Below are 57,671 nucleotides of genomic sequence, written 5' to 3' on the forward strand. Positions count from 1 at the left end.
GACGCCAACAATGTCTTCGGGTGAGCAAAAAAGGCTATCTCGCAAATGGGGATAGCCTTTTTTATTGGGAGGGTCCGGTCTTCAATTCTTATACATTAAACCTAAAGTGCATGATATCACCATCTTCCACTATATAAGTTTTTCCTTCTACACTTAGCTTTCCGGCCTCTTTACAGGCATTCTCTGAACCGTACTTAACAAAATCGTCATACTTGATGACCTCGGCTCGGATAAAACCTTTCTCAAAATCGGTATGAATCACACCGGCAGCTTGCGGAGCAGTAAATCCCTTATTGATTGTCCAAGCGCGAACTTCCTGCACGCCTGCCGTAAAATAAGTAGCTAAGTTCAATAGTTTATAAGCAGCCCGTATAAGCTTATGTACGCCCGATTCTGTAAGGCCCAAATCTTCCAAAAACAATTGACGTTCCTCGTAACTTTCCAACTGGCTGATCTCTGATTCGATTTGCGCTGATATAACCAAAACTTCTGCTTTCTCGTCTTTTACTGCCTCTCTTACTCGATCTACATAAGCATTGCCGTTAACTACCGACGCTTCATCTACGTTACATACGTATAAAACAGGTTTTACGGTGAGGAGACTTAAATCACCGATATACTCAAAATCGTCTTCCGTTATGGGAGCGGTCCGAGCTGATTTACCGGATTCGAGATGCACTTTTACGATGGATAAAATATCAAAGGTTTTTTTTGCGTCCTTATCACCACCGGTTTTAGCCATTTTCTCCACTTTCTGAATGCGCTTTAATACCGTTTCTAAATCTTTAAGTTGCAATTCAGTGTCGATAATTTCCTTGTCGCGAATCGGATCGACGGATCCGTCTACGTGAATCACATTACCGTTATCAAAACAGCGTAATACGTGTATAATGGCATTGGTTGTTCGGATGTTACCTAAAAACTGATTTCCTAATCCCTCGCCTTTACTCGCTCCTTTCACCAAGCCTGCTATATCAACTATTTCGATTGTATTGGGAACCACGCGTTGGGGATTAACCAATTCAGCTAGTTTATTCAAACGTTCATCAGGAACAGAAATAACACCGACGTTCGGTTCAATCGTGCAGAACGGAAAGTTAGCGGCTTGTGCTTTTGCATTTGATAAACAATTAAATAAAGTAGATTTTCCGACGTTGGGTAAACCAACAATACCACATTGAAGTGCCATTTGATAAGTGCTTTTTTCTTTTTTGTTACAATTGCGGCAAAGATAGGAAATAAAAAGCGTTTTAAAATATCTTCGTTTTTGTTACAAAAAAAGCCATTTTTATTCTATTACCTATATAAGTATATTAAACTTTGATAAAAAAATTAATAAGTCTATTGCTTTTTGATATATACTTACTTATGTTTGCTACATCAATCTAAATTGTTGTGGAAGAAAAGCCTAAAAAGCAAAATGCATTAAAGCTAGATATTGTGCGGTATCTGTATTATCGGGGACCGATGGCTATCAATGAGCTCAGTAAGCTTGCGGGTAAAAGCTTACCTCTGATTACAAGCAATGTCAACCTCCTGAAGGAGCAAGGATTGATAATAAATAGCCAATATGCACAGTCGACAGGTGGTAGGAGGGCTCATGAATATCAGCTTAATAGAGATTCAGGAAAATACATAATAGCGGTTTCTGTGGATCAGCTCATCACTAAAATAGCCGTATTCAACTTGCATAATGAAAAGATTAAAGAGCCTGACGAGAGGGTAATCAATCTTGAAAATGCCAGTGAATCGCTGAATGATCTCATCAACTTTATCAAAGAATATATAGAAGGACTTCCTTTATCTCTGGTTGATATCCTGGGGATTGGAATTGCAATGCCTGGTTTTGTAAACGCAGAGAGGGGAATTAATAATACGCACTTCGGTTTGGGCGACAAGAGCCTAGCCGACTATATAGCAAGACGGATCGGTTGTGAAGTCTTTATTGACAATGATTCAAGCGCTATTGCACTGGCGGAATTAAATTTCGGCGTGGCCCGAGGAATGCAGGACGTGATGGTGGTAAACGTTGGCTGGGGGATTGGCTTGGGTATGATTGTGAATGGGAAGTTATTTAGAGGACATAGTGGCTTTGCCGGCGAATTTAGCCATATCCCTTTAGCAGATAGTAATAATCTTTGCGTATGCGGGAAAAGAGGCTGCTTAGAAGTTGATGCTTCGCTGTTAGTGCTGACCGGAAAAGCCCGAAAAGAAATACAAAATGGGTATGCATCGAAAATGGAAGGCATGTTTTCCGGTGATGGTGCTTCCGATGTGGATGTTATTTTAAATGCCGCTAACGCAGGGGATCAATTAGCCGTTAATTTACTTTCGAAAGCAGGATTTCTTATTGGAAAAGGGATCGCTACGTTGATACACATCATGAACCCCCAAGGCGTCGTGGTAAGTGGTAGAGGAGCCGTTGCATCCCGGATTCTGATGGCGCCGATACAGCAAGCAGTAAATGAGTTTAGCATACCCATGTTAGCAGAGCAATGTACGATTTTGTCTTCATCGCTAAATAAAGAAGCCGAGTTATTGGGAGCAGCCACCTTGGTAATGGAAAGAACCGATCGATTTTAAAAAGCTAAATAATTGCCTATGATATAAAGTCAAAACCAAATCTAAATTTAAAATTAATCAAGAATCAATCAACTAAGTCGAATTTTAACAAACCAATCAAATCATGAAAGAAATCTATTTAAGAGCACTAGCTGCAGTGTTATTTTGTATGATAACGATCAGCAGCTTTGCACAGAAAGCGGTCACAGGAACCGTTTCGGATGCTCAAGGCCCCTTGCCGGGGGTCACCGTACGTGTAAAAGGAACCAGTAAGGCAGCCTCTACAGACGCAAAAGGTAATTTTTCCATTCAGGCGACTTCAGGCGAAACATTAACCTTTTCGATGATCGGTTATATCACGCAAGAAATAGCGATTACCAATCAAAGTAGTTTAACCGTTTCCATGCAGAATGATGAAAATGCACTGGAAGAAGTGGTCGTAACATCACTCGGTATTAAAAAAGAAGCCAAATCACTTGGTTATGCGACAAGTACAGTGAGTGCTAAGGAATTAACTAAAACGGGTTCGCCAAACTTTGCGGGCGCTTTATATGGAAAGGCACCCGGCGTCCGGATTTCAGCAGCACCGGGAGGGGCGACTTCAGGTATTAATATTAATATTCGGGGTACCAATTCCATTACAGGTAATTCGCAACCTTTGGTAATTATTGATGGGGTTCCCATGCGTCAAACAAGTTTTAATAACTCGGATTATTGGGGTGATCAACGGGCTAGAGGTAACGGCTTGGAGGATTTGAACCCGGAAGATATTGAATCGATCAGTATATTAAAGGGTGCATCTGCTGCCGCATTATACGGCTCAGAAGCAATGAACGGTGTGGTATTGGTTACGACTAAATCAGGTAAGGGTGGTAAGGGGTATTCTATCGATTTCAATGCCACCTATACGCACGACCGAATTGCGTATTTACCTCGATTCCAAAAAGTAAGAGGCCCTGGTTATACTAAAGCCTACTTAGATAGTGACCAAGCGGATGATCTGTTTTATTATTACGACGACAATTTAGCCGTTAATGGTGTAACGCGTGGCTTATTACCCGCTACGGTAAATTTTGGGCCAAAATTTGATGGTCAGGACGTAATTTCATGGGACGGCCAGGTAAGGCCTTATGTAGCGCAAAATGCGTATAGCAAGTTCTTTAACAATCCAAACAATACAATCTTTAATCTCGCATTAGGCCATACCGGAGAAAACTCAAATACACGTTTCTCCTTAACACGTCAGGACAACCAAATGACATCCTTGGATTCCTATAATAAAAAAAATATCGCGAATCTTAATACCTCATTCAAATTGTGGGATAAATTGACTACAGATATTGTAATCAATTATGTCAATCAACACACGCATAATCGACCATTCCTGACAGATCGTATGATCAATAACTTTACGGGAATGATTTCCACTTTTGATAATCCGGAATGGTATCTAGACAAATACAAAACGAGTTTGGGCTATAAATATGTGGTGGAAGGTCCGAATGCTCAAAGTTTAACCCCTGATGAAAATATCCGTTATAATGGGGCAAAAACGGATGTATTGGATTACATTTGGAATACAAAAGCAAAGGAATATGATGAATATTCCAATCGTCTGATCGGGTCTGTCACCAACACCTATCAAATCACCAGTGACTTATCTTTTCGGGCACGTTTTTCGGCAGATGTGACGTCATTAAAAACGGAAGATAAGCAACCTACTGAAAGACCTTTAATTTATGATGCTACTACAGGATACTTTGGTTTAGGCTCGCAAAATGCCAATATTTACTACGTGGACCTTTTGGCGACCTATAGCAAACAGATCAATCCGGATATAAAAGTAGGAGCGATGGGTGGTTATACAGCTACTAAATCCGAAGATACTTATGTGCAAAGAGAAACGGCCGGTGGGTTAAGTGTTCGGGATTGGTTTGATATTAACGCTTCGAATAATACAATAGGCGGCAGTACAAGGTATAATTATCGCAGAAATATGTTACGAGATGCCTTGTTCGGAACATTAAATTTTAATTTAAAAGAATATTGGTTTGTAGAAGGAACCTTGCGTCGAGAGCGTATTTCTACGATGCATCCCGATAATAATGTTCTTTACTATCCTTCTGTGAATTCGAGTTTGATTTTGAATGAGGCATTTGCACTTCCTGAAATATTCAGCTACGCAAAACTAAGAGGATCATGGGGGATTGTGGGCAATTACCCAGATATTTACAAGAGTGCATTAAGTTATACACAACAGACCCTAGGCGTTCAGACGCAGGGTGGAGCAGCGGTCATTTATAATACGGTCCCAACGGTCGGTTTTGGTAATGAAGACATCAAGCCCGAACGGAAGAAAGAGTATGAATTTGGTTTGGAAACACGGTTGTTAGACGGCCGCTTAGGCTTTGATATCACCTATTATAACGGCCTAATTAAAGATCAAATCCTTGAATATACGCTTCCCATTTCAATGGGATCAAGTTCAATCTTTGCGAATGTTGGAACGTTGAGAAATAAGGGCTGGGAATTCGCTATAACAGGTAGCCCTATTCAACGGGAGAATTTTCGGTGGAGTTCGGTTCTGAACTTTTCGATGAATAAAAATATTGTAGAAGAATTACCTGGAGGTGTTTCTGAATTGCGGCACCGAGATTATGATGGCCAGGCTGCGCAATTAGTGTCGAAGGTAGGACAACCAATGGGAGATATTATGGTGCACCCGATTGCTACTGATGCAAATGGGAATAAGATTGTTCAGGATAACGGTTTATATCAATTAGACGCCGATACCTGGATTAAGGCTGGAAATGCGATGCCCAAAGCGGTTGGTGGTTTGATCAATACCTTTACTTATAAAAATTTTACCTTGGACGCATTAATAGATTTTCGATGGGGCGGTCACGCCATGCCTACCGGTATAAATTGGATGACTAGTAGAGGTTTGACTGAAGAAAGTTTAAACTATATGGATGCAGAGCACGGCGGTCTAAGCTATTATATGGATGGGGAAAGAGGCGTCGCGTATGACGGAGCTGTCGGTCCTAACGGCCAAACCGTATACCATGATGGGATGTTGATGGAAGGCGTGCTCGCTGATGGTACACCGAACAATAACATTATACCGCAGTCTGTATATTATAACAGTACCTATAACTGGGGAGGGCCGCAGTATTCAAATTCAAGATATGAACTGTATGTTAAGAAGAACAATTATATCAAAATGCGTGAAATATCATTAGGATATAGAATTCCTTCTTCATTAGCCTCAAAGCTAGGCGCAAAAAATTTGCAAATATCAGCTTTCGGACGAAACCTGTTCTTTATTTACCGGAGCATTAAGGATTTAGACCCTGAACAAATGACAGGCGGATCAAATTGGATTAATCAAGTGAGCAATGCGGGTACAAGTCCGGCTACTCGAACTTTTGGTTTAATGTTACGTGCAAGTTTTTAAAAATAATAGTTATGAAAAGATATTTTTTAACAATGGGGCTATGTATCGCTTCATTAATATATACCACCTCTTGTAAGAAGAGTTCGTTTGATGAATTCTACCGAGATCCGTCAAAAGTAACTGAAGTCACGGTTGAGCGTCAGTTTACTGGAATGATTTATAGTTATCGACAGTTAATTATACCAGATTATGGAAATTTATTTGTAACGCTTCGGCCAACTATTTTTCGATATCTACACATAACAGGTTGGATTAATGAACAGAATAACTTATTACCTGGTGGCGCTGCAATTGAAGATCGATGGTCTCGATATTATGAAGGGCTCGCACAATATAGAGAGTTGGAAACGGCTTATAACAATTCCGTAGATGCTGAAAAAGCGGAAAAAAGAATTTTTTTCCTAGCCGGTAAAGTTTTGTTTTACGATCAAACACAGCAAACGGTTGATCTACATGGTGATATTCCTTGGAGTAAAGCGGGAATGTTAAGTACCAACAAAAGTGATTACCAGTCATCGTATCCCGCCTATGATAAAGCCGAGGACATTTATACTGTAATGTTAGACGAATTGAAGGCGATAAGTGATGAGTTGAATTCAATCACTTTAAGTGAAGCTATTCAAGCTCGCTTCAAAACGCAAGATATTATTAATAACGGTGATATTGCGCTGTGGAAAAAATATTGTAATTCATTGCGTGTACGGATGTTAATGCGTGTATCAGAGAGCTCTGCTTTTTCTTCAAGAGCAGCACAAGAGTTGACTGAGATCATTAATAATCAATCTACTTACCCATTGATTATAACAAATAATGAAAACTCAAAAATCGATATTTATAGCTTAGATGATAATAGTATACATACAAAAGGAATCAAAGATGCATTCGAAGCAGATGGCTGGTATGCTAACTTAGCTAGTAAGACGATGATTGATCATATGGTCGGAAATGGAGACCCGAGATTACCTTTTATTTTTGAACCGGGCGCAGCTGCGAACGGACAATTCAAAGGGTTAGATCAATCATTGACCAGTGCTACTCAATCCGACTTAGCAAGAGGAGGAACTGTTTCTATTATTAATCGTTCCACCATTTCTAGAAATCAATATTTTCCCGGTATTTTGTTTTCGGCTTCAGAAACCAATCTATTGCTGGCTGAATACTATCTGAAAAATGGAAATAGCGGATTAGCGAAAACGTCTTTTGAGAATGCCGTTAGAGAATCTGTCGATCTATATCGAGACATCAGAAGTAGAAGTAACGACAATACTGTTCCAGCGGCAGCTACACCTACTGAAACGCAGATAAATACATATTTGTCAAATCTAAATTGGGATGGAGCTAGCAATAAAATCCAGTTAATTGCTACACAAAAATGGCTGCACTTTAATGTCATTCAAACAGTGCAAGCTTGGTCTGAAAATAGGCGATTGGATTATCCGCAATTTAGCTTTGTAGTCCAAAATTCGGATATTCAAAAAACAGTACCTGTTAAATTTAATTTGCCACCGTCCGAGCCGGTATACAATGCAGCTAACTACGAAGCGGTGAAAGCTCAAGACAATGTTAACACTAAACTGTTTTGGGACGTAAATTAATGCGAACCATTAGCAGAAAATATTAAAATTGGTCTATAAATGTTTGAGGGGTGGACACATCAGTCCACCCTCTCTTTTTATAGGAAGGACTACAAGTTATAATCCTTATTCAATTCAACATCCGTTGTCAATAGGATATTGTCCGAAGAAGAACCGATCATAATCTTAAATCTACCTTTTTCGGTAACCCATTTCATCTGCGCATTTAACAACTTTAAATCTTCCGCATGAAGAACAAATTCCATCTTTTTTTCTTCTCCTGCCTTCAGATGAATCCGTTGGAAGTTTTTCAGTTGTAAAATAGGCGTTACTACGCTTGAGATCTCATCACGCACGTAAAGTTGAACTACTTCATCACCAGCGTATTTGCCTGTATTTTTTAGTTTAAAGGATATGCTTAAATTAAAATCATCAGGTGTTTCTGTTAATTGATGTCTAATATCGGTGTAAGCAAAAGTGGTATAACTTAATCCGTAACCAAACGAATAAAGGGGCTTAGCATCTACTTCTACATAATCGTGTTTTGTAGGGTTTTTATAATTGTAATAAACCGGTAGCTGACCAACAGATTTAGGAACAGAAACGGAGAGGCGGCCCGCGGGATTATAATCGCCAAACAGCACATCTGCAATGGCGTTTCCACCTTCTTGTCCCGGATACCATGCATCTATAATGGCATCTACATGCTCTTGTGGCCAATTTAAATTTAGCGGACGTCCTTTAATGGTAACCAGCACCACCGGTTTGCCCGTCGCTTTAACTGCTTTTAGTAATTCTAATTGCTTTCCTAACAAATCTAGCGTCGCACGATCAAAACCTTCACCGCTTTCCATGTCACTTATTTTTCCTTGTGTGGCAGTTACCTGCGCCGCCCCTGTTTCTTGATAAGAAGTTTTAAAATCACGTGCACTGGAGCCCCCTAAGACAATAACGACTACTTCGGCAGCTTCGGCAGCTTGAACTGCTGTACTGATAGCTATTTCCGATGTATCTCGAATATCACAGCCTTTTACATAATCAATCCTGGTGCCAGCTCCTAATTTAGCTTGTAGGCCTTCTAATACCGTCACAATGTTTTCTTCCGCTTGCGGAGCCGTATAATCTCCTAGTTGATTATATATATTGTCGGCATTAGGACCGATAAGGGCCAATTTTTTTATAGACTTGCTCAGGGGTAAAAGATTTCCATTATTTTTTAATAGAATAATTGATTGTTGCGCCACTTTTCGCGCCAACTCAATATGGTTGGGAATTCGTACTGTTCTACTTACTTGTTTTATGTCTACGTAAGGGTTTTCAAAAAGACCTAAAGCGAATTTCTGATATAAAACCCTGCTCACAGCGGTGTCTAAGGTTGCCTCCGTAACTTTTCCTTCCTTAATTGCTGCCAAAAGGGCCCGGCCATAGCCGTAACCACTCAAATCAGCGTCGAGCCCGGCGTTGATAGCCTGGCTTGCAGCTTCTGCAGCATTGGCTGCTACATGATGACTGCCTACTAAACCGGAGATACTTCCGAGGTCGGATACGACAAAACCTTTGAAATTCCACTGATTTCTTAATAAATCTTTTAATAACCAGGGGTTGGCAGAACAAGGAATACCATCTATCGAGTTGTAGGCGGTCATAACGGATAAAGCACCCGCTTTAACTGCTTCCCCGAAAGGAGGGAGGTAGCTTTGATAAAGTTCTCTTTGACCTACGGTAACACTACCGCCATTGTGGCCGCCTTCGGGTACTCCATAGGCAGTAAAATGTTTTAGCGTTGAGATTATATTTTTTCCACTGCTCAAATCGGTTCCTTGGAAACCGGTAACCATTGCCCTTCCCATTTTTGCATTCAAAACAGGATCTTCCCCGTAAGTTTCTTCCAGGCGTGACCAGCGTGGCTCTCGCGCCAAATCGAGGATAGGCCCATAACCAACATGTCCACCAACAGCGCGAGTTTCTGCCGCAATTGCCTGCGCCATCTCTTGTATTAGCGTCGGATTCCATGTGCTAGCTTGTCCGATAGCAGTTGGGAAAACAGTGGTTCCGATTGCCATATGACCATGAGGACATTCTTCGGATAGTAAAAGTGGTATTCCCAAACGTGTACTATCGACCATATATTTTTGCAAAGCATTGGTAGCCATCGCCGCTTCTTGAGGCGACAATCCTGTTTCTAATGTCTTTTTAGTCCATGGATCAGCACGTAGGGTAGCCCAAAGCATGCCGATGTGCTCTCTTTGCACGGCTTCTTTAAATTTAGTACTGACAGTAACGCCTTTACCGCTCTTTGTATACATTTCCCAACCTAATAAAGTAGCAAGTTGTCCTACTTTCTCTTCCACTGTCATTTTATTAAGCAAATCTTTGACGCGTTCGCTGATCGGCTTTCGAGGATCTTTATAGATGGGTTGCGGTTTAACATACTTAAAAGAGAGGAGTGGGCAAATAATAATGAGTATTAAAACTAAGTTGATCTGTCTTTTTATCATAAGGTATTGTGCTGATAATTTGATTCTAATTTACCAAAAGTACCAAAAAGTGTAGGTATGACCATTAAAGAATTTATAAAAAAAATGCCGCCCTTTTTATGGGGCGGCACATACTTTTATTGAAGGGAAGCTTATTTAGATTTCTTAGAACCTTCTTCGTCTTCCATTTGCTCTTTTAACTGAGCCAATACATCTAAATCACCTAAGGTAGATTTTTCAACAGAATCTTTTACCTTTTTAACGGCATTTGATGCAGCTTTCGCTTCTTTCTTACGATTATTGAATTCTTCAATACGGGCTTCTGCTCTTTCATCTTCCCAAATACGAGAATGTGAAATTACAATACGCTTCGCTTCTTTATTGAATTCGATAATTTTAAATTGAGCGGATTCTTCTGCTTTTAAAGCTTTACCATCTTCTTTGATGCTGTGCTTACTAGGGCAGAAGCCTTCAACTCCATAAGGAAGTGCTACGATGTCACCTTTATCAGTTACTTTTAATACGGTACCTTCGTGAATAGAATCAACCGTAAAGATCGTTTCAAAAGTATCCCAAGGATTTTCTTCTAATTGTTTGTGTCCTAAACTTAATTTACGATTTTCTTCATCAAGTTCCAATACAACTACATCTAGTTCTTCACCTACTTTTGTGAATTCATTTGGATGGTTGATTTTCTTAGACCATGATAAGTCAGAAATGTGAATTAAACCATCAACTCCCTCTTCAATTTCAACAAACACACCAAAATTAGTCATGTTTTTAACCACTGCTTTATGCTTGCTTCCGATAGGATAGCGTTCAGCAATGTTTTTCCAAGGGTCTGGAGTTAATTGTTTAATACCTAAGCTCATTTTACGCTCTTCGCGATCCAAGGTTAATACCTCTGCCTCGATTTCGTCACCTACTTTCAGGAATTCCTGCGGGCTGCGTAAATTTTGAGACCATGACATTTCAGATACGTGAATCAAGCCCTCAACACCGGGAGTGATTTCTAAGAATGCACCATAATCTGCAACAGTAACAATTTTACCCTTTACTTTAGAACCTACCGCTAATGCCGGATCTAAGGATTCCCAAGGATGAGGAGTCAATTGTTTTAAACCTAATGCAATACGTTTTTTCTCGTCATCAAAATCAAGAACAACCACGTTGATCTTTTCGTCTAATGACAATACTTCTTTTGGATGCTCGATACGGCCCCAAGAAATATCTGTGATGTGCAATAAACCATCAACACCGCCAAGATCGATGAATACACCGAAATCTGTGATGTTTTTAACAGTACCTTCCAGTACTTGTCCTTTTTCAAGTTTTGCAACGATTTCTGATTTTTGGTTTTCTAAATCATCCTCGATCAGCACTTTGTGCGAAACCACCACGTTCTTGAACTCATGGTTAATTTTAACAACCTTGAATTCCATTGTCTTACCCACATAGATGTCATAATCACGAATGGGTTTGATGTCAATTTGAGAACCCGGTAAGAAAGCTTCAACACCTTTGATATCCACGATCAAACCACCTTTTGTACGGCTTTTTACGTAACCGTTGATGATGGTGTCGTTTTCTAAAGCTTCATTGATTGCTTCCCAAGATTTTTGTGTTTTAGCACGCTTGCGGGAAAGAACTAATTGTCCGTTCTCGTCTTCGCGTGATTCAACGAACACGTCTACCTTATCACCTACTTTCAGGTCAGGTAGATCGCGGAATTCAGAAAGAGATACCAAGCCATCTGATTTAAAACCGATGTTAAGTACCACGTCTTTGTTGTTAATGGAAACCACGGTTCCTTCAACAATTTCTCCTTTATTGACGGAGTTAAAAGTACCAGCGTATTGCTCTTCTAATTTAGCACGCTCGTCTGCGCTGTAATTTCCGAAACCTTTTTCGTCTTGATCCCAGTCGAAGTCGCCTTCAGGTGTGATCCAAGTATTGGATTTGATTTCGTCGATGAACGTCGAATCAGCTTCTGATTCAATGTTTTCTCTTTCCTTAACTGATTTTAAATCAGCATCTTGGATTTCAGCTTGTTTAGCTTTTAATTCTTTTTCTGCTTCTTGTTTTTTTGCCATTAATTATTTTGTCTCCTTTTCCTGAAATTCATCAGGACTGCAAAGGTGCAAAAATTATTTCTAAATAAAGCAAAAATTATGAGTTTTATTAGCAAAAAGTGGTGATTATCAGGTAACTTAACCAAGAGAGTTTGTCCATTATGCGTTGCAAAGGCGATTCATAAGAAAGTCTGTATTACTGCTCGGTGTTTTTAGGTTTTTCGTCTTAGCACTAATGGTGCTGCCACTGGTTAACCACTTAAGTGCTTCCCTGCGTAACGTCTCCGAAACGAGCAACCAACTCTGCTCTTTCTTCTAAACGTTATCGGGATTTTATCGGGGTGGTATCGTGGCCTGATCGGGAAATTGCCGATAAAAAGCCGATCAGGAGTAAGTAAAAAGCAAATAGAACGCAGCATTTAGTTAGAAGTTGATCAGGCTATCTTGCGTTCGCTAACGATCAGTAATTTAACTACCCACAACGCATAACGTTTAACTTATAACTAACTTTTCGCTTTCCCCACTTTATCTAGTACAAAGTCGAGCTGTTGTTCCTCAGTCATATCGGTATTATCTAAAATAATAGCATCTTCGGCTCGTACCAGCGGGCTTTCTTTTCGCGTAGTATCTTGATAATCACGATGGGCGATATTTTCGAAAACCTCTTCCAGTGTGATGTTTTCACCTTTGTTCTTTAGTTCCAAGTACCGGCGTTCAGCTCGTATTTTAGGGTCAGCGGTCATGAAAATTTTAACCTGCGCATGTGGAAAAACAGCAGTTCCTATATCTCGTCCGTCCATCACCACATTTTTTCGTGCACCCATTTTCTGCTGCTGTTTTACCATTGCCTGTCGGACCGATTTTATAGCGCTTACGGTACTCACATTTTCAGAAACAGGCATTTGTCTGATTTCGTCGGAGACGTCCTCCTCATTTAAAAGGACATGGGTTACCCCTTCTTCTTTATGAAAATCGATGTGGATGTGTTCAAGCGCATTTTGCACCTGCTCTTCATTAGTCACATCAATGTTGTTTCGCAAAAAGTATAAGGTTACAGCTCGGTACATGGCACCACTGTCTACATATACATAATGAAGTTTATTTGCTAAAGCCTTTGCGACCGTGCTTTTCCCGCAGGATGAATAACCATCAATCGCTATAATAATATTCTTCTTTGTCATGGGTGCACAAAACTAGAGAAAATGCTTGGTATTCACGAACAGTAATAAGTAGTTTAATGTCTGTTATTACTTAACTCTATGGTAGTAAAACCACTAGATTATTTATTACATGCTTATCTTTGTGGTTTAATGGGTAATTATGCACAGTATAGATGAATTAAGTCCTTATATTCAATATAAAACTTCAAGAAGCGGAGGAAGCGGTGGCCAGCATGTGAACAAGGTTTCTTCGAAGGTTGAGTTACAATTTGATTTCGAAGCTTGTAAATTATGGAATGAAGAAGAAAAAACGCACCTACGGCAAAAATTGAGTAATCGATTGTCATCCGAAGGTAAGTTGCAAATTATTAGCCAAAAGGATCGATCCCAATTTAAGAACAAAGCCTCAGCACAAGAAAAACTTTTGCATATACTCGCTGCTGCATCAAGTGTGCAAAAATTGCGGAAGCCTACTAAAAGAAGTAAAGCTTCGGTCGAGAAAAGGTTGGCTGATAAACGATATCGGGCACTGATAAAAATGAAAAGAAGCGGAAATGTAGATTAGAATGATTCTTAATAAAGCCTTGCCCTTGCTATGTTGCCTGTATGTATTTAGTATTTAGTATTTTTGCGCAAAATCTGTATCAGAAATCTGCACTGTTTTTAGTGCAAGGAGAAGTGGTATATCGGAATGATAAACCGGCAAAGACGCAAGAGACAACACTAAAAAACTGAAATATTACATGAAGAAGGGAGCTATTTTAGGTATTATAATTATTGCAGTAGCGATAGCGATGATCATTAGTATTTACACGGATTCCAGTACATATGCGACATTTACCGATGCGCAGAAGACAGAATCAGAAATACATGTGGTAGGAGAATTGAATAAAACAAAAGCCTTATACTACAACCCGACGGAGAATGCCAATTATTTCGCTTTTTATATGCTTGATAATAATGGTACGGAATGTAAAGTTGTTTTTAATGGATCCAAGCCGCAGGACTTCGAACGTTCGGAGCAAATTGTTTTGACAGGAAAAATGGTAGGAAAAGAGTTTCATGCATCCAAAATTTTGATGAAGTGTCCTTCCAAGTATAACAAAGATCAGGTAGAAGTTACGGAGTCTGCTTCTACTAATGTTTAAAATATTGTTGTATTTCCAATCCTAATCGTAACTTTTATAAAATTTAATGGATATTCAGTATCAAGGTGAAAACCTCCTTCCCGGCCAGCTCGGCCAGTTTTTTATCATTCTTTCTTTTGGCGCAGCGCTTTTATCGTGCATTAGTTACTGCTTCGCTACCCGATATAAAGAGGATGCATCTTGGCATAAAATAGGTCGTATTGCTTTTTTTATTAATATAATAGCGGTAATTGGCATTGGAAGTAGCCTTTTCTATATTATTTATAATCATTTATTTGAATATCACTATGCTTGGTCTCACTCTTCACGAACCTTGCCGGTATATTACATAATCTCAAGTTTTTGGGAAGGACAGGAAGGTAGTTTTTGGCTTTGGATGTTTTGGCAGGCTGTCTTAGCGCTCGTAGTAGTGGCTCGAGGTAAAAGTTGGGAACGTCCTGTTATGACGACAATTATGTTATGCCAAACTGTTTTGGCCTCCATGCTTATAGGAATCGAAGTTTTAGGTGAGCGAGTGGGGAGCTCGCCCTTTATTTTGTTGAGACAAGCGTTAGAAGCGCCTATTTTCTCTAATCCGAATTATCTTAGCATGATTGCCGACGGTAACGGTTTGAACCCCTTATTGCAGAATTACTGGATGGTAATCCACCCACCAACGTTATTTTTAGGCTTTGCTTCTATGGTGGTTCCTTTTGCTTACGGGATAGCCGGCTTATGGCAACGGAAATATAAGGAATGGCTGCGGCCGGCCTTGCCATGGTCTCTCTTCGCTGTAATGGTATTAGGTGCCGGTATTATTATGGGGTCATTTTGGGCTTATGAAGCACTTAATTTTGGTGGATTTTGGGCTTGGGACCCGGTTGAAAATGCTTCCATTATACCTTGGTTTACATTAATTGCTGCAGTGCATGTTATTGTCGCCTATAAAAACTCGGGGCATTCTTATTTTACGGCTACTTTTTTAGTGTTAGTAAGCTTCGTATTGGTTATTTACGCATCGTTCTTAACCCGTAGCGGCGTATTGGGCGAAACATCTGTTCACTCCTTTACCGATCTGGGCATGTACTGGCAGCTTGTTGTTTTTAACCTGATCTTTTTCGCCCTTATGGTTTATTTCCTTGCTAGTAGATGGAAAGAACTACCGATCACTAAAAAGGATGAGGAAACGTATTCAAGGGAATTCTGGTTGTTTATTGGCGCTTTAATTTTGGTAGTGGCGTGTGTCCAAATTATCGCTACGACATCAATTCCGGTCTTTAATGCAATGTTTGGAACAAAGATAGCGCCGCCCGTTGATGCGATAGCGCATTACAATAAGTGGCAAGCTGCTTTTGCGATCCTGGTACTTATTCTGTCGGCCATCGCACAGTTTCTAAAATATAAAAAAACTACCCCGAAGATCTTTTATGCTAATTTGCTGGCTTCATTCGTCGTTTCGCTTGTTGTTACCGGTATTTTACTCTATTTCACAAAGGTTTATACCAATTTTATTTACGTGTTGTTGTCTTTCGGAGCTGTATTTGCGCTGGTTGCCAATGCAAGAATACTAGGAGATGCATTTAAAGGAAAATGGAAGTTGGCGGGCTCTTCAGTAGCGCACATCGGATTTGCACTATTGATTATCGGTGCATTGGTTGCGGCTGCAACAAATAAGGTCGTTTCTTTAAATGCCGGAGGTTCCATTCCTATAGCAGGTTTTGAGGAGCGCGAAAAACCCGGTGAAAACCTGTTTTTATATATCAACCAGCCGGTTGAGATGGGTGGTTATACAATCACCTATATTGGCGATAGTATTGCGATGCCTAATATTTATTATAAAGTAAATTACGAACGCAAGGATGAGAAGACCGGTAAGGTCATCGAAAAGTTTCAGTTAACACCCAACGCGCAGCAAAATCCGAAAATGGGATTAATAGGAACGCCGAGCACAAGGCATTATATAACAAAAGACATTTATACAATTGTAACTTCTGCTCCTAAGTTAGATGATCCGCAAGAGCAGGAACATAATCATGAAGGGCATGATCCGAATGAGGGATATGAAGAGCCAACAACACAATTGGTCAATATCGGAGATACACTGCGTTATAAGAATGGCTTTATTGTAGTCAAAGGTGTAAATAGAAATGCGACTTTGCAAAATATGCCTTTAGCCAATGGCGATTTGCTCTTTGCATTGCAATTAGAAGTGCATGCAGTTACCGGTGAAGTATATCAAGCAGATCCAAAATATTTGATAAAAAACGGGAATAGCTTTGATTTTGCTAAAGATGTAGAGGAACAGGGTTTACGTTTGCGGTTTACAAAGATTGCTCCCAATAAAGGTATGGAATTGATGATTTACCAAAAGCCATTGCCGGAAAAAAAATGGATCGTAATGAAAGCCATCGAGTTTCCCTATATAAACTTCTTCTGGTGTGGAACAATCATTATGACCATTGGTTTTGTGCTTTCAATCTTTAGGCGAAACAAGGAATTAAAAGGAAAAATAGTGTAAACATTTATTTCCTTTTATTGTTAATTTTATCCCACGGGGACTGCAGTGAAAATCTCAGTCCCCGTTATTCTTTAATTTATGGAGATAGTTATTCTAGGTAGTGGAAACGTGGCGACCCATTTAGCTTTTGCCCTGAAAAAAGCGGAGTACCATATTAAACAAGTATATAGTCGCGATATCGATCATGCAAAACATTTGGCAGACGGTATAGGTGCTGAGCCCATCGACAGCTTACTATACATTACTACCGAAGCAGATGTATATGTTATCGCTGTTAAAGATGAAGCGATTCTTGAAGTAGCTTCCGAGCTGCGTTTAAGGAACAAGATTTTATTGCACACTTCGGGGAGTACTGATATGGATGTGCTAAAGCCCTTTTCGTCATCGTACGGCGTATTGTACCCCTTACAGACCATCTCGAAAGAAGTAGAGTTAGATTTCTCAAAAGTGCCGTTGATTTTGGAATTTTCCGATCAAAGAACAAAGGAGGAGATATTGAACATGGCCTTTAAATTGTCGCCGATTATTCACGAATATAACTCAGAACAAAGACGCTGCTTGCATCTTGCAGCCGTTATTGCATGTAATTTTAGTAATTATTTATATGCCATTGCTCACGATTTTTTAGCAGAAAAGAAAGTGGATTTTGATTTGTTAAAACCGCTAATTAGCGAGACAGCTCATAAAATACAAAGTCATGATCCGAATGCAGTGCAAACAGGGCCGGCAGTAAGGAATGACGGGAATATTATTCGTAAGCATCTGGATTTATTGAAAGCCCATCCCAACTGGCAGCAAGTTTATGAGCTGATTAGTGAAGATATCGTGCGCAAATATTGGAAGGAAGACAAACAGAACGAAACCAAGTAAAAAGAAAGAATGTTATTTGAAAAATTGAAGTCGGTTAAAGCCTTTGCGTTAGATGTAGACGGCGTGCTTACTGATGGGCTTGTATTGGTTAATGAAGAAGGGCATCAACTGAGAAGGTTTAATATTCGCGATGGCTACGCCTTGCAGCTTGCGGTTAAGAAAGGTTTTCCATTGCTAGTGATAACCGGTGGCCAGTCTGAGGGCGTTAGAAAGCGTTTAGCAGGTTTGGGAATAAAGGATATTGAGCTGGGTGTTAGCGATAAAGTCGCTGTATTTAAAAACTGGTTGACCAAGTTGGAGTTACATCCGGAAGATGTTTTATATATAGGTGACGATATTCCTGATCTTGAAGTGATGAAAATAGTAGGTCTTGCTGCATGCCCGAATGATGCTGCAGAAGAAATTAAAGCAATCGCTCACTACATCGGTGCCAAAAACGGTGGGGAAGGGGTTGTCAGAGAAATTATGGAGAAGGTTTTAAAGCTACAGGGAGCTTGGGATGCAGATCAATATATAAAAAGCGTATAAGGCAAAAACGATTGCCTGAAATTTTTTAAGTTATGGAAAATTTGGATCAAAAGAATATTATTCTAGCCTCGCAATCACCCAGACGCAAAGAGTTGTTGACCTCATTGGGACTTGATTTCAAGGTGGAAATAAAGGAAATTGAAGAAACATATCCCGATACCATGAGAGGGGCAGCCGTTGCACTGTATATCGCTACAAAGAAGGCGGAGGCGTTCGGTTTAAAATCGGATAAAGATATTTTAATCACTGCTGATACCATTGTTAGTATTGATGATCGGATTCTCGGGAAACCGGTTGATTATGATGATGCGTTTAAGATGCTCAAGTTGCTGTCGGGGCGAAGACATGAGGTAATCACGGGCGTTGCGCTAAAAACAATAGAGAAAGTTCGATCCTTTTATGAGGTGACGGCGGTTTATTTTAATGAACTGAGCGATGAGCAAATAAACTATTATATTAAGACTTTTGAACCCTATGATAAGGCCGGGGCTTACGGTATCCAGGAGTGGATCGGTGCGGTTGCTGTTGATCATATAGAAGGCTCCTATACGAATGTAATGGGATTGCCTACGGCAAAACTTTATAAAGAACTGGTGAAATTATAACGCTAAAGGGAAAAGGATGACAAAAATAGGCTTGCTTGCCGACACACATAGCTATCTGGACGATGCCATATTTAAACACTTCGCATCATGTGATGAAGTTTGGCATGCGGGTGATTTCGGGGACATTACATTAGTTGATAAATTAGCTGATTTTAAACCCTTAAGGGGCGTATATGGAAATATTGACAATAAAGATGTCAGGATACGTTACCCGGAGGATTTACGCTTCAGATGTGAAGAGGTTGATGTGTGGATGACACATATTGGCGGCTATCCTAATAAATATGCACCTCGCGTAAAAGCAACTATTTACTCAAATCCTCCCCAACTATTTATTTCGGGACATTCTCATATATTGAAAGTGATATATGACAAAAAAATTAATTGCTTACACTTAAATCCGGGTGCCGCAGGCAAACAAGGTTGGCATAAAGTTAGAACACTTATGCGTTTTAGCATCGACAAAAACCTTATTAAAGATCTTGAAGTGATTGAACTTTCAGGTTCTTAGTTACACTAATTTAAATTTATTTGATGATGTTTTTTTATTTGTAAATTGTTTTTTATCAATGCAGTATGTGTACAATTTGTGTAGTTTGTACACATATTTTGATTAGGGTGTTTTACACTAAGTGTTGTTTTTTTAGTATTTTTACAGCGCAATTTTTTGTTGTTGTTAAAAATAAAAATCGTTTCTTATTGTAAATTTTAAAGACTAAATTATGACAGCCGTAAAGACCCTGGGTCAATTTATTATTGAAAAGCAAGCTGACTTTCCGTATGCAAAAGGTGAATTAAGCAGATTATTAAGAGATATTGGTATAGCCGCAAAAATAGTAAACAGAGAGGTCAATAAGGCTGGATTGGTTGATATACTTGGAGACGCAGGGACAACGAATGTGCAAGGAGAGGGGCAGAAGAAATTGGACGTATATGCCAATGAGCAATTCATCGCGGCTTTAAGGAGCGGAGGAGAGTGCTGCGTAGTTGCTTCTGAAGAAAACGATGAGTGCATCTATATTGAATCCGAAATATCAAAAAATGCCAAATATATAGTAGCCATAGATCCCTTGGATGGATCTTCAAATATCGATGTAAATGTAGCGATAGGGACGATCTTTTCTATTTATCGCCGGCAAAGTTTGGACGGCAAGCCGCTAATAAGTGATGTGCTGCAAAAAGGAAGTGAGCAGGTTGCGGCCGGTTATGTGATTTATGGTTCATCAACCATGCTAGTGTATACCACAGGTAAAGGTGTGAATGGCTTTACATTAGATCCGTCAATCGGAGAATTCTGTTTGTCTCATCCTAATATGAGAATTCCAAAGGAGGGTAAAATCTATTCAATAAACGAAGGCAATTACGTTCACTTTCCGCAAGGAGTAAAAGATTACATCAAATATTGTCAGGAGGAAGATATAAATTCGGGACGTCCTTATACATCCCGATATATTGGATCGATGGTAGCTGATATTCACCGAAATCTCATTAAAGGGGGAATCTTTCTCTACCCGGTATCATCAGCTTATCCGAAAGGGAAATTAAGGCTTGTTTATGAATGTAATCCGATGGCCTTTATATTAGAGCAGGCTGGGGGAATTGCCATCGATGGTTCCAACCGCATTTTAGATATCGTTCCCGATCATCTTCATCAACGTTCGGCTATTTTTCTCGGTTCAGAAAACATGGTTAACAAGCTTATGGAGTTTTTAAGCGGCAGTAATTTGATGACCTATAAGGCTGATAGTGCTATAAGCGCTCCTTAACCTCAATTAAAAATTGCTTTAACTTTTCAAGAGAATCAATCACCCGTTGGTTCTCTTTCGCTTGGTTTTTATTCGCCTTTAAATAATCACGCGCTCCTTGTAAGGTATATCCTTTGTTCTTTACCAAATTAAATATGATCTTGAGATTTTCGATATCTTCCGGTGTAAAGAGTCTATTACCTTTTTTGTTTTTCTTTGGCTGGATAATATCAAACTCGCGCTCGTAAAATCTTATTTGCGATGCGTTCACCTCAAACATCTCCGTAACCTCTCCCATGGTATAATAGAGCTTGTTGATTTCTCGTTCTTTATAAGGCATATTTTATGGATATTTGCAGGTGAATTTACAAAAAAGTTTCTTGTTGATCCACTGCTTAATTCGATCTCAAAAAAAAAGAAAATACCCAAATAATCAAAATAGATTTTTTTATTAAAAAGGGTTCACTAAATATTCTTTATGTGTATTTCAAGTCAAGATTCCTGCGGGGGCCTTTATCTTCGGAAGAAAAAAACTATATTTAAGGCATACTGTTTAAAAAGTGCAAATGATTGTCGTTAGTGTTAGTTTATGAACAAGAGTTTTATAGAACATATTTCCCACGCCTTTGAAACACCTTTAACGAATTCCGTACTGATCTTTTCCCTGATTTTGCTGATCATACTTTTGGCTCCTATCTTATTGCGGAAAATTAAAATTCCAGGTATTATAGGATTGATTCTTTCCGGGGTTATTATTGGACCTCACGGATTGAATATATTAGCGCAAACAGATGCGGTCAAGCTATTTTCAACAATAGGTTTGCTTTATATTATGTTTATTGCGGGGCTCGAGTTGGATATGAATGAGTTTCGTAAAACCAGGCATAAAAGTATTGTTTTTGGTGTTTATACTTTTTTTATTCCCATTGCCATCGGATATCCGGTTTGTTACTATATCCTGGGATTTGATGTAGGTGCCAGTATATTGGTTTCCAGTATGTTTGCTACGCACACGCTGGTGGCTTATCCGGTGGTAAATAGCTATGGAATTGCTAAAAATCAAGCAGTTGCTATAACCATCGGCGGAACCATTTTAACGGACACGGCTGTTCTAATCATTTTGGCGGTTATCGTTGGTTCATCACAAGGACAGCTTGATCAGCAATTTTGGATGAGGCTGACTTTTTCTTTTGCCGTGTTTTTGGCCATTATGTTTGGAATCGTACCGAGGATTGCCAAATGGTTTTTCCAGAAAGTAGAGAGTGAAAAAACATCTCATTATATATTTGTTCTGTTCATTGTTTTTTTTGCCGCCTTTATTGCTGAGGTATCCGGACTCGAACCGATTATTGGTGCTTTTGTTGCGGGGTTGGCCTTGAACAAGTTCATTCCGCACTCGTCGGCACTTATGAACAGGATTGAGTTTATTGGCAATGCGATTTTCATACCGTTCTTCCTGATTAGCGTTGGTATGATTGTCGACATCAAAGTTCTTTTCAAAGGTCCGGAAGCACTTATCGTGGCGGGCACGCTGACTGTGGTGGCAGTTTGTGGCAAATGGATAGCTGCTTGGTTCACTCAGCTCACTTTTAAATATAGTGGCGCGCAGCGTCAGGTGATCTTTGGATTGAGTAGCGCACATGCCGCTGCCACACTTGCTATCATTATGGTGGGCTATGCCAATAATATAATTGACGAAAATGTATTAAACGGAACCATCGTACTGATACTCATCACCTGTATAGTTGCTTCTATTGCCACGGAATCGGCCTCAAAGAAAGTGGTCCTGGCGGGGGAGCAAGATGTAGTTGAAGAGGATAAGGATATGCTTCGGGATGAACATATTTTAGTGCCAATAGCCAACCTGAATAATATGGAAATCCTTTTGGATTTCGCTACAATGATTAAAAACAAAAAATCACCTCATCCGGTTACTATATTATCTGTTGTGCCTAATAACGAACTAGCTGAGGCTAATTTAAAGAAAGCAAGGAAAAATCTGGATTCTACAGCTAAATATGCTTCGGGTAGTGAGATAGAAGTGAATATGATGGCTACGATCGACTATAATATTGCCGGCGGGATTAGCAGGGCATCGCGAGAGATTATAGCGGATAGTATTTTACTTGGATGGCCCAGCCAGGTTGGCATTATTGAAAAGATGGTTGGAGAAAAAACGGAAAGTATTCTTAACCGTACAGATATCAATATCTTTATGTGTCATTTCGGTAAGCCTTTTGTAAGTAATGATAAAATCACATTGGTTTGCCCGCCAATGGCGGAAGACGAAAAAGGGTTCTCCTATTGGCTGACAAAAGTTGGTCAATTGGCGATTGAGCTTACGTTACCGGTTGTTTGCATTGCGAATGCCCGATCAGAGTCGGCGGTTACGTCCTTTCTCAAGAAAAGCAAAATCAATTGCAATATCCGGTTTGTTAACCATACTGATTGGGACGACCTGGCATCTCTTAGAGGCTATATAAGCGATACCGACCTACTGGTGTTCGTTTCGGCGAGAGCGGGTGAAGTCTCTTATAATCGAGAATTCGACGGTATACCGAAAAAACTCGCTCGGAAATATGAAAATAATAATAGAATACTAATTTATCCGAGTAGGCGACCAACTAGCGTGTTTGATAATTATGATGAGGTGAGTGCCATGTCGACAAACCGGGGCTATACTCGTCTACAGAGGATGGGCAAAGGTTTAGGAAGCATATTGAATATAAGAAACAGAAACTTACCGGGATCAACTAAATGAAAAAGTTATGGGACAGAAAATAACCATAAATGAAAAAGGACATTTAACCGTTCCTGATAATCCAATCATACCCTTTATCATCGGTGATGGAATAGGGCCTGATATCTGGAATGCAGCCGTTCGTGTTTTTGATGAAGGTGTACGAAAGGCTTATGCAGCGAAGCGGCAGATCGAATGGAAAGAGATTTTGGCAGGGCAAAAAGCCTATGACCAAACTGGCAGCTGGCTTCCTGAGGAAACAATTGAGGCCATGAGGGAGTACGTTGTTTCGATAAAAGGACCACTAACTACACCCGTTGGAGGTGGTATCCGATCGTTAAATGTGGCTATTCGGCAGTTGCTCGATCTATTTGTTTGCCAGCGCCCGTTATCCTGGATTGAGGGAGTCCCCTCACCGGTTAAACACCCGGAAAATGTAGATATGGTCATATTTCGTGAAAATACAGAGGATATTTATGCCGGCATTGAATTCGAAGCTGACAGTAAGGAAGCCCAAGTTTTAAAAGAGTACCTAACAAATCAGTTTGGTGTGGACTATCCCTTCAAAGAAGAGACGGCTCTTGGCATAAAACCGGTATCGAAGGAAGGGTCCGTTCGTTTAATACGGGCAGCTATAGAATATGCAATAAAGGAGAAACTTCCATCCGTGAGTTTAGTTCATAAGGGGAATATTATGAAGTTTACAGAAGGTGCCTTTAAGAACTGGGGTTATGAATTAGCGGAAAATGAATACGCCGAATACGTGTTTACCTGGACTCAATGGGAAAGATTAAAGGCTACCGACGGTGAACAAGCTGCAAACAATGCGTTACAAAAAGCACAACAGCAAGGGAAAGTTATTATAAAAGACGTAATTGCTGATAATTTTCTGCAACAGATTTTGCTAAACCCAAGAGACTATGCAGTGATTGCTACATTAAATCTCAACGGTGATTACATTTCAGATGCATTGGCGGCCATTGTTGGCGGAATCGGCATAGCTCCGGGAGCGAACATTAATTACCTTAAAGGGCATGCGGTGTTTGAAGCAACGCATGGAACAGCCCCTCGTTTTGCAAATACAGATAGTATGAACCCTTCATCAGTTATCTTGAGCGGCGTGATGATGTTTGATTATATGGGATGGCACGAGGTATCATCAATCATTAAAAAAGGACTGGCTAAAACCATTCGTTCAAAACAAGTTACCATAGACTTTTATAATCAGATGGAAGGGGCTACCTTACTTAAAACGAGTCAATTTGCAGATGCGATTATTCGATATATGGGTAACTAATTCATAATAATTAAGTGCTAATCGGCGAAAAAATAGTAGTTTTGTAGATTAACGTAATATACTAAAAAACGAATTGTTTCCGTTGGAGGATAAAGACAAATAAATATGGCCAAAATCCTGCTTGTAGAAGATGATACTACCTTTTCGACTATTCTCGAAGGCTTTTTGAAAAAAAATGGTCATCAAGTTGAAATGAGGTACAATGTCAAAAGTAGTGTCAAATCATTGGACGAATCTATTGACCTTATGTTGCTGGATTATCGTCTGGGGGATGGAACGGGTTTGGATGTATTGGAAGAAGTTCGGAACAGGGGCCTAAATATCCCTGTTATTATCATGACCAGTTTCAATGACGTACGCACTGCAGTAAGGGCCATGCGTTTGGGGGTGTTTGATTATATTACGAAACCGGTAAACCCCGATGAATTATTAATGGTTTTAAAAGATGCATTAAACCATAATAGTGAAGAACAAATCCCTTCGACCACCAAAAAATTACCGGAAGAAGAGTCGTCAGACTTTGTAAAAGGCGTTAGTACCCAATCTAAAAAGCTTCAAGAATACATCAATTTAGTTGCACCGACCGACATGTCTGTGTTGGTAAGGGGGGAAAGCGGTACGGGAAAGGAGTACGTGGCAAGGTCCATTCATTTAAAAAGCAACCGAGCCAATAAACCTTTTGTATCCATTGATTGTGGAACCCTTTCCAAAGAGCTGGCAGCCAGCGAACTGTTTGGACATATTAAGGGGTCGTTTACAGGAGCACTTACGGATAAAAAAGGACAATTTGAGGAGGCTGATGGCGGTACGCTGTTTTTAGATGAAATAGGGAATTTGTCGTATGATGTGCAGGTGAAATTATTAAGAGCTTTACAAGAAAGAGTAATACAGCCTATTGGTGCTAATAAGCAAATTAAAGTTGATGTTCGTGTCATAGCCGCAACGAACGATGATTTATTGGGTAGTTCAGCATCGGGAAATTTTAGAGAAGATCTATATCATCGGATCAATGAATTCGAAATTATTGTACCGGCTCTAAGAGACCGGGGAAGTGACATGGATACGTTTATTGAGTTTTTTGTAGCTAAAGCTAATAAAGAATTGAATCGACAGGTTGTTCACCTTTCTAAAGAGGTAAAAGATATTTTCAAAGCTTATGATTGGCCCGGCAACCTACGGGAACTTAAAAATGTAATAAAGAGGATGGTGCTATTGACACCGGGTGATACAGCGGAATCGAGCGCGTTACCGGATGAGATGGTATTGTCGATCAATCAGCATAAACATCATGAAAGCCATCCGAATTCCGAGCATGTGGCTGCTGATCTTAAATCCCAAAGTGAGGCACATGAGCGACAGCTTATAATGGATGTCTTACAGCAGGTGAAATATAATAAAAGTAAGGCGGCACAGGTCTTAAATATAGATCGAAAAACCCTCTATAATAAATTAGATAAGTACGGTATTTCCTAATTCGCGTAATTTATTTCTCAAGGTTATAGAACCGTTCCATTGATGAAGGATCGGCTATGCAACTCTTCTTTCAGATAATCCAATAGGCGGTATAATTGATCTATAATCCCTTGAATTTCCAGAATGTCGAATTCATTATTTCTGATGTCAATCTCAAGCTTTCGAAGTTTAATAGCTATCTTCTGTCCGCCGATCTGGGATGTTCTTCCCGCTAGTTTATGACAAATCAACGCGAGTTGTTCTCTCTCGTTAGCCTGCAAAGCATTGCGTAGATTAATAAGATCTTTTCCCGTATCTTTAATGAAAATGTTTAGTATTTTGGTAACCTGATTACTGTCATTGTAGGTCAATTTCTTCAGATTAGAAAAATCAAAATCTCTCAAATCGTTCCGGTTTTTTATTTTAAGGGGCTCTTCGTTTGTTTTACGTAAACCAAGCAGATGCAAAAGATCAGTTTCCTTAAATGGCTTCAGCAATAAACCATCAAAACCCTGAGAAATTATTTTTTCACGCTCTTCCGGTAATGCCTGAGCTGTGAAGGCATATATTTTCACATCCTCTTCGATTCTTGGCCGTAACTCATGATTTAATTCTACGCCCGTTTTTCCCGGCATACGCATGTCCATTAAGACAATGCTAACACTTGAGTCCCATGGTGTATTCAATAAATCATTCGGATCGGAGAAGGTACGATGGTTGATTTTATATTTATTGAAAATATTGTGACAGAGCTCGAGGATAAAACTATCATCGTCTATTACCCAAATAGTTCCTGTGAAATCTTTTATAGGGATCAGGTTGTTTTCCTCTCTACTTGTTTCGATTAACGTAGACGTTTTTAAAGGGATAAATACGTCAAATGTGGATCCCTTACCCAGCTGACTTTTTATCCTAATATTTCCTCCCATGGCTTCGCATAGCGTCTTTACAATGCTCAGCCCCAAGCCACTGCCAAAATGGGTGCCGGAATTTGAGTTTTCCGCTTGTTCAAACTCGTTGAAAATTCGATGAATATCACTTTCAGGAATACCTTTTCCGGTGTCTTCAACCGTTATTCTTAATTCGGTTAGCTCATTTTTTATGGCGGTACTAACCATCAAGGTAACCGATCCCTGATCGGTAAATTTAATGGCGTTACTAAGCAAGTTATAAAGGATTTGTTTGATCCGAAAAGGATCGCCAAATAGATAACCCGTCCCTTCAATCTCTTTGCTCAAATTTAAGGACAGTGATTTTTCTTCGGCCTGTAGTTGCATAGCTGCAACTACCTCTTCAATTAATTGTGACAAGTAAAAATCCTGGTTATTAAAATGAAATTTACCGGAATTGATACGATTGTAATCCAATACTTCATTTACTATCTGCAATAGGTGTTCTGAAGACTGATATATTACGTTCACCTTACGGCTATCCTCGGGGTGTTCGTCCCGTAATTGTTCGGCATAACCAATGATCGATTGTAGAGGTGTACGAAGCTCATGACTCATGTTGGAAAGGAACCGCTGCTTGGCTGCACTATGGTATTCGGCTTCTTCTTTGGCAATTTCGAGCTCTCGCCTATAGCGATTACTTTTTCTAATATCCGACAAGATCAGTAAGACGAGAATAATTGTAACGCCTAAAAAGCTTAATACCACCAAATTAATCCGACTCAAACTATGGTTCATCACCGTTCTGGCTCCCATATTCTCGTTTTCCATCTGCAGCATTCCCTCTTTTTCCACTGCATTCAGTATACTAAGCATCTTGCTGATCAATAGATTCCCTGCATAAGTCAGCTCCACTTCTCTGTCTATAAATGAATCGCTTTGTGCGCGTTGGGTTTCTTCAATGGTTCTCAAGACGCTATCAATTAATTTAATGGCACTGTCTTGTTTTGAAGTTGCAATTGTATCTATCAGTTCCTCAATACCTTCTTTAACGATCCGTCTCGATTGCGTAATCGTATTCGGGCGGGGCGGGTTTTTTCGTTTCGATCCGAATATCTTTCCGAAGAAAGAGCGGTCATCTTGCATCGAATCAGCCTTCACTATCTCCCCCGGTTCGATGGTGGTTGTTTCCGTAATTTTCCTTCTCGTTACAACAGTACTATCGCTATTCGGGGTGTTTTGAACAATCTCTCCAATGCTTTGTAATTGTTTAGAAAACTCATGACTGTCAACCATTTTTTCACGAACTTGAACATAAGCCTTAAAAAGCTTGTCACGTTCTTTCAACAGCGTTTTAATGGAATCGATCCTTTTGGTTTGATTGCTGTCTTGCGAATATAGATTCTTTAACGAATCGAGGGAGGCAGAAACTAATTTTGATTCTTTTTGTAGCTGTTCATATGAATTATCTCCATCAGTCAATACTTGAGACCGTTGCAACTGATCGAGCTGCATAATGTCTCGCGATACTTTACTAACCAAGCGCATCTTTTCGTTTGGCTTCGCAATATTATCTACAGCCGATAGCACTTGATTAAAAGCATCCTTGCTGATGGTCCATGCCAGAGCAAGGGCAATACAACAACAGATAAAGACAAAAAGAACCTTTCGTCTGACTCCTTTATTTGATAGCTTTTGATCAACCATTAATGTAAAGTTACGAATTTTGTAATTAGTTAAGTAGGATAATGGTAAGTAGGGTAGTGGTTGGAAAGAGATAGTGACAAGAGTCGTTGCAGCGAAGTCATTTTGGTAGTACTCCGATGCTTTTGGAAGAAACAGGTAAGTCGTATACTATATATAAATAAAAAAGAAGAGTGTCTCGCAATATTTGTCTTTGACAAAGAGGAGACACTCTCTTTTCCTGAAAAATGAATATTAGCTATTCTCCTGTAAGAAAACGAATTTGTGATCAAACATATCTAATTTGATTTTACTGTCTTTGTCAATTTTTCCGGCAAGGATTTCTTTTGACAGCTCATTCAAAATTCGTTTTTGTATGACGCGCTTCAACGGTCGTGCGCCAAATTGAGGGTCATAACCCAATTGAGCTAACCAATCGAGCGCTTCATCCGAGGCTTCCAGCTGTATGCCCATTTCAGCCAATTGTCTTTGTACCCCATTAAATTGAAGACGAACGATCTCACCGATTTCATCACGATTTAGTGGAGTAAACATGATAACTTCATCGATCCGATTCAAAAATTCCGGTCTAATCGATTTCTTCAATAGCTCGAATACTTCATTTTTTGTCTTGGCTATAATCTCATCTCGGTTTATTTCATTCAATTCACTGAAATTTTCCTGGATCAGGTGAGAACCAATATTTGAGGTCATAATGATAATGGTGTTTTTAAAATTCACCACACGTCCTTTGTTGTCGGTTAAATGTCCATCATCTAAAACTTGTAAAAGAATATTGAATACGTCAGGATGCGCCTTTTCGATTTCGTCCAATAACACAACCGAATAAGGGCGGCGGCGGATAGCTTCGGTTAGCTGGCCACCTTCATCATAACCAACATAACCGGGAGGCGCACCGATTAATCGTGAAACGGCGTGCCGCTCTTGGTATTCGCTCATATCAATCCGGACCATTGAATGTTCATCGTTGAACAAAAATTCGGCGAGCGCTTTTGCCAATTCTGTTTTACCAACCCCTGTTGTTCCCAAAAATATAAAAGATCCGATCGGTCTTCTTTTATCGCTTAAACCTGCACGCGACCTTCTAATGGCATCCGAGATGGCTTCTATGGCTTCACTTTGTCCTGCAACTCGTTTATGAAGTTCTTCTTCCAAATGAAGCAACTTTTCCCTTTCGCTCTGCACCATTTTGCTTACAGGAATCCCCGTCCAACGGGAAACCACATCAGCTATATCTTCGGCGGTAACTTCCTCCTTAAGCATACGACCAGTGCCTTGTTTTTCTTCAAGTTCTTTTTTTAACTTTTCAAGCTCATCTTGTGCCTGCTTTATTCTACCGTATCTAATTTCAGCAACTTTTCCGTAGTCGCCCGCCCTTTCAGCCTGCTCGGCTTCCAGCTTAAAATCTTCAATTTGCTGTACGTGATGGTTCAAATTATCGACAAGTGATTTTTCACTTTGCCAAGCGGCGCGCAAGGAGTCTCTATCCGAGGCTAGGTTTGCTATTTCGCGACTTAACTCTTCTACTTTATGGGTGTCGTTTTCCCGCTTGATTGCTTCGCGCTCAATCTCAAGTTGCATGATTTTGCGTTCGATTTCATCAACTGCTTCCGGAACGGAATCCATTTCTAATCGAAGTTTAGATGCAGCCTCATCCATCAAGTCAATGGCCTTGTCCGGTAGGAAACGATCCGCAATATAGCGTTGTGAAAGTTCAACGGCAGCGATAATCGCTTCGTCTTTTATTCGCACCTTATGGTGCGTCTCATACCGCTCCTTAATACCTCTTAGAATAGAGATCGCATCTTGTGTGTCGGGCTCGTCTACCATGACTTTCTGGAATCGGCGTTCCAAAGCCTTGTCTTTTTCAAAATATTTCTGGAATTCACTGAGTGTAGTGGCCCCTATGGCACGTAGCTCTCCTCTCGCCAGAGCCGGTTTTAAAATATTGGCGGCATCCATGGCCCCTTCACCACCTCCTGCACCTACGAGTGTGTGGATCTCGTCGATAAAGAGAATGATCTCTCCATCGCTATCAGTTACTTCCTTTACAACGGCTTTTAACCGTTCTTCAAACTCACCCTTATACTTGGCACCGGCGATTAGGGCCCCCATATCTAGAGAAAAGACCGTCTTACTTTTCAAGTTCTCCGGCACATCACCCTTGATAATACGATGGGCAATACCCTCTGCTATTGCTGTTTTACCGACACCCGGCTCCCCAACTAAGATTGGATTATTCTTGGTCCGGCGGGAGAGTATTTGGATAACCCGTCGAATTTCTTCGTCTCGTCCTATCACCGGGTCGAGCTTTCCCGATTCGGCAAATTCATTCAGATTACGTGCATATTTGTTCAAGGCATTATATGTAGCCTCCGCATTCTGATCGGTTACCCGTGTGTTACCTCTTAATTCAATGATGGCTTTCTTTAAGTCTTTTTCCGTGACACCCTGATCTTTTAATGCAGCAGCGGCTTTATCACCCGCGTTTAGGACGCCCAATAATAAGTGCTCTACCGATACAAAGTCATCTTTGAAATCTTTCAGGTATCCCTGTGCTTTTTGTAAAGCTGTATTAGTAGAAGAAGATAAATATATATTGCTTCCGCTTACTTTAGGGAAACCGCTGATTTGTTGATCCAAGGCTTCGTTCAAGCGATTTATATTGACATTGAGTTTTTTTAATAAATGACTTACAACGTTTTCATCAACTAAAAGAAGAGCCTTCAATAAGTGCGCATTTTCAATAGCTTGGTGTTGGTTTCCACCCGCAATCTCCGAGGCTTTTTGAATAGCTTCCTGCGCCTTGATTGTAAAGTTGTTTAAATTCATTTTCGTTTTATTAATAGTCTTATAAGGATTTGCTAGACTATATCAAAACGAATACCATCAAAAGTAGTTTGACGAAAACAGACATTTTGTCGCTACGTGATTTGGTTTCAATGACTAACTGTCTGTTCTTTAAAGTTTTATATGAAAAAATGGCGGAGTAAATCTCTGTCTCTATATAAAAAAACCTGCCTAAAATAGACAGGTTTTTTTACTAAAGGAGTGTCCCAAGCTAGGATTCCAATTCTTCTTTTAATTTCGTTGTCTGGTAATCCGTCAATTTCTTTAAAGGCCCGCTGGCAAGCATCTTCATCATCATGTTTAGATCTGCCTGAATAGTGAAAACAGCCTCGCTGGTGCTAGGGTCAATTGATTTAACCTTCCAACTTAATGTGAGATCAAAGGGGGCCTTTTCCGAAGGTACAATGGATATTTCTTGATTTTCTTTACGCTCACTAACTCTTAAGGCAAGTTTAGACATATTCTGAACAGTAAAACTTGCCTCGTCTTTAGTAGATGACCAATTGTAAACATTTTCGGGCATCAGTTTTTCATGATTATTGCAATCGGCAAGAAAGTTATATACCTTCTCTACGGGTTGATTGATAATGCTTTTGCTTTCTATAACAGTCATCGATATGCTTCTTTACGAAAATCTATACAGTTTTAGGTTCCCAATTTGCCGGATCTCTTCGCCATTCACGTAGCAAATCTTCTTCTTCATGATGGACGAAGCCATTCTCGGAAGCATATTTTATTAAAGCATTGTAGTTTGACAACGTAGTATACCTACATTTAGCCGCTTTGAAATTTTCATCCGCTACATCAAATCCATAACTGAAAATAGCTACTAATCCCACTACATCGCATCCGGCTTCTCTCAATGCCTCTACCGCTTTCAAACTACTTTTTCCTGTAGATATTAAATCTTCAATAACTACTACCCGTTGCCCTTCTATGATTTCTCCTTCAATCATATTTTGTCGTCCGTGCTCTTTTGCACTTGATCGTACATAGGCAAAAGGCAGGCCGAGATCTTGTGCCACCAGTACACCTTGTGGGATACCCGCCGTCGCTACACCGGCTATCATTCCGATAGAACCAAACTCTTCTTGGATAACTTCAGAAAGCTTTTGTCTGATGTACGTTCTTACGGTAGGATGTGATAATGATATGCGATTGTCGCAATAAATTGGGGACTTCCAACCCGATGCCCAAGTAAAAGGTTTGGAAGGTTGTAATTTAATTGCTTTAATTTGCAATAAAAATTCAGCAACTTTTTGTTCAATCTCACTCTTGTGATTCATGATGCAAATTTATAAAATTTATATGAACGAATCGGTCCTTCTCTTGACCGATTTTACGCCTAGCTACTTGGATGCTTTTCAACAAATTGATTTACAGTCTTTTGATTTTGTAAAACTTTTTAAGAAAAGTTTATCACTTGAAAGTGCCACTAAATTTTTACTTTTAGTAGAAGATCCGAAAGCGATGCTTAAAATGATCAAAAGGTCGGTAAGGTTAATCGGTGCAGCCGGCGGCTTGGTGCGGAACGGAGATGGAGATATCCTTTTTATACATCGATTGGGAAAATGGGATTTACCAAAAGGAAAGATAGATCCGGGAGAAAAAAGTAAGCGCGCTGCTCTTCGTGAGGTTGAAGAAGAATGTGGTATACATGTCGACTATTTGGGGCCAAAAATTATATCATCTTACCATGCTTATGAGATGAAAGGCAGTGTAGTGCTTAAAAAGACAAATTGGTATGAAATGGGGGTGAACAAAAAGCCAAAACTGATTCCTCAGACAAGTGAAGATATTACGGATGCGCAATGGGTCCATCCTGATCGTGTAGGCGATGTTTTGTCAAATACCTACGGCATTATTAAGGATGTGCTTGAGAAAAAAGCCTATATATAATTTAGCACTTCCTTTGGTACAAGATGTTTGATAGAGCCTCGGTGCTTAAGTATATCTCTTACAATGGTGGAGCTGATATGCCCAAAGCCGGGGCTTGCAAATAATAAAACAGTTTCAATAGTCGGTTCAAGTTGTCGATTATTCTGCGCTATTGCATTCTCAAAATCAAAATCTGCTGCATTCCGAAGCCCTCTAAGAATATAGGAAGCGCCCACCTCTTTGCAATAATTTACGGTTAAACCGGTGTAGCTTGAAACATGAACTGAAGGTTTACCCTTGAAAATAGCTTCAAGAATTGTTTTTCTCATATCACTACTTAGAAGAGGCGTTTTTGAACTATTTAATCCAATTGCGATATGGATCTCGTCGAACAAAGGAATGGCTCTTAATATGATATCCATGTGTGCATTAGTAATAGGGTCGAAAGACCCGGGAAATACAGCAACTCGCTTCTTCATGGTGGTGTATGTTTATTGCTATCAATTTAAGCTCAAACTTATCGAAAATAATTCGAATATAAAGCGCGCTAGGAAAGTTCAAAAAAGCTAAATGATGAATAACCGTACACGCGTTGCTCCACAAAGCTAACATGCTGATCCACCTTTCTAGTAGTGGGATGCTCTAAAACGAACAATCCTTTTGGATTCAATAGTTTATGCTCGAAGAGCATGTTAGGTAACAAAGGGAGTTGTGGCAAATCATAAGGGGGGTCAGCAAAAATGAAGTCAAAAGATTGTTTGCATCCGGTTATAAACTTCAGCACATCTGCTTTAAGGATCTTCATCTGCTCCAATTGATATTTGCTCTTTTGAGTATCTATATATGTGCAACATTTACCGTGAATGTCTACGGATAAAAGACTTTTGACGCCTCGTGAGGCCAATTCAATTGAAATATTGCCTGTGCCACTAAATAAATCCAATGCGTCCGTTTCGCTCCATACAAGTCGATTTTCCAATATATTGAATAAGGCCTCTTTTGCTAGATCGGTTGTTGGACGAACCGGTAAATTTGTGGGGGGTGAAAGTTTTACCCCCTTAATACGTCCACCAATTATGCGCATAATAATCCGAATAATGATAACTTTTGATACCCCTTTTTCAGTACATTGAAATTGCTACATTCCATTACACCGGACAAATCCAAAAAAGACAATTGATTACTGTATTTTTTCAGGCGTTGATAGGTTGGATCGTCAACTTCTATTTGACCTGAAATTATTATTGATATACTAGAAAGGTTGATGTTGTATTCTTGGGCAATAGCCAATAGAAAGTAGTTAAATTCGTCTGCATCCTGACTTGGCTGCATATGGTGGTATATCAATTTCCCGTCTGAGATGTAAGAGAAGTCTGCATACCCTTCGCCAAAGTTAAGAGAGAGATAGTTTTTGTGATCTGAAGCAATAGCTGCGAGTGCACTTAATATGGCTGTACTATCGGATTGAATCATGAAATCCGGAAAATTCAAAAGTAATTGTCTTTGCTCTTCTTTTGATATGCCGTAGATGCACTGCGCGGCGAATGGCTTTATATAACTGCTTAATAACGAATGATTTTCCTTGTCTAAAAAAAAAGCATTTAAGTAATATACTTCTTGAGATGGATTGTATAATTCGTTAGGTATTAACATCTTGTAATTCGTATCAATTGATAGAACTTTGGATTGATAAGCCAAGTGCAACAATTGGTCGACACGCTCTTCCCTGACATCTTTTTGCCAAGAGAGCAGTAATAATAGGCGATTTTGCTGACTAAAAATGGCCATTTGTGATCGATGGTTGCCTTGTCTTACTAATAATTGGTAATCCTCACTTTTATCTACGGTGAAGTTGTCGTCAATAAATTCTATTTGCAATAATTCACTCATGGCTAGCAAAAGTACCCTTTACAAACGATATTGCAAAAAGCATTTTTTTGTGTTAGGTTTGAATGTGGAAATAATTAACAAATTCGAGCAATCGTTTCCCGCTACACCCACTCCGCAGCAAAAGGAAGCATTTAAAGAACTGGCCACTTTTTTAAGTTTTAAACAACAGGCGACTTGTTTTATTTTAAAGGGCTATGCCGGTACGGGTAAAACTACGCTTATTAGCACCTTGGTACGTGTATTGCCGGCCCTAAATATGCGGTCGATCCTATTGTCACCTACGGGAAGAGCAGCTAAAGTAATGAGTGCTTATGCAGAAAGACCGGCATTTACTATCCATAAAAAAATCTATCGAAAGAAAGTCGCCGGCACACCGGATATGTCTTTTACTTTGTCCGATAATTTACATAAAAATACGTTATTTATTATAGATGAGTCTTCTATGATTTCAAATGAGCAGAGTGGTTTCGGAAAGACCGGCTTGTTGGAAGACCTGATAACTTATGTTGAAAGCGGTGATAATTGCAAACTTATGTTTGTAGGAGATACCGCCCAGCTCCCCCCGGTGGGATTATTGGAAAGTCCCGCCTTAAACCCGAGGTATATAAGAGACCATTTTGGCTATCACGTAATGAGCTGCGAATTGACCGAGGTGGTGCGACAAACGAGTAACTCCGGTATTTTGCGTAATGCCACCGCTATTCGCGAACAAATTAGGTTAGACGGTAGCAATAAAAAGCTCCACTTTCCGAAACTAAAGGTAAGAAACTTCGCCGATGTCTATCGGATGACGGGTGAGCGTTTTATCGAAGGGCTTCATTATGCTTATGACAAATATGGAATCGAAAATACATTGGTTATTTGTAGATCAAATAAAAGTGCCAATTTATATAATCAGCAAATACGTAACCGGATACTCTATCGAGAAGAGGAATTGACCGGAGGAGATCATGTAATGGTGGTGCGAAACAATTATTATTGGACAAGTGGAGAAAGCGATGCGCAGCAGTTTATTGCTAATGGAGATATGGCAATTGTAAAACGGGTTCGTAATGTACATGAACAACATGGTTTTCGGTTTGCCGATGTAAGTTTGGCTTTCGTCGACCAAGATAATTTGGAGCCTTTATCCTGTAGAGTCCTACTAGATTCTTTATACACAGACTCTCCTAATTTACCTACAGAAAGTCAGCGAAAATTGTTCGACTCGGTAATGGAAGACTATCAAGAATTGGGAAGTAAGAAAGAGCAAATAGCAGCTATTAAAAACGACTCGTATTATAACGCATTGCAAATCAAATTTTCTATGGCAGTTACTTGCCATAAGGCACAAGGTGGGCAATGGGACGCCGTTTTTATTGATCAAGGCTTTTTAACGGATGAAATGCTTAATATGGATTTCCTTCGTTGGCTCTATACCGCTTGCACGAGAGCCACAAAGGAACTGTTTTTTGTGAATTTTCATGATAAATTTTTTGCCGATTAATCGCCAACTTGCTGAACACTGTATTGCTAAGGTATTTTGTGGGTCAGGTCAAATTGTGCTGCCTCAACCGGTAAACCATAAAAAATGCTGGCCTTTTCCTTGAAATTCTCAACATTTTCCGTTGTAAAAAACTGCCGTGCGCCATTTTTTGTACAAAGAGCTTCTATTTCCTTATGTCTATACAGATAATCTGCTAAACTTTTCGCTACGATGCTTCCTTGTGAAATCACTTGTACACCTTTTGGCATAAATTCCTTAATTGTAGGTAACAATAGGGGATAGTGTGTGCAAGCTAAAATGACGGCATCAATTTCGGTAGACTGTTGCAAGAGGCGATCGATATGTTGTTTTACGAAATAACGGGCGCCAGGCGAATCCATTTCATTATTCTCTACTAAAGGAACCCACATGGGGCATGCTTCCTGATACACCTTAATTTGAGGGAAAAACTTATGGATTTCCAGCACGTAGGACGCTGAATTGACCGTTCCCGAAGTAGCCAAAATACCGACGTGATTGCTTATAGTGAAGCGATCGATAATTTCGGTCGTTGGTCTGATAACACCTAAAACATTTCGTAAGTCTGTGCGTTTCGGTAAATCTTTTTGTTGAATAGTCCTTAAGGCTTTTGCAGAAGCCGTATTGCAAGCCAATATAACTAAATGGCAACCCAAATCAAATAAATGGTTTACACATTCCATCGTATAGTGATACACAGTGTCGTACGAGCGTGTACCATAGGGAACTCGAGCATTATCGCCAAAATAAATGTAGTCGTATTGAGGAAGCGTATGGCTGATTTCTTTAAAAACTGTTAATCCTCCATAACCGGAGTCGAAAATACCTATTGGGCCCATATTATCTTTATGTCAATATTATCAGTTTGTCATCGGTTTTCTTGCCCACTCTAATTCGTCCCAGTTAAGATTGCTGAAGTTTGGTGTGAAAGAATGTGGATCACTTATTGTCATCAACAGCTCAAATTGTTTAGCATATGGCTTTTTGAGTAATGAACCTTTGGGTATATAGGGATAGCTGTCTAAATAAGTCAAAATTTTATCCGGAGAAATTCTTCGATGGATATAAGCTCTATGAATGTCATCGGGGTGTCTGATGCCCGCCGCTGCCATAAGCTCAATGGCACTTTTTATTGTTTGCTGATGAAAATTGGCAACTCTTGTTTTTTTATCTTCTACTACGAGGCCACGTACCAGATGAGCGTTTTGTGTAGCTACGCCGGTAGGACACTTGTTGCTATTACACTCTAAAGCCTGTATGCAGCCAAGGGCCATCATCATCCCCCGCGCGCTATTGCAGATATCTGCACCAAGCGCGAAATTCTTAACAAGATCGAAACCCGTGGCGATCTTCCCGGAAGCTATAATCTTAATGTGTTGCTTCAGGTCAAAGCCTGTAAGTGTGTCGTAAACAAAGGCTAAGGCATCTCTTAGAGGCATCCCAACATTGTTGGAAAACTCCAAGGGAGCGGCGCCTGTTCCTCCTTCACCACCATCGACGGTAATAAAATCAGGGCAAATCTTCGTTTCAGTCATCGCCTTGCAGATGGCTACAAATTCACTTCGATGTCCTATACATAGCTTGAAACCAATGGGTTTCCCATTAGATAGCTCACGTAACTGTTGGATGAAATTTAATAGCTCAATCGGTGTTTTAAATGCGCGATGATAGGGGGGAGAGTCAACGTCTTTGCCCATTTCAACTAACCGTATACGCGCAATTTCTTCCGTTAGCTTTGCCGCAGGCAATATGCCTCCATGCCCTGGTTTAGCACCTTGTGATAGTTTGATTTCAACCATCTTAACCTGCGGGAGATTCACCTTTTGTTCAAATGCTTCCGGATTGAAATTTCCATCCGGGTAGCGGCATCCAAAATAGCCTGTTCCTATCTGCCAAATTAAATCACCACCACCTTCCAAATGATAATCACTTATGCCACCTTCTCCGGTATTATGAGCAAAATTGCCGATTTTAGCACCTTTGTTTAGTGCCATGATGGCATTTTTACTTAAGGCACCGTAGCTCATTGCCGATATATTCAATATGCTCGCTGAGTACGGTTGTGAACAGGAGGGACCACCTATAATAACCCTTGGATCTTCACATGACGCATCCATATGTAAAGCATTGATGCTATGATTAAGCCATTCATAATTGTTTTCATACACATTTAGTTGGGTGCCAAAAGGAGTAGTATCCATTTCTTTTTTTGCACGTTGATAGATCACACTACGATGAATTCGGCTAAAAGGTCGTCCGTCCGTGTCACTTTCGATGAAATATTGCTGTACCTTGGGGCGGAGGCCTTCCATCACATAACGGAGTCTACCGAAAACAGGGAAGTTGCGTCTGATGGCTCGTTTTGACTGATAAACATCGAAGAGACCGAGAAAGAACAAGGGTATAACGATGATGAACGACCAATATATTGGCGTCCACCAAATGCCTGTGATAATAATCCCTGCTAGTAGGAAAAAGGAGATGAAGAGAAACGTGTTTTTCATCAGTATTAATTTATTAATTAGCCCGCCTATTTGAGGCAATCATTTACCTTGCTCGAATCAACGATGGCATCAAACAATATTACTCCCATAAGCGGGTCGCGTTTTAATAGGAAAAGACGAATAAACTTTTAATGAAAATATTATCTTTGCCGTAAAGCATACTGTCATAACATTTCATGCAAAGCTATTATTAATTAATGAAACCTGCATGGATTACTGCTTAAAAAGCGTTGCGCAAAACGATTATAAAGATGAAAATTCAAATCATTAACGGCCCAAACCTCAATTTACTTGGCGTGCGGGAACCTTCAATATACGGAAATAAAGGGTTTGAAAGCTATTTCGAAGAACTGAAAGGGTACTTTGATTCAATCGATCTGTCTTATTTTCAAAGTAATCATGAAGGTGAAATTATCGACAAATTGCATGAAGTGGGTTTTTCTTATGATGGTATCGTTTTAAATGCCGGAGCATATACGCATACTTCAGCGGCAATAGGTGACGCAATCGCTGCTATAAAAACACCGGTTATCGAGGTGCATATTTCGAACGTTCATGCGCGGGAAGCGTTCAGACATCATTCGTATTTGGCTAAATATTGTAAAGGGGTTCTATGTGGTTTTGGATTAGATAGTTATCGCTTGGCGGTGCATAGCTTTATCTACTAACACTATTCGCTACTGATACATGCGACTCCATATTTCATAAATGGGTGCTCCTTTTGAGCTCAACCCGCTGTGATGCCATTGACCATTGTCTAATTTCCCATTGAAAGTCAGGCTCGCTCCAACACGGCTGTCATCCCGGGAAAAAAAGTCGATATTCTCAATATACTTACCATCTTTGAAGCTATAGGTCCCACCTCCCGTACCTGAAAATTCGCCGGTTTTCACATTAATTGCTACCCATTGAAACCGAGTGCCACTGAGTATCTTCAATGTTCTCCGATCCCTCAATGGCATTTCATTCATTTGGTTGTCTACTTTTCGGTTGGTAATTCGCCACACGCCTGCCAAAGGCGCATCATTACTATCTATTCGTTGCCAATTTTCTTTGTTGCCGGTTACATTAATAGAAAGGTCTTTAGTTAAATCGAACTGAAAGGTATGTGATTTTTGTACTTCTTCGGGCTTTGTAGCGTTGTACTCAATAGATACCACGATCTGTTTATCTTGTTGCTTATAGGGGCCACCCCAGGTATTAATAAATTTTTTACCATTTAAGTCATATAAGGCATAAGACAGGTAGTTGTCTACAAAAACCAATGTATGGTGAAGGTCGTCTTTTTTAAGCTGCCAAGCTCCTGCGAGTGAACTTGTTTGTCCATAAGCCGTCGACAAGCATGGTAAAAACAATAGAATATAAAAAAGTATCTTCATGGGTTGTTATAAAAGGTTTATTTATAAACTACGATCCGCTCTTTTTGTTTGCCTTTCTAGAATTTTTTATTATTCAATTCAGTAAACTTCTGCTTTTGAAGTATAAAGTAAGCCCAAATAATGCTCGCGCGTAGATGCCAGACGATACTTTTTTTGATTTGGTTCGTTTTCTTTTACGAGCGTTTTTTCGAAAATTCCTGAAAAAATTCACATGTGCTTTGCTGACTGCAAGTGCATCTTTTCGTTTTCCTTCCGATATGAAACGGAGCAGGGCAATGAAATCTAGCCAAAAACGAATAAATATAACGAATATTGCTTGCATTAAGGGCAGATTTTTTTGCAACATAACGAGGTTATTCCTAAAATTGAGGTAGGTCTTGAATGGATTTTCCTTACTCAGCGTACCACCACCAACGTGATAAACCGCTGATTTCGGACAATAATATATGCTATACCCAAAGAGCTTCAGCCGCCAACACAGGTCAATCTCCTCCATGTGAGCAAAGAAATCTTTGTCAAAGCCTTTCGCCTTTCTCCAGGCATCCCTTTTTATAAAAAAAGCTGCACCGCTTGCCCAAAATATCTCTTTTGGATGATTGTACTGCCCTTGATCGACTTCCGTTTTCTCAAGTATTCTTCCTGCACAAAAAGGATAACCTAAATAATCGATAAATCCACCTGCTGCGCCAGCGTGTTCAAACTTCTTTTTGTCGTAAAAAGAAAGTATTTTCGGTTGAGCAGCTCCTATTTTACTGTCTGCTTCCATCAGTTCGATGACAGGCTCTATCCAATAAGGATCGACCTGTACATCAGAATTAAGGAGGACGAAATAATCGGCCTCAACCTGTTCAAGGACACGATTGTATCCTTCGGCGAAACCAAAATTTTCCTTGTTGTTTATGAGCGTTAAAGACGGATATTCGGTCTGTATAAATGAAACGGAATCATCTGTTGAACCATTATCGCCTATTACTATTTCTAGATTTGGGTAGGTGCTTGCGCAAACCGAGGGAAGGAATTTTTCCAAATAACTCCTTCCATTCCAATTCAGTATTACGACGGCTACTTTTTTATTCATGCACTGGGTTTATGTTTCCATCTACGGTGAGACCATAGCCACTGTTCGGGCTTATCATGTATCAGTTTTTCGAGGTACTTGTTATATGCCAACGTGATTTCGTGGTTATCCGTAGCCTTCGGTGTTTCAAATAAAGTAGAAAAGGTGCATTCGTAATATCCACGCCTTATCCGGTTAATATGGCAATAAACAACAGGAAAATCAGTACGCTTGGCTATTTTTTCCATCCCCAGAAACATTAGTGTATCTTGTCCCAGAAAAGGCGTAAAAAAGCTAGATTCCGAACGCGCAGGTGTTTGGTCTGAGAGAAACATACTCATATGTGGTGTGTTTTCATAGGCAAGGATCTGCCGGAGTGTCTGTTTCATCGGTACCATTTGGGCATTGAATCTCGATCGTATATTGTTAAATGTTTGTTCAAATCCCTTGTTTGAGAGAGGTTTATAAATGATCAATAAAGGGTCTTTCAGCATCAAAGACAATCGATGAATACCCAGCTCCCAGTTACTGTAGTGTGCGGTTGTACCGATTACAGGCTTTCCTTGTTCTAAATGGCGGTAAATTTCGTGTGTGGCGTGAACCACCATTCTCTTTTCCACTTCTTTTGCCGTAATCGTCCTCATTTTAATCGTTTCAATGATCATATCCGAGAGGAAAACAAAAAAATTTTTGGCAATTTGCTTTATCTCTTCATCTGATTTTGAGGGAAACGAGTTTGATAGATTTTCGTATACCACCTTTTTTCGGTAACCTACTACATAATATAGGATAAAAAAAAAGAAAATCGCTCAAGCAATATAATACCCAAAAGGGAAGTAAAGAGATTATAAATACAAAAAAAGATACAATGCGATTCCCTAAGTTCATCTTAATTTTAGCCAGACCGAATTACTAAAGAATTTGCAAATATCCGATTTCTTTATTTTGAAAAGGAAATTTTTTACAAACTTATAAGCAGTTCTGATTAAAGCATGTCTTTTCTTTTTCAGAAGATTGCAGTTTATTTATCGGCTAATATGTATTTTCGCGGTTTAATTCCAAAATCATGGAGAAAACAGACAAACTATTTCCCTGCTTTTATTTGGCTCCGATTGCTGCGGTGAGCGAGATGTTAAGCGCCGACGGAGATGAAATTCTAGTCGAAAAATTCGAACACTTCCCCAAGCAAACCTATCGAAATAGGGCGAGTATCTACTCTCCAAATGGTAAATTGGACTTGATCATTCCTGTTAGGAAGGGTGCAAAAGTACACACGGTGATGAAGGATGTACGGATAAGTTATGAGAGTGACTGGCAACGCCTACATTGGATGAGTTTGCAAACTTCCTACAGACGGTCAGCTTATTTTGAATTTTATGAGGATGACTTCGCGCCATTTTACGAAAAAAAATATGAATTTTTATTTGATTTCAATACCGATCTGACAAGTATGTTGCTTCGGTTGTTAAAAATACGAAAGGCGTTAACGTTTACGACCTCATATCTGGATAATGATGCCGGTATTCAAGATTTTAGAAACCGCATTCACCCAAAACAGACCTATCAAGCCAAGGAATTCAAGCCGTATTTTCAGGTGTTTGAACCTAAGCATGGATTCCTTCCAAATTTAAGTATTGTTGACTTACTGTTTAACCAAGGCCCTAATAGTTTAAATTTTTTATAATTGCGAACAATCTAATCTTTCGAAACTATTGCTCAGTCGTTGGTTTGGATGCCGAATCGATAAAACAACAAAATATCGGGCTAGGCTGCTTCTTTTAGCAAATCCATGCGCTCACATATTTTATTCAAATCTTGAGTAATTTTGCTTACAAAGGAAATTTGCTCTGTTATTAACTTTGTTTCTTCGTTTTCTCCCGTATCCTCCGGCAAAGCAGTAACCACTTTGATATCTGTTTCGATAAAAGGTTCATCGTCTTCAGTCATTTTAAACTGCAAAATCGTTTGAGAAAGTTGTTTAAGCGATTTTCGTGTCAATCTAACGTGTTCAGCGGTGAGTGACTGCTGAGCAGCATTTTTGACAACAGCTACCAATGCAACTGAGTAAGAGGATAATATGTGATTATATATTAAGAACTTATTTAGTTCTTTAGCGTTTTTTTGTTTGCTTTTTGGCTCGGTAATCATTCGCTGAAAAATCGAGGTCATATTGGCCATATTAACATAGACATCTTTCCTAACCAATTTGTATTCAGTCTCACTTACCTCTATACCAATAATATACTCCAGCGCTTTGACTAAGTAATTGTAATTAGCAATAAGGAGCTTTCGCATACTGGTTTGTACATTTTTACTTTCCCAACTCGGGAAAATGATGTAACTGGAAGTAAAAGCCAATAAACTACCGGTTATGGTGTCTATCACACGTTCCTGAAGAATTTCAAAGGTGCTTACGCCGAGAAAGCTATATAAAAGTAAAAGGTAAGGTGTTAAAAACATGACACCTAGAATGTAGTTAATGCGAATGAAGCTGTAAGCTAATACCATAAAAATCATTAAAAAAATGAATCTGGCAATCTCTTGCTCAATGCCAAGTAGAATCGCGATACCCGCCAGTCCGCCGATTATAGTGCCTGACATACGTTGATAATTGCGTTGCTTTGTCAAGCTCCAACCCGGTTTAAGAATAACCAGGACGGTCATTAAAATCCAATAACTATGATTGCCAAAAGGGATTAGTTTCGAAATAAAAAAAGCTGCAATCATCACAATCACCATTCTTAAGGCATGTCTGAAAGTAGACGATTTTAAACTTAAATTGTCTTTTAGAACCTTCGGATTGAATGACTGATGTGATAAAAACTTAGTTAAATCTGTTTCCTGATTGTTAAATTGAGCGGTCTGCGTATCAAAGTATTGATAAATGTTGTTGAGCTTGTTAATTAAATCCCGGATATTGACTAATATCTTTTTTAAGATTACCGTGTTTTTGCCTGTGTTTTCTACGCGATCTATTGCCCCTTTTATATGTTCTAAGTCCGATTTGAAATCGTATAATTTCTTTGGTCGATGATTCGCATTGATATGATAAGCCAGATTGTCCATCTCATTGGCTAATCTGTTAACCGTTATTCTAATAGCCCTTAAAGCATCTGTATCTCCGAAGTTATGGCGAATGGCCTCATAATCGTAATGTGTAGCCATCGTTCGTTCAAAAATATCTACCATGTCGGTAAATATAATGACCAATACGCGCCCTAAGCGCGTAGAGTCTTTTACAATCGCCTTGCTTTTAAAAAGTAACTCCCTCACGACATCCTGATGTTGATGAACGATCACTTGCTGGTCAATCAATTTTTGGTAGTTTTTGTCGTTATCAACGGTTATATCATAAAAATTGGCCTTTAATCGTACATAAGCAGCGGTATCTTGAATACATTCAGCTAGGGCCTGCTGGGAAAGTCTGAATGGACGAAATTGAGTTAAGGTAAGGCTCAAAAGCATGTACCAAGCTCCTCCAATCGTTGCATAGACAGCATGCATAAGCGAGCTGTCAGCAGTCATCTTTAAATCATCCATATTAAGGATCATCACTAGAATTGCGGCCGTGCCCAAAGAAGCTGCCCGCGTTCCGTAAACCGCTATCATACACATAGAAAAATTGAGGACAGACAGAAAGATGATAACAGCTACATCGAAAGGGTTAATCAATTTGGTGATAAACGATATCACAAAGATAAAGCCTACTAACACCAGCATCGCATTTCTTCGGTCTTTTGTAGGGCCAGGGGTATCTACAATACTGGTAATTACCGCCCCTAAAGAGACAGCTATCCCCGTTCTTATGTCCCCTAAATAGGAAAAGATTAAAGCAGGAACCAGGGCCCCAAAAGCAATTCGCAAACCATCGGCAAAATACTGACTATATAAAAATGTCTTAATAGCTTGTGTTTGTTTCACTAGAAAAAATCAGTAATAATAGTATGAATGACTTTCCCCTTGTCATTTTGGGATTTACTGACGAATATACAAAAATCCGGCCGACTTATTTTTTGCTTTAGATATTTTGACTGATTAAAGTCATTTTATTTTTTCTAAACGGCGTAAAGCATTTTTATCCATATTATTGAGAACCGTAATAAAAAAGCGTCAAGCAAAACTTATCAGTATCGTACCTGTTATTGCATAGACACTAACCGCATTATGCTGTTTATTGTTTGAGTAATTAAATTGAAAAATGTTATCATAACGAGGGTAATTGCTTGGTGAATTGTAGTTAAGTTTAGATTGTTTTGATATTTATTTGTATTTTGTGCCGTTTTGTTGAAAAAACAATAAATTTTTGTTTTTAACCACGTATTAATCTTTGAGGTATTTATGAAACTAAGTCAGAAAGAAGCTGTTTATGAGAATGAGGTCTTGACACGCTTTGAACTCTATAACAGTCTTTTTTTAACATTACCATTTTATCAAGTCAAGCATACCGGGACCTTATTACCTTTCTTTTCAACGCATATCGAAAAGGGAGTAAATGATAAAATGGATCCCGAAGCAATAATTGAAAGTTTTTTTGGACAATACGAACAATATATTCACAAGGCCGATCGCTTCGATTTACTCTTCCGGATCATCCAATATATCGAAAGACAGGTCGTTTTATTTGATGCGATAGAAGATGCCGCTTTCTCGAAGACCGGTAGGGCCGATGATGCCGGATCTTTGGAATCTTTATTTAAACGTGCTGAAAATAATAACGTATTACGTGATAAGATCGTTAATCGGTTGAAAGATTTTTCGCTGCGATTGGTTCTTACCGCCCATCCTACACAGTTCTATCCGGGCGAAGTGTTGGGTATTATCACCGACTTAACAGGGGCTCTAAAAAAGAATGACATTAACGATATCCATTTATTGTTACAGCAATTAGGCAAGACACCGTTCCTACAGAAAAATAAGCCAACTCCCATTGACGAAGCCAGGAGCTTAGCCTGGTTTTTGGAGCATGTGTTTTACCCGGTTGTTTCGGATATACAATGTATGGTGGATAATGACTTTGATGCCAATGGTTGTATTAGGGAAGCGGAAAAACAAATCGTTGAGTTGGGCTTCTGGCCGGGGGGGGATCGCGATGGAAATCCTAATGTGACTACAGAAAGTACAAAAGAGGTTTCTGCTTTGTTGAGAACCATCTTGTTCAGGTGTTATTATCGGGATTTTAGAGTGATGAAACGCCGTATTACTTTCAGAGGAGTGGAAAAGTATATGGCAGCTTTGCAGGAAATTTTCTACGAGAATAGCTTTAACCCACAGGAAAATCAAAAGAATGTAAAAGACGCTATCATCTTCAATTTAAGTGAAGTAAAACGAGTGCTTACCGACTATCACGACCGTCTTTTTGTGAACCTTGTGGACGATCTTTTGCGGAAGGTTAAAATTTTCGGGACCTACTTCTCGAGCTTGGATATTCGCCAGGATAGCAGCATCCTCCGCAAAACATATCAATACCTCTACAAAGCTCATCCGGAAGAGACAGGAATTGATGCAGATTTTGAAACGTTGGAGGAGGCAGACAAGATTATGTCCGCTCGCTTCCGTGAGGCTGATTTACCAACAGACAATATTAAGGATCCTTTAATTCTGGATATGGTAGAAACGATTCGTTTTGTTCAAAAAATCCAGCAGTCGGGAGGGCCGAAGGCCTGCCATCGATTTATTATCAGTAATTGTCAACAAGCGTCAGATATTCTGTCCCTTATGGAACTTTTCCTATGGAACGGTTGGAAGAAAGAGACGCTTTCAATTGATTTTGTACCATTGTTTGAGACGGTAGATGATCTGAAGCGTGCGGCTAAAGTGATGGAAATCCTCTATAACAATAAGGCTTATCAATCCCATCTTAAACACCGTGGGAATAAGCAAACAATTATGCTCGGGTTTTCAGATAGCACAAAAGATGGTGGATACCTAATGGCCAATTGGTCTATTTACAAAGCAAAAATGGAGCTTACTGCGATGGCGCGTAAATACGATGTCGATTTAACCTTCTTTGATGGACGGGGCGGGCCTCCGGCTAGAGGAGGGGGGAAAACCCAACGGTTTTATGCTTCTATGGGTGATGAAATAGCGAATGATCATATTCAATTAACGATTCAGGGGCAAACGATAAGTAGTCAGTATGGCTCTTTTGATACCGCACATTACAATATTGAGCAATTGTTGAATGCCGGTATAACTTCAGGAATAAAAACCAAACCTGGCGATACCCTCAGTCAGGGGAAGAAAATGTTGATTGATCGTATGGCTGGAGCGAGCTATAATAAATTTATGGAGCTAAGGAAACACCCCTTATTCCTAAAATATCTGGAAGAACTTAGTCCATTGAAGTTCCTGTCATCTCTTAACATCAGCAGTAGACCGGTAAAAAGAAATTCAAATTCTGAATTACGATTGGAGGACCTACGGGCAATCAGTTTTGTAACCGCTTGGAGCCAACTGAAGCAAAGTGTCCCTGGTTGTTACGGCGTGGGAACGGCGCTTAAAAATGCAGACGATTCGGGCGAGTGGGATAAAGTGCAAGAACTTTATAATACTTCCGGTATGTTCAAAACAATCATTGACAATAGTATTATGTCTATGACGAAATCAAATTTTAATATCACTGCCTATTTAAAAGACGACGAAAAGTTTGGGACATTTTGGAATATGCTTCGCGAAGAGTTTGAGTTAACTAAGCAATACTTTTTAAAATTAACGGGTACCACGATGCTTATGGAACGATATCCCGTAGAAAGGAAATCGATTGCTACGAGAGAGAAAATCGTTCTACCTCTTGTCATTATTCAACATTATGCGATTAAAAAAATGCATAATTTGAGTACGGATGATCCGAATTATGAGATTTATGGTAAATTACTCACCCGCACGGTATATGGTATTGTCAACGCTGGAAGGAATTTGGTATAATTGAGTGGTATTCACAGTGGATTTGTACATAAAAATTGATAATAGGAAAATTTTATGTTAGGTTTGCTGGACAAAACTGTACATACATAAATAGAAATTAAAAATGAATAGGAAGATAGCTTTATTTGGCTTGTCAACTTTTGCATGTGTTTTATCGATGAGCTCCTGTACAAGTGTTGGTGAACATAAGGCCAGCGCAGAGTTATACTACACAAACATCACGAAAGCAGATACCGAAGAATATAGATTTTATCGTACGGTATATCAATTGGCGAATGAGGAAATAGAGTTTGCTAATATCATTTCACAGCGAGGAAGCAATGCGAGTGTAAAATCCTTAGCTACAAATTTAAGCACCCAATATAAAGATGTGTTAGCAAAAGTTCAGGAATTGGCTACCAAATCTGATGTACTGATTCCTTTCCCGGCTATGCACTCATTGGAATTACCTGCCGGCTTGGATTCTGCTCAGGCAAGCATATTGGATAAAGAATTTCTAAAACACTCGCTACATAATCAGGAAGCTATTCTTCACCAATTTGAGGGCGCAGCCCGCACCACAGATGTCAGTGTGAGAAAATATGCGAAAGAGGCACTTCCTGTTCTTGAAAAAAGCATAGAAGAGACAAAAACTTTACTGTAAGCTTTTTCAGAGTGCCTTAGGAAGGTGTCTTAAAAGGTACAAGTCGGGATAACGATAAAAAGTAACTTTTTAAAGACACCTTTTTCTTTTGTATATTTCCTTGGCCCCGGCTCGGTATTTTTTAACAGAACCTAGAAATAGGATGAAATTTTGTTGAGATAAAAAGCTAATCCGATTAGCAAAACTATTTACGGGATTTAGCGTTTTATTAAACAATAAAACTTATAAGTATATGTCAAAATATCCGGTAATAGCAGGCATACTTTCCTATGGTATGTCTGGTAGAATATTTCATGCGCCTTTTCTTGAAACAAATACGCGGTTTAAGTTCAAAGCGGTTGTAGAAAGAAGTAAAAAAACGGCACAGCAACGATACCCCAATATTATCAGTTATGATAGCGTTGATGAGTTATTAGATGATAAGGATATAGAACTGGTTGTGGTAAACACCCCGAACCAGACACATTTCGACTATGCCAAAAAGGCTTTGCTGAAAGGAAAGCATGTGCTAATCGAAAAGCCCTGTGCTGCCACAAGTCAGGAAGTGAAAGAGCTTTTTGATCTTGGCAGAGAACAAGGTAAGCATGTAATGGTGTTCCAGAACAGAAGATGGGATAGTGACTTCAAACTTGTTAAAAGAATTATTGAAAGTGGTGCGCTTGGAGATATAATTGAATTTCATATCCGTTTCGATCGTTATAGGAAAGAAAAGAGTCCTAAAACATTTAAAGAAATCAATCAGGCAGCCGCTGGTTTAACCTATGATTTAGGTCCGCACTTGCTTGACCAGGTAATCTCGCTGTTCGGTAAGCCTAAAGATAGCATCAAGCTGACAAGCATTCACAGAGAAAATTCAGAGGTAGATGATTTTTTCACCTTTGTATTAACTTATGAACACGGACTTACTGTTTTTGCACATGCAAGTTTGTTAGTTGCACAGCCCTTGCCCGCGTATGTGATACATGGCACAAAAGGCTCTTTTCAAAAAAACCGAGCAGATGTGCAAGAGGAACAATTGGACAAAGGGATGTGGCCGACTGACGAAAAATTCGGACTGGAAGCCGTTGGTCAAGAGGGCTTATTAACTATTATCAATAAAACTAATCAAAAACAGATTTTTTATAAAGAGGCGCTTAAAGGGAACTATAAGGGCTTGTTTAATGCCGTATATGAACAAATCCGGAAAGATAAACCTTATCCCATCACAGAGGAACAGATTATATGGCAAATGGAGCTACTTGAGAAAAAATCGTGGGATAAATAATCCTTTGTTTCCGGTATTTAATTTGCTTAGCTTTATATAACTTAAATAAACGGTTATGGCTAAGAAAATCACAAAAAAACAAAAGAAAGCGGATAAGCAAAAAGTTACCAAATCGCTAACTAAACGTGTTACGGCTCTATTGAATGATTTAGGGCATGAAACGAAAGATTTGGCAAAAGATATTAAGAAAGCCAGTAAGAAACTCGCGGAAAAGCTGTCGGATAAAATAGAAGGTGCTAAAGGGCAAACGAAGAAAAAAGCAGAGGCTTCCAAAAAGAAAGTCAAAACTGTCGGAGAAAAGGTAGAAAAGAAATCAAAAGAGAAGGCAGAAAAAAGTGCAAAAGCAGTAGAGCAGAAAGTAAAAACTGCAACTAAAACCAGCAACACTTCGAAAAAGGAGCCTGTGAAGGATGACAAGGTTGGAAAGACAGAGGTTAGCAAAGTTAGTGGTAAAACTCAATCGGTAGCTCCTGCAAAATTACCCATTCCAAAGGCTACTCCAACAAAACCGGTAACCGCCGCCACGCCACCTGCAAGCACAAGCAAGAAGACAAGCCCGCAAAAGAGCCCGTTAGCAACAACAACGGTAAAAAAAGCTGTTCCGCAGCGAAGCGCTTCTTCATCAACTGGCAGCGTTAAAACAGATAGTAAGCAATCGGCGGTAGCATCAGCAGCCACTAAAGCAGTATCGCAACCAAAAAAAGTTGTCACTCCTAATCAAATTGCAAACCAAGCGAAAAAAGAAGCAGAATTAAAACCCGCCGTTAAAGAGGAAAAGAAGGCAGTTGTTACGGGTAATAAAACAAGCGCAAAGCCGGCAACGAATGTTAATAGTCAGCCAAAAACTGCTCCCAAAAAAGCGACGCCTGCAACCGCGAGCAAAACAGCAAGTAAACCATCAGAACCGTCAGATAAACCAGCAATTTCCTAATTTTGATTCATAAAAGGTAATGTTTACTTAACATGTACTTAACATTTTTATGCAAAATTTGCTGTCTATAAATGGTATTCTGATAAATGTCTGCATCTTTTAAGAGCAAAGCTCCTTTAATTAATAGAGAGATAAGTTGGTTATATTTCAATGAGCGCGTATTACAGGAAGCGGCGGATAAATCAGTGCCTCTACTAGAGCGTCTTCGCTTTCTTTCGATATTCTCTTCCAATTTAGATGAGTTCTATCGCGTAAGAGTGGCTACACTTAATAGGTTGGCAAACGTAAATACGAAAGCGAAGGAGCTCCTGGGCTTTAACCCTCGGAAAGTATTAAATGAAATTAAGAATATCGTTGTTAAACAGGAAAAGCGGTTTGAATACCTTTATGAGCACGAAATAATTAAAGAGCTGGCGGAAGAGAAGATTTTTATTATTAATGAAAAACAACTGAACGTTAGTCGAGGAGAATTTGTTAGGAAGTATTTTCAAGAGAAAGTACTTCCTAATCTGGTTCCGATTATGTTGGATGTGGACAATACCAAACCATTCCCTGAATTAAAAGATCGCCGAATTTATTTCCTTATTAAGTTAACATATCATAAGAAAATCAGATATGCCCTATTGGAGGTGCCCAGCAAAAGCATTAATCGTTTTTTGGTGCTTCCTCATAGTAATCAATTGAAATTCATTATACTTTTGGATGATATCATTCGATATTGTCTTGATGAATTGTTTTTTATTTTTAAATACGATACCATTGAAGCCTTCACGATCCAACTGACCCGTGATGCGGAACTGGATATCGATCCCAATGTAAGTGAGAAATTTATCGAAGCCTTAAGTAAGAGCCTTCAAAGGCGATCGAAGGGAAAGCCAATGCGCTTGCTTTATGACAGTGAGATCCCACTGGACATGCTGAATTTTTTGGTTTCGAGAATGAATTTGAGCAACGGTGTACTTATTCCAGGCAATCGTTACCACAATTTCAAAGACTTCATAGCCTTTCCAAATGTAGGAGGACCATCCTTGGAGTATGAGACGCTTCCTGCGCTCGAAGTAAAAGAGCTCGACTTGAGTAATAGCATTTTTAACCAGATTGCAAAAAGAGATTATCTGATCAGTTTGCCATACCAGTCATTTGACTATATCATTCATTTTTTGCGAGAGGCTGCCATTGATCCAAAAGTGGTGGAAATTAATATTACCCTCTATCGTTTGGCCGAAAATTCAAAGATTATCAATGCCTTAATCAACGCAGCAAAGAACGGAAAAAAAGTAAACTGCCTGATTGAATTAAAAGCGCGATTTGATGAAGAAGCCAATATTTTCTGGAGTAATAAATTGGAAGAGGGTGGAGTGCATGTACATTATGGTCTTTTGGCTTATAAGGTACATTCCAAAATATGTTTGATAAGCAGGAGGGAAAAGGGGAGACTTACGTATTATGCGAATCTGGCAACAGGAAATTATAATGAAAAGAGCGCGCGAAGTTATTGCGACCATAGTATGTTCACCGTTCATAAAGGTATAACGGCAGATCTAAAAAGGCTTTTTAAAGGACTGGAAAAAAATCTTTTTACAAAGGCTATAAATACATTATCACTTCGCCTTTGGAAATGCGCAATGCAGTTTATCAATTAATCGATAGGGAAATAGAGCTTGCTAAAGCGGGCAAGGATGCATATATGATTTTAAAGATGAACAGCCTTTCTGATGAAGGTATGATTTTGAAATTGTATGAAGCTAGTAACGCTGGAGTCAAGATCCGACTAATTGTGCGAGGTATGTGCTGTCTGGTTCCGCAACAACCAGGTTTCAGCGAAAATATAACGGTTATTAGTATTGTAGACAGATTTTTGGAGCATGCTCGTGTGTGGATCTTCGGGAACGATGGCAATGAAAAAATATATTTATCGTCAGCTGATTGGATGACCAGAAACATAGATAGACGATTGGAAGTTAGCTTTCCCGTAGTAGATCCCTTATTGGTTAAGGAAATAAAAGATATTCTTGATCTCCAACTTCGCGATAATACTAAAGCAAGGGTAATTAATGCGGCAAACGATAACAGATACGTAAAGAAGAGAAAAAATGAAATGAGTTATCGGGCCCAACTGGATACTTACCATTATTTGAAACAAAAGAATAAATAAAGATATGAGATATGGAGCTATTGATATTGGTTCAAACGCTATCAGATTATTAATTGCTGATATAATTGAGAATGGCCAAGTAGTTTCTTTTAAGAAGAATACACTCATTCGAGTACCCTTACGTTTAGGCGACGACGCTTTTATTGATAAGAACATCTCTAAGAGAAAATCAGAAGATTTAATAAAAACTATGTCGGCGTTTAAATCACTGATGGACGTCTATAAGGTTAGTGAATACATGGCTTGTGCAACTTCTGCCATGCGAGAAGCTGTCAATGGTTCCGAGTTGGTGCAAGAGATAAAAAAAGTCGGTATCAACCTGGAAATCATTGATGGCGTAAAAGAAGCTAGTATCATCTATAATAGCCATGTTGAACAGCAATTGGAAAGACGGAAAAGCTATTTATACATTGATGTTGGTGGTGGTAGCACCGAGTTATCGGTATTTAATAATGGAGCTTTAAGCGCATCGAGGTCATTTAATATAGGAACTATTCGTATCCTAGATAATCAGGATAGCGAGGAAACCTGGACTGAAATGAAGGAATGGATAAAAGAAAACACCAAGAATTATAAAGGAATTATAGGCATTGGAACCGGCGGTAATATTAATAAGTTGCATCGTCTAGCCGACGAAAAGGGAACTAAGCCCTTATCTTTCAATAAACTTAAGTCGCTATACGAATATTTAAATTCTTTTTCCCTAAAAGAACGTATCAATGTTCTCGGATTAAATAACGACCGTGCCGATGTGATTATTCCGGCTTGTGAAATCTTCCTGAATGTTATGAAATGGGGAAGTGTAAAAAATATTGTTGTGCCTAGGGTAGGTCTTGTCGATGGAATTATCCAAACGCTCATCGACGAACATGGAAAATAAATAAGAAAAAGCTCGATAATACCGATTTTGAAATAAAAAAAATTAAACCTATCGGGCGTTATGGTGTTTTTTTTTAAATATAACTGAAAGTATATTATAGATATAATAAAATTGAGTATCTTTGGCGCCCGTATGAAAAGACTTTTTATACGGGTTTTTTGTTGCTATTTTTGCGCATGGTCAAGAAAGTCGCCCTTATAGCGGTTAGGCCGACTGAAAAATAACTTATTCTGACGAAAAATGGCTGAGCTGCCAGAGGGGTACTTTAGCTCAGACAAGCTTCGTCGCCGTTAACCGAGCTTGCGAGCTCATTGATACCTAAAAACAGTGAATAGTATCGATAAAAACAAATTAAACATTCAATGAAAATCTTAAAATTCGGTGGAACATCGGTTGGTAGTCCCGAGCGTATGAAGAAATTACTGGACATCATCCAACCCGGTGAAGAGAAACAGATCGTTGTTTTATCTGCAGTAGCAGGTACAACCAATGCATTAGTTGAAATATCACAAGCTTTTGCAGCGGGTGATAAGCGAAAGGCCGAAGCACTAATTAAGGGTTTGCACGCGAAGTATGAGGAATTTATTGAAGAGCTATTTACAAGTCAAGAAGGTAAAGAAAATGGAAAGGAACTGATCGATTATCATTTTAACTTTATAGAATCTTTTGCCCATGACCTTTTTACACCTATAGAAGAAAAGATTATTTTGGCACAAGGGGAGTTATTGTCAACGACCCTTTATCATTTTTATCTTACGGAAATTGGCGTTCGCTCTAAGCTGCTACCGGCTTTAGACTTCATGAAGATCGATGAGGATAATGAACCTACTATTGATTTTATCGGCGAGCATTTGTCGACTTTATTAGCAGCTTCAAATGACCACCAGTTGTTTATTACGCAAGGTTACATCTGCAGAAATGCTTTTGGTGAGATTGATAACCTAAGACGAGGTGGAAGCGATTATACCGCCTCGTTAATAGGTGCAGCCATACGTGCGGAAGAGGTTCAAATTTGGACAGATATTGATGGTATGCATAATAACGATCCGCGTATCGTAAAGGGTACAAAGCCCATTGCCCATTTAACATTTGATGAAGCTGCGGAGCTAGCTTATTTCGGAGCAAAAATTTTACATCCTCAAAGTGTATTTCCAGCTCAACGATATAACATTCCCGTAAGGCTACTGAATACCATGGATCCTGATGCCTCGGGCACTTTGATCAGTAAAGAGGGGGCCGTTAGGGGAGAAGTTCGGTCTATTGCGGCTAAGGATGGTATTACCGCAATTCGAATTCATTCTTCGCGTATGCTTTTAGCTTTTGGTTTTTTAAGAAGAGTTTTCGAAGTTTTTGAGCGTTACAAAACACCTATCGATATGATTACCACTTCGGAAGTCGCTGTATCGTTGACCATTGATGATACCCGTTTTCTCAGTGATATTGAAAGGGAATTAAAGGATTTTGGTTCAGTTGAAATTGACGTTAATCAAACCATCGTTTGCGTCGTCGGCGATTTCAGTTTAAATACGCATGGTTACGCTTCCCGTGTATTGGACGCTGTGAAACACATCCCTGTGCGCATGATTTCGTATGGTGGCAGCAATTTTAACATCTCATTGCTGATTAACGCTGAAGATAAGGTTGAAGTGCTTCGTTCTTTACACAATCGTTTATTTTAATTATAATGGCGATTTACGCTACAGAATTACATGTTTAACAGAGATATTATAGCTGCTTTTGAGCAGAAGGAAACCCCCTTTTTTTATTACGATTTACAGCTACTCCAAGCAACAATAGATAATGCGCTTACTGAGGCTGATAAGTACAAGTTTCACATACATTATGCGCTTAAGGCGAATTTTAATGAACGCGTTTTACAAATTATCCAAGAATCCGGTATTGGAGCCGATTGTGTAAGTGGTAATGAAGTACTAAAGGCGGTAGAAACGGGTTTTTCCCCTGATAAAATTGTTTTTGCAGGTGTTGGTAAAGCTGATAAAGAAATCATAGCTGCACTTCATCACGATATATTTGCTTTTAATGTTGAATCGGTACAGGAGTTGTGCGTCATCGGCGATTTAGCGAAGAAGGAAGGCAAGGTGGCAAAAGTTGCACTTAGAATCAACCCAAACGTGGATGCGAAGACACACAAGTATATTACAACCGGTTTAGACGAGAACAAGTTTGGTATTAAAACCTGGGAACTAAATGAATGCTTGGATGTTATCAGGAACTTTGATTCGCTGGAATTAATCGGACTACATTTTCATGTGGGCTCACAAGTAGTTGATCTCAATGTTTTCAAAAGCCTGTGTGTAAAAGTAAATGAGTTTAACAATTGGTTTGACGAGCGTGGGTATCGTTTAAAAGTACTTAATGTAGGCGGAGGATTGGGGGTTAACTATACCGATCCCGATGGTGAACCTATTGTTGATTTTAAACGTTACTTTGAAATCTTTGATCAATTTTTGGAGCGCAAGGGAGAGCAAGAGGTGCATTTTGAGCTCGGAAGAGCTCTGGTTGCGCAAAGCGGAAGCTTAATTAGTAAAGTCTTGTATGTCAAGAATGGTATTAAAAAACATTTTTTGATTCTCGATGCAGGTATGACAGAATTAATGAGACCCGCTTTATATCAAGCTTATCACAAAATAGAGCATTTATCTGCTAAGCAGCTAAGTGAAGAGACGAGGGACAGATCGGTTAACTATGACGTTGTAGGGCCTATTTGCGAAAGTACCGATTGTTTCGGGAAGGAAGTCGAGCTTCCGGAGTCTAAGCGCGGGGATTTGATTGCCATTCGCACAACGGGTGCATATGGTGAGGTAATGGCTTCAAAATACAACCTACGAGACGAAATTCGTTATGTTTATAGTGATGAAATAGTATAAGTATAGGCTTGCTTGCGGGTCTATAAAAATAAAGAGCAGATTGTATAAATCCGCTCTTTATTTTTATATCCCAATTAAAATGCCCGGTTTATTAATGATTGGAATACGGATCAGGTTGGTGTCAACAATACTTTCCGGTAAGAAAA

46 protein-coding genes (1 of these 46 running past the window's edge) are annotated in these 57,671 nt (G+C 39.4%); 27 read left to right on the top strand and 19 right to left on the bottom strand.

Annotated features, from left to right (window positions below):
* Window positions 1-88: 88 nt before the first annotated feature.
* Window positions 89-1,189: a redox-regulated ATPase YchF gene (gene ychF / locus QT327_RS11610; protein WP_130857416.1), complete on the bottom strand. Its 1,101-nt coding sequence runs from the start codon at window positions 1,187-1,189 to the stop codon at window positions 89-91.
* Between the two features lie 206 nt (window positions 1,190-1,395).
* Between ychF and QT327_RS11615 the strand changes: the two genes are divergently transcribed.
* The 3 genes from QT327_RS11615 to QT327_RS11625 all read left to right on the top strand — a co-directional run bounded on the left by QT327_RS11615 (window position 1,396) and on the right by QT327_RS11625 (window position 7,614).
* Window positions 1,396-2,583, top strand: a complete 1,188-nt coding sequence (locus tag QT327_RS11615) for an ROK family transcriptional regulator (protein ID WP_013666393.1) — start codon at window positions 1,396-1,398, stop codon at window positions 2,581-2,583.
* 103 nt (window positions 2,584-2,686) lie between these two features.
* Window positions 2,687-6,019: a SusC/RagA family TonB-linked outer membrane protein gene (locus QT327_RS11620; protein WP_289552956.1), complete on the top strand. Its 3,333-nt coding sequence runs from the start codon at window positions 2,687-2,689 to the stop codon at window positions 6,017-6,019.
* An 11-nt stretch (window positions 6,020-6,030) separates the two neighbouring features.
* Window positions 6,031-7,614, top strand: coding sequence for a SusD/RagB family nutrient-binding outer membrane lipoprotein (locus tag QT327_RS11625; protein ID WP_289552958.1), 1,584 nt, complete (start codon window positions 6,031-6,033; stop codon window positions 7,612-7,614).
* A gap of 89 nt (window positions 7,615-7,703) precedes the next feature.
* Here QT327_RS11625 and QT327_RS11630 read toward each other — a convergent pair whose 3' ends face one another.
* From QT327_RS11630 to cmk, 3 genes are all read right to left on the bottom strand, one after another.
* Window positions 7,704-10,091 carry a glycoside hydrolase family 3 N-terminal domain-containing protein gene (locus QT327_RS11630; protein WP_289552960.1) on the bottom strand — a complete coding sequence of 796 codons (2,388 nt, stop codon included), beginning with the start codon at window positions 10,089-10,091 and terminating at the stop codon, window positions 7,704-7,706.
* A 131-nt stretch (window positions 10,092-10,222) separates the two neighbouring features.
* Window positions 10,223-12,163 carry a 30S ribosomal protein S1 gene (gene rpsA, locus QT327_RS11635; protein WP_013666397.1) on the bottom strand — a complete coding sequence of 647 codons (1,941 nt, stop codon included), beginning with the start codon at window positions 12,161-12,163 and terminating at the stop codon, window positions 10,223-10,225.
* Window positions 12,164-12,645: 482 nt separating this feature from the next.
* Window positions 12,646-13,323 (bottom strand): (d)CMP kinase, encoded by a 678-nt coding sequence (gene cmk, locus QT327_RS11640; protein ID WP_013666398.1) that lies wholly within the window; start codon window positions 13,321-13,323, stop codon window positions 12,646-12,648.
* Window positions 13,324-13,462: 139 nt separating this feature from the next.
* On the opposite strand from cmk, the gene arfB reads away from it, so the two are divergent.
* The 8 genes from arfB to fbp all read left to right on the top strand — a co-directional run bounded on the left by arfB (window position 13,463) and on the right by fbp (window position 20,716).
* Window positions 13,463-13,867 carry an alternative ribosome rescue aminoacyl-tRNA hydrolase ArfB gene (gene arfB / locus QT327_RS11645; RefSeq protein ID WP_242627327.1) on the top strand — a complete coding sequence of 135 codons (405 nt, stop codon included), beginning with the start codon at window positions 13,463-13,465 and terminating at the stop codon, window positions 13,865-13,867.
* Between the two features lie 178 nt (window positions 13,868-14,045).
* Entirely contained in the window at window positions 14,046-14,450 is a 405-nt protein-coding gene (locus QT327_RS11650; protein ID WP_013666400.1) for a cytochrome c maturation protein CcmE domain-containing protein, read from the top strand.
* Window positions 14,451-14,496: 46 nt separating this feature from the next.
* Window positions 14,497-16,947, top strand: coding sequence for a heme lyase CcmF/NrfE family subunit (locus QT327_RS11655; RefSeq protein ID WP_289552963.1), 2,451 nt, complete (start codon window positions 14,497-14,499; stop codon window positions 16,945-16,947).
* A gap of 78 nt (window positions 16,948-17,025) precedes the next feature.
* The gene (locus QT327_RS11660) at window positions 17,026-17,817 is read left to right on the top strand and encodes a Rossmann-like and DUF2520 domain-containing protein (RefSeq protein WP_013666402.1); all 792 of its coding nucleotides are present in this window, start codon (window positions 17,026-17,028) and stop codon (window positions 17,815-17,817) included.
* Between the two features lie 9 nt (window positions 17,818-17,826).
* Window positions 17,827-18,345 carry a KdsC family phosphatase gene (locus QT327_RS11665; protein ID WP_130857423.1) on the top strand — a complete coding sequence of 173 codons (519 nt, stop codon included), beginning with the start codon at window positions 17,827-17,829 and terminating at the stop codon, window positions 18,343-18,345.
* A gap of 32 nt (window positions 18,346-18,377) precedes the next feature.
* The gene (locus tag QT327_RS11670; protein ID WP_130857424.1) at window positions 18,378-18,950 is read left to right on the top strand and encodes a Maf family nucleotide pyrophosphatase; all 573 of its coding nucleotides are present in this window, start codon (window positions 18,378-18,380) and stop codon (window positions 18,948-18,950) included.
* A gap of 16 nt (window positions 18,951-18,966) precedes the next feature.
* The gene (locus tag QT327_RS11675) at window positions 18,967-19,461 is read left to right on the top strand and encodes a metallophosphoesterase family protein (protein WP_013666405.1); all 495 of its coding nucleotides are present in this window, start codon (window positions 18,967-18,969) and stop codon (window positions 19,459-19,461) included.
* A gap of 211 nt (window positions 19,462-19,672) precedes the next feature.
* Window positions 19,673-20,716 (top strand): class 1 fructose-bisphosphatase, encoded by a 1,044-nt coding sequence (gene fbp / locus QT327_RS11680; protein ID WP_013666406.1) that lies wholly within the window; start codon window positions 19,673-19,675, stop codon window positions 20,714-20,716.
* On the opposite strand, the gene QT327_RS11685 is transcribed toward fbp, so the two are convergent.
* Entirely contained in the window at window positions 20,700-21,035 is a 336-nt protein-coding gene (locus QT327_RS11685) for a MerR family transcriptional regulator (protein ID WP_013666407.1), read from the bottom strand. The two genes, fbp and QT327_RS11685, sit on opposite strands and share 17 nt — an antisense overlap.
* Before the next feature lie 249 nt (window positions 21,036-21,284).
* On the opposite strand from QT327_RS11685, the gene QT327_RS11690 reads away from it, so the two are divergent.
* The 3 genes from QT327_RS11690 to QT327_RS11700 all read left to right on the top strand — a co-directional run bounded on the left by QT327_RS11690 (window position 21,285) and on the right by QT327_RS11700 (window position 26,205).
* Complete coding sequence (locus tag QT327_RS11690) at window positions 21,285-23,456, top strand: cation:proton antiporter (protein ID WP_013666408.1); 2,172 nt, start codon at window positions 21,285-21,287, stop codon at window positions 23,454-23,456.
* 7 nt (window positions 23,457-23,463) lie between these two features.
* Complete coding sequence (gene icd / locus QT327_RS11695) at window positions 23,464-24,732, top strand: NADP-dependent isocitrate dehydrogenase (protein WP_289552964.1); 1,269 nt, start codon at window positions 23,464-23,466, stop codon at window positions 24,730-24,732.
* Between the two features lie 105 nt (window positions 24,733-24,837).
* Window positions 24,838-26,205, top strand: coding sequence for a sigma-54-dependent transcriptional regulator (locus QT327_RS11700; protein ID WP_013666410.1), 1,368 nt, complete (start codon window positions 24,838-24,840; stop codon window positions 26,203-26,205).
* A gap of 23 nt (window positions 26,206-26,228) precedes the next feature.
* Here the strand turns inward: QT327_RS11700 and QT327_RS11705 are convergent, their stop codons facing one another.
* The 4 genes from QT327_RS11705 to pyrE all read right to left on the bottom strand — a co-directional run bounded on the left by QT327_RS11705 (window position 26,229) and on the right by pyrE (window position 32,914).
* Window positions 26,229-28,781: an ATP-binding protein gene (locus tag QT327_RS11705; RefSeq protein ID WP_130857427.1), complete on the bottom strand. Its 2,553-nt coding sequence runs from the start codon at window positions 28,779-28,781 to the stop codon at window positions 26,229-26,231.
* Window positions 28,782-29,012: 231 nt separating this feature from the next.
* Entirely contained in the window at window positions 29,013-31,610 is a 2,598-nt protein-coding gene (clpB, locus tag QT327_RS11710; RefSeq protein WP_289552965.1) for an ATP-dependent chaperone ClpB, read from the bottom strand.
* A 229-nt stretch (window positions 31,611-31,839) separates the two neighbouring features.
* Window positions 31,840-32,241: an SRPBCC family protein gene (locus tag QT327_RS11715; protein ID WP_130857429.1), complete on the bottom strand. Its 402-nt coding sequence runs from the start codon at window positions 32,239-32,241 to the stop codon at window positions 31,840-31,842.
* A gap of 22 nt (window positions 32,242-32,263) precedes the next feature.
* Entirely contained in the window at window positions 32,264-32,914 is a 651-nt protein-coding gene (pyrE, locus tag QT327_RS11720) for an orotate phosphoribosyltransferase (protein ID WP_130857430.1), read from the bottom strand.
* Between the two features lie 22 nt (window positions 32,915-32,936).
* On the opposite strand from pyrE, the gene QT327_RS11725 reads away from it, so the two are divergent.
* On the top strand, window positions 32,937-33,527 hold the full coding sequence (locus tag QT327_RS11725) for an NUDIX hydrolase (protein ID WP_207303790.1): 591 nt from the start codon (window positions 32,937-32,939) through the stop codon (window positions 33,525-33,527).
* Here QT327_RS11725 and coaD read toward each other — a convergent pair.
* From coaD to QT327_RS11740, 3 genes are all read right to left on the bottom strand, one after another.
* Window positions 33,518-33,985, bottom strand: a complete 468-nt coding sequence (gene coaD, locus QT327_RS11730; RefSeq protein WP_013666416.1) for a pantetheine-phosphate adenylyltransferase — start codon at window positions 33,983-33,985, stop codon at window positions 33,518-33,520. The genes QT327_RS11725 and coaD overlap by 10 nt on opposite strands.
* 68 nt (window positions 33,986-34,053) lie before the next feature.
* Complete coding sequence (locus QT327_RS11735) at window positions 34,054-34,590, bottom strand: RsmD family RNA methyltransferase (protein WP_130857432.1); 537 nt, start codon at window positions 34,588-34,590, stop codon at window positions 34,054-34,056.
* Window positions 34,581-35,396 (bottom strand): DUF3822 family protein, encoded by an 816-nt coding sequence (locus tag QT327_RS11740; RefSeq protein WP_130857433.1) that lies wholly within the window; start codon window positions 35,394-35,396, stop codon window positions 34,581-34,583. The genes QT327_RS11735 and QT327_RS11740 overlap by 10 nt, the downstream gene beginning before the upstream one ends.
* Window positions 35,397-35,445: 49 nt before the next feature.
* Here QT327_RS11740 and QT327_RS11745 point away from each other — a divergent pair, with 49 nt between their 5' ends.
* Window positions 35,446-36,882 (top strand): ATP-dependent DNA helicase, encoded by a 1,437-nt coding sequence (locus QT327_RS11745; RefSeq protein ID WP_130857434.1) that lies wholly within the window; start codon window positions 35,446-35,448, stop codon window positions 36,880-36,882.
* A 26-nt stretch (window positions 36,883-36,908) separates the two neighbouring features.
* Here the strand turns inward: QT327_RS11745 and murI are convergent, their stop codons facing one another.
* Together murI and QT327_RS11755 are read right to left on the bottom strand one after the other, a co-directional pair.
* Window positions 36,909-37,739, bottom strand: a complete 831-nt coding sequence (gene murI / locus QT327_RS11750) for a glutamate racemase (RefSeq protein WP_130857435.1) — start codon at window positions 37,737-37,739, stop codon at window positions 36,909-36,911.
* 21 nt (window positions 37,740-37,760) lie between these two features.
* Window positions 37,761-39,404 carry an FMN-binding glutamate synthase family protein gene (locus QT327_RS11755; protein ID WP_130857436.1) on the bottom strand — a complete coding sequence of 548 codons (1,644 nt, stop codon included), beginning with the start codon at window positions 39,402-39,404 and terminating at the stop codon, window positions 37,761-37,763.
* A gap of 251 nt (window positions 39,405-39,655) precedes the next feature.
* Between QT327_RS11755 and aroQ the strand changes: the two genes are divergently transcribed.
* Window positions 39,656-40,072, top strand: a complete 417-nt coding sequence (aroQ, locus tag QT327_RS11760) for a type II 3-dehydroquinate dehydratase (RefSeq protein ID WP_041387448.1) — start codon at window positions 39,656-39,658, stop codon at window positions 40,070-40,072.
* A gap of 9 nt (window positions 40,073-40,081) precedes the next feature.
* Here aroQ and QT327_RS11765 read toward each other — a convergent pair whose 3' ends face one another.
* The 3 genes from QT327_RS11765 to QT327_RS11775 all read right to left on the bottom strand — a co-directional run bounded on the left by QT327_RS11765 (window position 40,082) and on the right by QT327_RS11775 (window position 42,598).
* The gene (locus tag QT327_RS11765) at window positions 40,082-40,783 is read right to left on the bottom strand and encodes a DUF4488 domain-containing protein (RefSeq protein WP_130857437.1); all 702 of its coding nucleotides are present in this window, start codon (window positions 40,781-40,783) and stop codon (window positions 40,082-40,084) included.
* Window positions 40,784-40,856: 73 nt separating this feature from the next.
* Window positions 40,857-41,861 (bottom strand): glycosyltransferase family 2 protein, encoded by a 1,005-nt coding sequence (locus tag QT327_RS11770; RefSeq protein ID WP_354004768.1) that lies wholly within the window; start codon window positions 41,859-41,861, stop codon window positions 40,857-40,859.
* Window positions 41,858-42,598 (bottom strand): lysophospholipid acyltransferase family protein, encoded by a 741-nt coding sequence (locus QT327_RS11775; protein ID WP_289552969.1) that lies wholly within the window; start codon window positions 42,596-42,598, stop codon window positions 41,858-41,860. Before QT327_RS11775 ends, QT327_RS11770 begins: the two co-directional genes overlap by 4 nt.
* Window positions 42,599-42,906: 308 nt before the next feature.
* Here QT327_RS11775 and QT327_RS11780 point away from each other — a divergent pair, with 308 nt between their 5' ends.
* Window positions 42,907-43,524, top strand: a complete 618-nt coding sequence (locus QT327_RS11780; protein ID WP_130857440.1) for a WbqC family protein — start codon at window positions 42,907-42,909, stop codon at window positions 43,522-43,524.
* An 80-nt stretch (window positions 43,525-43,604) separates the two neighbouring features.
* Here the strand turns inward: QT327_RS11780 and QT327_RS11785 are convergent, their stop codons facing one another.
* On the bottom strand, window positions 43,605-45,761 hold the full coding sequence (locus QT327_RS11785) for an FUSC family protein (RefSeq protein ID WP_289552971.1): 2,157 nt from the start codon (window positions 45,759-45,761) through the stop codon (window positions 43,605-43,607).
* A gap of 417 nt (window positions 45,762-46,178) precedes the next feature.
* On the opposite strand from QT327_RS11785, the gene QT327_RS11790 reads away from it, so the two are divergent.
* The 9 genes from QT327_RS11790 to lysA all read left to right on the top strand — a co-directional run bounded on the left by QT327_RS11790 (window position 46,179) and on the right by lysA (window position 57,525).
* Window positions 46,179-48,764, top strand: coding sequence for a phosphoenolpyruvate carboxylase (locus QT327_RS11790; protein ID WP_130857442.1), 2,586 nt, complete (start codon window positions 46,179-46,181; stop codon window positions 48,762-48,764).
* A gap of 103 nt (window positions 48,765-48,867) precedes the next feature.
* Window positions 48,868-49,407: a DUF4142 domain-containing protein gene (locus QT327_RS11795; RefSeq protein ID WP_130857443.1), complete on the top strand. Its 540-nt coding sequence runs from the start codon at window positions 48,868-48,870 to the stop codon at window positions 49,405-49,407.
* A 232-nt stretch (window positions 49,408-49,639) separates the two neighbouring features.
* Entirely contained in the window at window positions 49,640-50,671 is a 1,032-nt protein-coding gene (locus QT327_RS11800; RefSeq protein WP_130857444.1) for a Gfo/Idh/MocA family oxidoreductase, read from the top strand.
* A gap of 169 nt (window positions 50,672-50,840) precedes the next feature.
* Window positions 50,841-51,602: a hypothetical protein gene (locus QT327_RS11805; protein WP_289552972.1), complete on the top strand. Its 762-nt coding sequence runs from the start codon at window positions 50,841-50,843 to the stop codon at window positions 51,600-51,602.
* Window positions 51,603-51,688: 86 nt separating this feature from the next.
* On the top strand, window positions 51,689-53,245 hold the full coding sequence (gene ppk1, locus QT327_RS11810; RefSeq protein ID WP_354004769.1) for a polyphosphate kinase 1: 1,557 nt from the start codon (window positions 51,689-51,691) through the stop codon (window positions 53,243-53,245).
* Entirely contained in the window at window positions 53,221-53,757 is a 537-nt protein-coding gene (locus tag QT327_RS28220) for a polyphosphate kinase (RefSeq protein ID WP_354004770.1), read from the top strand. The genes ppk1 and QT327_RS28220 overlap by 25 nt, the downstream gene beginning before the upstream one ends.
* Before the next feature lie 4 nt (window positions 53,758-53,761).
* Window positions 53,762-54,637: a Ppx/GppA phosphatase family protein gene (locus QT327_RS11815; protein WP_130857447.1), complete on the top strand. Its 876-nt coding sequence runs from the start codon at window positions 53,762-53,764 to the stop codon at window positions 54,635-54,637.
* Between the two features lie 362 nt (window positions 54,638-54,999).
* Window positions 55,000-56,316, top strand: a complete 1,317-nt coding sequence (locus QT327_RS11820) for an aspartate kinase (protein WP_130857448.1) — start codon at window positions 55,000-55,002, stop codon at window positions 56,314-56,316.
* A 30-nt stretch (window positions 56,317-56,346) separates the two neighbouring features.
* Window positions 56,347-57,525 carry a diaminopimelate decarboxylase gene (gene lysA, locus QT327_RS11825; protein ID WP_289552973.1) on the top strand — a complete coding sequence of 393 codons (1,179 nt, stop codon included), beginning with the start codon at window positions 56,347-56,349 and terminating at the stop codon, window positions 57,523-57,525.
* Between the two features lie 63 nt (window positions 57,526-57,588).
* Here lysA and QT327_RS11830 read toward each other — a convergent pair whose 3' ends face one another.
* Window positions 57,589-57,671, bottom strand: the 3' end of a protein-coding gene (locus tag QT327_RS11830) for a hypothetical protein (RefSeq protein ID WP_013666436.1). It continues 325 nt past the right edge of the window; only the last 83 of its 408 coding nucleotides appear in the window; its start codon lies beyond the right edge, outside the window; its stop codon occupies window positions 57,589-57,591.

The sequence above is a fragment of the Olivibacter sp. 47 genome (assembly GCF_030372825.1).
Lineage (GTDB): Bacteria > Bacteroidota > Bacteroidia > Sphingobacteriales > Sphingobacteriaceae > Olivibacter > Olivibacter oleidegradans.

What these genes read in the sequence shown, in the direction of transcription:
- QT327_RS11685 (WP_013666407.1), bottom strand. Translation starts at nt 21,035, where the DNA reads ATGCCTTATAAAGAACGAGAAATCAACAAGCTCTATTATACCATGGGA.
- icd (WP_289552964.1), top strand. Translation starts at nt 23,464, where the DNA reads ATGGGACAGAAAATAACCATAAATGAAAAAGGACATTTAACCGTTCCT.
- coaD (WP_013666416.1), bottom strand. Translation starts at nt 33,985, where the DNA reads ATGAAGAAGCGAGTTGCTGTATTTCCCGGGTCTTTCGACCCTATTACT.
- QT327_RS11675 (WP_013666405.1), top strand. Translation starts at nt 18,967, where the DNA reads ATGACAAAAATAGGCTTGCTTGCCGACACACATAGCTATCTGGACGAT.
- QT327_RS11670 (WP_130857424.1), top strand. Translation starts at nt 18,378, where the DNA reads ATGGAAAATTTGGATCAAAAGAATATTATTCTAGCCTCGCAATCACCC.
- QT327_RS11800 (WP_130857444.1), top strand. Translation starts at nt 49,640, where the DNA reads ATGTCAAAATATCCGGTAATAGCAGGCATACTTTCCTATGGTATGTCT.
- QT327_RS11780 (WP_130857440.1), top strand. Translation starts at nt 42,907, where the DNA reads ATGGAGAAAACAGACAAACTATTTCCCTGCTTTTATTTGGCTCCGATT.
- aroQ (WP_041387448.1), top strand. Translation starts at nt 39,656, where the DNA reads ATGAAAATTCAAATCATTAACGGCCCAAACCTCAATTTACTTGGCGTG.
- QT327_RS11690 (WP_013666408.1), top strand. Translation starts at nt 21,285, where the DNA reads ATGAACAAGAGTTTTATAGAACATATTTCCCACGCCTTTGAAACACCT.
- QT327_RS11740 (WP_130857433.1), bottom strand. Translation starts at nt 35,396, where the DNA reads ATGAGTGAATTATTGCAAATAGAATTTATTGACGACAACTTCACCGTA.
- QT327_RS11820 (WP_130857448.1), top strand. Translation starts at nt 55,000, where the DNA reads ATGAAAATCTTAAAATTCGGTGGAACATCGGTTGGTAGTCCCGAGCGT.
- QT327_RS11770 (WP_354004768.1), bottom strand. Translation starts at nt 41,861, where the DNA reads ATGAATAAAAAAGTAGCCGTCGTAATACTGAATTGGAATGGAAGGAGT.
- QT327_RS11765 (WP_130857437.1), bottom strand. Translation starts at nt 40,783, where the DNA reads ATGAAGATACTTTTTTATATTCTATTGTTTTTACCATGCTTGTCGACG.
- murI (WP_130857435.1), bottom strand. Translation starts at nt 37,739, where the DNA reads ATGGGCCCAATAGGTATTTTCGACTCCGGTTATGGAGGATTAACAGTT.
- QT327_RS11815 (WP_130857447.1), top strand. Translation starts at nt 53,762, where the DNA reads ATGAGATATGGAGCTATTGATATTGGTTCAAACGCTATCAGATTATTA.
- QT327_RS11725 (WP_207303790.1), top strand. Translation starts at nt 32,937, where the DNA reads ATGAACGAATCGGTCCTTCTCTTGACCGATTTTACGCCTAGCTACTTG.
- ppk1 (WP_354004769.1), top strand. Translation starts at nt 51,689, where the DNA reads ATGTCTGCATCTTTTAAGAGCAAAGCTCCTTTAATTAATAGAGAGATA.
- QT327_RS11705 (WP_130857427.1), bottom strand. Translation starts at nt 28,781, where the DNA reads ATGGTTGATCAAAAGCTATCAAATAAAGGAGTCAGACGAAAGGTTCTT.
- QT327_RS11755 (WP_130857436.1), bottom strand. Translation starts at nt 39,404, where the DNA reads ATGAAAAACACGTTTCTCTTCATCTCCTTTTTCCTACTAGCAGGGATT.
- arfB (WP_242627327.1), top strand. Translation starts at nt 13,463, where the DNA reads ATGCACAGTATAGATGAATTAAGTCCTTATATTCAATATAAAACTTCA.
- QT327_RS11660 (WP_013666402.1), top strand. Translation starts at nt 17,026, where the DNA reads ATGGAGATAGTTATTCTAGGTAGTGGAAACGTGGCGACCCATTTAGCT.
- QT327_RS11620 (WP_289552956.1), top strand. Translation starts at nt 2,687, where the DNA reads ATGAAAGAAATCTATTTAAGAGCACTAGCTGCAGTGTTATTTTGTATG.
- QT327_RS11795 (WP_130857443.1), top strand. Translation starts at nt 48,868, where the DNA reads ATGAATAGGAAGATAGCTTTATTTGGCTTGTCAACTTTTGCATGTGTT.
- cmk (WP_013666398.1), bottom strand. Translation starts at nt 13,323, where the DNA reads ATGACAAAGAAGAATATTATTATAGCGATTGATGGTTATTCATCCTGC.
- QT327_RS11625 (WP_289552958.1), top strand. Translation starts at nt 6,031, where the DNA reads ATGAAAAGATATTTTTTAACAATGGGGCTATGTATCGCTTCATTAATA.
- fbp (WP_013666406.1), top strand. Translation starts at nt 19,673, where the DNA reads ATGACAGCCGTAAAGACCCTGGGTCAATTTATTATTGAAAAGCAAGCT.
- QT327_RS11790 (WP_130857442.1), top strand. Translation starts at nt 46,179, where the DNA reads ATGAAACTAAGTCAGAAAGAAGCTGTTTATGAGAATGAGGTCTTGACA.
- pyrE (WP_130857430.1), bottom strand. Translation starts at nt 32,914, where the DNA reads ATGAATCACAAGAGTGAGATTGAACAAAAAGTTGCTGAATTTTTATTG.
- QT327_RS11735 (WP_130857432.1), bottom strand. Translation starts at nt 34,590, where the DNA reads ATGCGCATAATTGGTGGACGTATTAAGGGGGTAAAACTTTCACCCCCC.
- ychF (WP_130857416.1), bottom strand. Translation starts at nt 1,189, where the DNA reads ATGGCACTTCAATGTGGTATTGTTGGTTTACCCAACGTCGGAAAATCT.
- QT327_RS11650 (WP_013666400.1), top strand. Translation starts at nt 14,046, where the DNA reads ATGAAGAAGGGAGCTATTTTAGGTATTATAATTATTGCAGTAGCGATA.
- lysA (WP_289552973.1), top strand. Translation starts at nt 56,347, where the DNA reads ATGTTTAACAGAGATATTATAGCTGCTTTTGAGCAGAAGGAAACCCCC.
- QT327_RS11700 (WP_013666410.1), top strand. Translation starts at nt 24,838, where the DNA reads ATGGCCAAAATCCTGCTTGTAGAAGATGATACTACCTTTTCGACTATT.
- QT327_RS28220 (WP_354004770.1), top strand. Translation starts at nt 53,221, where the DNA reads ATGCGCAATGCAGTTTATCAATTAATCGATAGGGAAATAGAGCTTGCT.
- QT327_RS11655 (WP_289552963.1), top strand. Translation starts at nt 14,497, where the DNA reads ATGGATATTCAGTATCAAGGTGAAAACCTCCTTCCCGGCCAGCTCGGC.
- QT327_RS11715 (WP_130857429.1), bottom strand. Translation starts at nt 32,241, where the DNA reads ATGACTGTTATAGAAAGCAAAAGCATTATCAATCAACCCGTAGAGAAG.
- QT327_RS11665 (WP_130857423.1), top strand. Translation starts at nt 17,827, where the DNA reads ATGTTATTTGAAAAATTGAAGTCGGTTAAAGCCTTTGCGTTAGATGTA.
- QT327_RS11630 (WP_289552960.1), bottom strand. Translation starts at nt 10,091, where the DNA reads ATGATAAAAAGACAGATCAACTTAGTTTTAATACTCATTATTATTTGC.
- clpB (WP_289552965.1), bottom strand. Translation starts at nt 31,610, where the DNA reads ATGAATTTAAACAACTTTACAATCAAGGCGCAGGAAGCTATTCAAAAA.
- rpsA (WP_013666397.1), bottom strand. Translation starts at nt 12,163, where the DNA reads ATGGCAAAAAAACAAGAAGCAGAAAAAGAATTAAAAGCTAAACAAGCT.